This is a genomic window from Mycolicibacter nonchromogenicus, from assembly GCF_002101775.1.
In the GTDB taxonomy this organism is placed as follows: Bacteria; Actinomycetota; Actinomycetes; order Mycobacteriales; family Mycobacteriaceae; genus Mycobacterium; species Mycobacterium nonchromogenicum.
This window is the reverse complement of sequence record NZ_LQPI01000038.1, coordinates 1-49,000: the sequence shown is the minus strand read 5'-3', so window position 1 is coordinate 49,000 and position 49,000 is coordinate 1. Positions and strand designations below refer to the sequence as shown.

Genomic DNA, 49,000 nt, shown 5'->3' with positions numbered 1-49,000 from the left:
GTGGTGTGCTGGCCGTGGGGGCGGCGTTGCACTTCGGTGTCCCAGCTGGTTTCGACCAGGCGCAGGAACGCATCGACCGTGGTGGGTAGCGGTGGCGTGTGATCTGTTGTGCGGCTGGGGTCGTCGTGGTCGTGTTTCCACTGCGCCATCAGGGCGTCCAGGTGTGATTGCAGCGCGGCGTCGAACTTGGCGGCCTCGATGTGGTCGAGTGTGATTCGCCAGCAGCTGCCGTGCTGGCCGGTGACTTTGGTGATCGAGCGTTGCGGTTCTGGCCGGGGTTCGGGTTCGGGTCGTGGTTCGAGTTTGACCGCGGTGCGCAGTTGGTTGACGGTGGCGACTCCGGCCAGTTGGGCGTAGTGCTCATCGGAGCCGTCGGCTGCCCGTTCGGCGATCACGCCGACCTGATCGAGGGAGAAGCGGCCCTCCCGCATGCCTTCGGCGCAGCGGGGGAAGGATTCGAGTCGGTGCGCCACGGTGGCGATGGTGTGGGCGTTGCCCGGTGACACCCCGGTTTTCCAGGCCACCAGCGCTGGGATGGATCGGGCGCCGGTGGAGCCCCACAGTTCGTCGCGTTCGATCTCGGCGATGATGTCGACGATGCGCCCGTCGATCGCGTTGCGCTGACCGGTCAACTCCGCCAACTCCTCGAACAGCACCTCCAGGCGAGCGTCACCACGCGCTGCGACGCCGCTCACCGGTGCCATCGAGGTCATAACCACAGCATGGCAGCAGGGTCCGACAAGTTCAGGCGGCCCGATCGCCCGGGCCGGCGGCAGGTCAGCTGCCGCGCAGCATGTTGATCACCGCGCTGAAGTCCTGCGCGCTGTGTTCGGCGGCGAAGTCGCGGTAGATCTGGGCGGCATGGCTGCCGAGCGGGGCATTGGCACCGGTCGAGGCGACCGCGTCCATCGCCAGGCCCAAGTCCTTGTTCATCAGCGCAGTGGCGAATCCCGGCTCGAAGTCCCGGTTCGCCGGGGAGGTCGGCACCGGGCCCGGGACGGGGCAGTTGGTGTGCAACGCCCAGCAGTTTCCGGTGGCGCCGGTCATCACGTCGAACAGCGCCTGGTCTGCCAGGCCCAGCTTTTCGGCCAGCACGAACGCTTCGGCGACCGCCACCTGCTGCACGGCCAGGACCATGTTGTTGCAGACCTTGGCGGCCTGGCCGGCGCCCGCCGCACCGCAGTGGATGATCTTGGCGGCCATCGGTTCCAACACCGGCGTGGCCCGTGCCACCGCGGCGTCCTCGCCGCCGACCATGAACGCCAACCGCCCCGCGACCGCACCGGTCACTCCGCCGGACACCGGCGCATCGAGCTGGGCGAACCCGTGCGAGCCGGCCAGGGCGTGCACCTCGCGCGCGTCGGACACCGAGATGGTGGAGCTGTCGATGAACAGGGTGTCGGGGGAGGCCGCGGGCAGGATCTCGGCGTAGCAGCTCTTCACCGCGTCCCCGTGCGGAAGCATGGTCACCACGGTGTCGGCTCCGGCGACGGCCTCGGCGCCGCTGGCATGGATGCTCACGCCGTGTTGCTCGGCGGCCGCGGTGGCCGCCGGCGCGGGGTCGTAGCCGCGCACCGTATGCCCGGCGGCGACCAGGTTCGCCGACATCGGCCCACCCATGTGGCCCAGACCGAGAAACGCGACGATTGCCATATGTGCTCCTAAGTGGCCCCGGGGACTCTGACGGGGATTACTGACCGGACCGGACGCGGGCCGCCTCGGCCCGACCGATCACCAACCGCATGATCTCGTTGGTGCCCTCCAGAATGCGGTGAACCCGAAGATCGCGGACGATTTTCTCCAGACCGTATTCACGCAGATACCCGTAGCCGCCGTGCAGTTGCAGGGCCTTGTCGGCGACATCGAAGCACGCGTCGGTGACGTAGCGCTTGGCCATCGCGCACAGCTCGACCTTGTCGGGCGAGTTGTTGTCGAGCGCGGTCGCTGCGCGCCAGAGCAGCAGGCGTGAGGTCTCCAGCGCGGTGGCCATGTCGGCGAGGGTGAACCGGATGGTGGGTTCGTCCAGCAGGGCCTTGCCGAATGCCGTCCGGTCGGCCAGGTAGCTGCCGGTCTTGTCGAACGCCGCCTGGCCGCCGCCCATCGAGCAGGCGGCGATGTTGATCCGGCCGCCGTTGAGGCCGTTCATCGCGATGTTGAACCCGTTGCCGTCGCCGTCCGGGCCACCGAGCATCGCCTCGGCCGGCACCCGCACGCCGTCGAAGATCACCTGTGCGGTGGGTTGGGAGTTCCAGCCCATCTTCTGCTCGGCGGCACCGAAACTCAGTCCCGGCGTGCCCTTTTCGACGATGAAGGTGGATATGCCTCGCGGACCGTCCACGCCGGTCCGGGCCATCACCACGTAGACGTCGGAGACCCCGGCGCCGGAGATGAACTGCTTGACCCCGTCGAGGACGTAATCGTCACCCGAGCGCACCGCGCGGGTGCTCAACGCACTGGCATCCGAGCCCGCGCCGGGCTCGGTGAGGCAGTAGCTGGCCACCGACTCCATCGACGCCAGTCGCGGTACCCAGCTCTTGCGCTGGTCTTCGGTGCCGTAGCTGTCGATCATCCAGGCGCACATGTTGTGGATCGACAGATACGCCGCGATCACCGGGTCGGCGATCGAGAGCTGCTCGAAGATGCGCACCCCGTCCAGGCGGCGCAGCCCGGAGCCGCCGACGTCGTCGCGGCAGTAGATCGCCGCCATCCCCAGCTGGGCGGCTTCGCGCATCACGTCGACCGGAAAGTGGTGGGTGGCATCCCATTCCAGGGCATAGGGGGCCAGCCGCTTGTCGGCGAATGCGGCCGCGGTGTCGACGATCACCCGTTCTTCGTCATCCAAGATCGTGTTCATTGGCCTATTCCATTGTGGGGATGTGGAATTGCGCGCCGTCCTTGATACCCGAGGGCCAACGCTGTGTGACGGTCTTGACCTTGGTGTAGAAGGTGATGGACGCCGTCCCATGCTGGTTGAGGTCGCCGAAGCCGGAACGCTTCCAGCCGCCGAAGGTGTGATAGGCCACCGGAACCGGGATCGGCACATTCACCCCGACCATGCCGACCTGAACCCGGGAGGTGAAGTCGCGGGCGGTGTCGCCGTCCCGGGTGAAGATCGCCACCCCGTTGCCGTACTCGTGTTCGCTCGGCAGTCGCAGTGCTTCCTCGTAGTCGTGAGCGCGCACGATGCACAGCACCGGGCCGAAGATCTCGTCGGTGTAGATCGACATGTCGGTGGTGACATGGTCGAACAGCGTCGGGCCGGCGAAGAAACCGCCGGCCAGATCGGCATCCCCGAACTGCGTGTCGTCACTGGCCCGTTCGCGGCCGTCGATCACCAGCTCGGCGCCGGCGGTGACACCCTGGGCGATGTAGTCGTTGACCCGGTCCAGCGCGGCCCGGGTGACCAGCGGGCCATAGTCGGCCTTGGGGTCCAGACTGTGCCCGACCCGCAGGCCGTTGATTCGCTCCACCAGCCGGGAGCGCAATCGCTCGGCGGTCTGCTCGCCGACGGGGACCGCCACCGAGATCGCCATGCAGCGCTCACCGGCACTGCCGTAACCGGCGCCGATCAGCGCGTCGACGGCTTGGTCCAAGTCGGCGTCGGGCATCACGATCATGTGGTTCTTGGCGCCGCCGAAGCACTGGGCACGCTTGCCGTTGGCCGTGGCCGTCGAGTAGATGTACTGCGCGATGTCGGAGCTGCCCACGAATCCGATGGCGGCGATGCCGGGGTGGTGCAGCAGCGCGTCGACGGCCTCTTTGTCGCCGTGCACCACCTGCAGCACGCCCGGCGGCAGACCGGCTTCGACGAACAGTTCCGCCAGCCGCACCGGTACCGACGGGTCGCGCTCGGACGGCTTGAGAATGAAGGCGTTTCCGCATGCCAGGGCCGGTCCGGCCTGCCACAGCGGAATCATCGCCGGGAAGTTGAACGGGGTGATCCCGGCGACCACGCCCAGCGGCTGGCGCAGGGAGAACACGTCGATGCCCGGGCCGGCCCCCTCGGTGTGCTCGCCCTTGAGCAGGTGCGGGATGCCGACGCAGAATTCGATCACCTCGATGCCGCGCTGAATGTCGCCGCGGGCGTCCTCCAGGGTCTTGCCGTGCTCGCGGGAGAGCAGCTCGGCCAGCTCGTCGACATTGCGGTTCACCAGGTCGATGAAGCGCATCATCACGCGCGCCCGCCGTTGCGGGTTGTGGGCAGCCCAGTCGCGCTGGGCCGCTGCTGCGGAGGCGACCGCGGCGTCGACGTCGGCGGCGTTGGCCAGCGGCAGGGTGGCCTGGACCTCGCCGGTGTTGGGGTCGAAGACGTCCGTGCTGCGCCGCGATGTGCCGGCGACTCGGTGGCCATCGATGAAGTGCGGAATCTGAGTACTCATGCGCCATCCCGTGACAGTGGTGGAGGGCTCGATCGGCCCGCCCCGAGAATACTAGGATGTCCTAGTAATTGCTAGGGGCGTGACCTGGCCGGTCCACGCGAGCTCGCTGGGATCGGCGCCCCCGGGTGATTCCAGCGATCGCGGCAGCAGAAATTGTCGACATCGTCGCGCAGAATTAATTTGCCCCGTCGATTCCGCGCCGCCATTTCGTTTGTCGATTATTGTTGCATTCGGGGGATATCGGCATGGAGGCAACGATATGACGCGGGCGAGGATCATCTGTGCACTGATAACGGCACTCGGCTGGGGTGTGGTCACGCTGGTCCCGGCGGCCCCGGGGTGGGCCGAATCCGATCCGGCCGGCGACTACCTCGCGATCCCGGACGTGATCGCAGGGTCGAGTCCAGATAACTTGGGCCGATGGGAAGTTCGCTATGAGCGCGTCGCCGGCGGTGACCCTGCGGTGGCGGCGTCCATCAACGAGGTCATCGACGCAGAGGCGCGCGGTCAGGTCGCCACCTATGAGCCCAGCGCGACCAAGACCCACCCCTGGACATTCCGGGCCACCGGAACATTGTCATTTCTCCCGCTGACCGTTTCTGAACTGTTCGTCGGTGAATACAACACCGATATGCCGAATATGCCGTTTCACGCGGTGGCCACCCGCGTATTCGACAAGCGCAGTGGAATTCTGATCACCTGGGACAATCTGTTCCTCGACAAATCTGCCGGTCTGGTCCGCCTGGCCGAGCAGACCCAGCAGATCCTGCCCGCCACGTACGCGCCGCCGCGGCAGGGCTGGCAGTTCGGCAACGAGGTGGCGCCGCTCGACATCAACTTCAAGTACTGGATCCCCACCGCCGAGGGCATCGAGCTGCACTTTCCGGACTATCAGTTCGGCCGTGGCCTTGCGGTGATCACCGTGCCCTGGGCGCGGGTGGCCGACCTGATAGCTCCGGAGTTCGCCGGGATCACCGATTCGGACGCGCCACCCGCGGGGTGAAGCAGCCGTGGAAGGTGAGCGGCAGGTGGTGGCGTAGCCGGCCGGTGTAGACCGGTCCGGCGTCGATGTGCCGGGCATCGAATATCGCCAGGGCGGCGCGATTGTTCACCCCGTCCTGGGTGGCCACCAGCAGCCAGCCGTCGTCTTCGTCGGTGGCGCCGGGGCGGGCGGCGAAAACCGCCTCGTGGGGCTGATGGCCATAGGGGAACTGGTGGGTGACCACCGCGCCCGTGGTGTTGTCGATCTTGGCCAGCGCCGTGGGGTAGCTGGTGCCCGCGGCGGATGCCGACAGGTAGGTGTAGCGGTTCGGCCGGCTGGTCCGCAGAATGTTGAATGACGGGAACTCGCCACGGACGTCCGTTATGGGCTCATGGATCACCTTGTCGGACTTTGTGATTCGAAGTCGTAGCAGGGTCCCGCCATAGGATCCGATGTCACTGGCGCGGTCGGTGCTCAAGCTGGAGAGCTGACCGTTGAGCTCTTCCCAGGTCGAGTCGTAGTTCACCAGCTCCACGATGGTGTCGGTGCCGTCTTCGTAGGTGTTGGCCAGGTGCAGGTGCAGCAGCGGATCGGTGTGCAAAACCCGCGGCTTGCCGCCGTCGCGGGGAACCAGCGCGATCATGGTCCCGCGCGACGCGTCGTATTCGATGGCGTCGATGAAATTGCACAGGCCGAACCCGGCGCCCATCAGCTTGGAGGTCGGGAAGACCAGCGGTGGGATCGCAAAGACGATGTGCTTGCTGGTCAGGCCCATGTCGTGGTTGAACATCGCGAAGGGAAGCTTCACCTCGCCCAACCGGTGCAGTTTGCCGGCACGGTCGACCCGGTAGCAGATCAGCTTGGGGAAGGGCACCATCGCCAGGCCGAAGTTGAACATCTCGACGGTGTCCGGATCCCACTTGGGGTGAGCCGAAAATGCGCCCAACCATTTCAGCCCACCATCGAAGTTGTGGATGCCGATGGTGTCGAGCGTGTCGGGGTTGAGTTCGGTGGGCGGGCCGCCTTCCCAGAGGGCCAGCAGCTTGCCGGCCTGCATGACCACGCTGGTGTTGGCCACGTTGGCCGGAAACCGCAGCGCATTGGCGAGCAACCCACCGGGCCGCATGGTCCCCAACGCGCGGTACGGGGCGCCCTTGGAGGTCAGCGACTTGCGGTAGTGCTTGGTCCGGACGTACCTGTTGCGGTAGTGCACCGACCCGTCGGCGATGGAGAACAGCGACAGCATCCCATCGCCGTCGAACAGGTGACCCAGCGCCTGCCCGCCGGCGTCGAGCTTGCCGGCGCCGTTGCGGTACAGCGTGCCTTCCAGGCCCTCCGGCAGCGCGCCGTCGTAATCGTCGATGGTGTAGTCATGCTCTTCGTAAAGCGGTGTGTAGGCGGCGAAGTCGGCGCCGGCCGTGTCGGAGTTGGTCACATTCGGTCCTATCTCTTGGGGTGGGTCGTGGCGGGGTGAACTCGCAGCGTGCAGGACAATCCGGGCAGGTGCGGATCGAACTCGAGCGGCATGGCCGAATTCTTGTCGAACACCTTCTCGCAGGCGGCTTTACAGGCCATCAAACAGGAATGCTCCTGCGCCACACCGGTGTCGGTCGCGGTATGCATGGCGCATTCAGGGATCTCGTACACCAGGGTTCCGTCGACTTCGATGCCGGTCCGCCTGATCGGTCCGACCAGAAAAGTCGCTACCGACACTCCGGTGTCCATGACGGCCGGGTACAGCACGCGAGGGATCAGGCCGACGGTGCCGAAGGCGGGCAGCAGAAAGCGCAGCCACCGCCGCAGGCGGCCGGCCACCGCGTCGGAGACCAACTGCTCGACATCTGCTCTGGGCAGCACCGCCACCAACCCGGTGATGGCCCACTCCAATTCCCGAACGAACTGCCCGTAGCGGCGGCGCCATGATTCACGGGCCGACAGCCGGGTCCCGGGGCGGATTCGCCCGGCGGTCACCGCTTGCCATTCGGCGTCGAGAACCGCGCGATCATCGGCGACCTGGCGCAGTAGCGGTAGCAGCACCGTCTCGGGGATGTCGCCCACCCGGGCCAGCATGGATCGCATGATCGCGTCATCACGTACGGCAGTGAGTCTGTTGTTCATGGCATCTCAACCTTTGCAGCCTTCCACTGACCATCGACCCGCTGCATCGTCATAACTATGCGACTGCGATCGACGCGTGGCTGGAGTATGTCGGTGTTGGTCACGGTCTGGTCGACGAACAACAGCACCTCGACATGATCCCTGGTCGCCGATTTGACTGCCGAGTCGACGACAACACCGCGTCCGGTCGCCTTGCGCGCTACCAGGACCTGGCGCAGCCGGCTGCTGGACTCGCGGTACAGATCTTGGAACTCACCGGTGGCGCCGTCCAGGACGGCCGCGAAGTTGTCGTCCAGGTTGTTGCTGTCGACCGATGTCAGGGTGACGGCGTAGTCCTGCGCCGCCTGCAGGGCCGCCGCGCCGGCGGCCCCGATGTCACGACGGCTCTTGTCCTGCCATCCCAGATAGCCGCAGCACGCCGCCAGCGCGAGAACCAGTACCGTGACGGCGCCACGGGCCAGGAGCGCCGAGCGTGGTGCCGGTGCAGCCTTGCCCCGGGAGCCACCCCCGGCGGCTGTGCCGTCGGCGTCGGGGGGCTTCTCGCGGGCCTCGGGGGCCAGCAACTGGGTGTCCATCTGTCGGTTCCTTGTCAGTTCCATGGAATGCCTTGGCGGTGCGGTTCGGACTCCGGCGGCATCACCGGCCCGCCATAGGGCAGCGGAATCGTGTGGGGACCCACCGGGGTCGGGTCGGTGCGGCGCAGCGGATCCCATCCGGGCGGTGGACCCGCGGTGTCGTCGCCAGGCGGACGCGGCGCGTTGCGGGCGCCGCGGACAAGCAGTCCCGGGTCGTCGTTGAGGCAGTAGGTGTGCAGATAAGGTTCCGGATAGTTGGGGATGAACGGCACGTCGCGGGGGTGCGGGTAGTCGCAGATATAGCGCGGATAGATGTCGGCGATCGCCCAGATGCCACCGCCGTGCATCAGGCCGGCAACGCCGTCGAGCAGCGGCGGCCGGTCGTCGCGGAACAGTTGCCGAAGAGCCGGTACCCGGACATAGGACAGTTGCGCGACGGTGGTCAGATTCCCCAGCAACTGCACCATGGTCTCGGAGTTCTCGTCGAGCACCCGATCGACGGTGGCCAGCGCGCCCGGGGTGTCTTCCAGCAGGCGGCGCACCCCGGCGTCCTTGCCGGCGACACCGGCCAACGTGGCGCCCAGATTGTCGGCGATGGCACGCATTGCGCCGGAACCGTCGTCGAAGATCTTGAACACGGTGCGGCTGCCGCGCAGCAGCGCCATGGTCTGGGGCAGCACACCGTCCAGGGTGGAGATGAGCAGTCGGCTGCCGGCGAGCAGCGCACGCAGCTTCTCCGGGCCCTGGTCGCTGACCCCGAGCTCATCCAGAACCGCCTTGAGCTGGACCGGATCGGTCTGTGCCAGCAGGCCGTCGATGTTGCCCAGCAGGCGCCAGATCGGTATCGGGGTACTCGCCTGCGACCTGCCGATCACGGTCCCATCGGTGAGCAGAGGGCCGCCGGTTTCGGTGGGCTCGAAATTGAGGTACTGCTCACCGGCCGGCGACAGGCCCGAAACCCGCACAGCGGTGCCTTCCTTCGGGATTCGGGCTCGCGCGTCGATCCGGGCGACGGCGCGCACACCATCGTCGGTGAAGTCAACGGAGTCCACGCGCCCGACCGGCACGCCCCGCAGCGTGACGTCCTGATTGGCCAGCAGGCCGCCGGACTCGTCCAACTGCACGACCACCGTCATCTGATCGCCGAATGGGTTGTCGCGCAGCGCCCCGAACAGCAGATAGGCAACCCCGACAGCGACCAGGGCGATCTGCGCGATCCCGGAGATGAGTAACCGGCGCGCCATCGCGAAGCGGACCGACCGGAGGATCACGGCGGCGACGGGTTCGACGAGATTCATTGGGGCGGCCCCCAGATCCGACCGCGATCGGTTCCCCACACCCGGTCGCCCAACTGGGTGATGACGTACCGCAGCGATCCGACCAGATTGTCCCAATCGGCCCACTTGGGTCCGTGGAACTCCGGATCGCCCAGGTGGTTCTTGTCCGGGATGTGGCCGAGCGCCAACTGCTGCAGGTCGACATCGGAGTGAGACGCGTTGGCGCTGAACAGCTTCAGCACCGGAGGCAGGACCCGCACGAAGTTGTCCATGGTGACCCGCGGATCCACCGCGGTGTCGTTGAAGGCGCGGGACAGCTCGTTCATGTCGTGAATCAGGCTGCGGGTGTCGACGCCGGCAATCGAGGGAAAGCGTTGCAGCTGGTCGGTGATCGCGCCCATCTGGTTCATCAGGGTGACGATGGTGTCGGTGTGGTCGGCGACCACGCCCAGCGCCGGCGCCGACGAACCCAGCACCTCGTTGATCGAGTCGCGCCGGCCGTTGAGGGTCTCGGCCAGCGCGGTGGTCTGCTGCATCACCGCGCGGATGTCGTCGCTGCGCGCCGACATGGTGGTCACCAGGCTGCGCGATTCGCGGATCATTGCGGCCAGGCCCTCACCCTCGCGGCCCACCGCGGATCCCACGCCGTTGAGCACCCGGGTGAGATTGCCGATCACTCCGCCGTTGACCAGCATCGACGTCGATGCCAGCACCTCCTCGACCGTCGCGGCTGCCTGCGTCGCCGACATGGGGATGCTGTCGCCCGAACGCAGCACTTCCGTCGGGCCGGCTGCCTCGGGCGGTCGAAGCGCGACGAAGATGTCACCCAGCGGGGTGGCCGAGCGCAACTCGGCGGTGGTTCCCACGGGGAGACGGACATCGGCGCGGACTCGCATGTCCACCACGGCCGTGTAGTCCTTGGCCGTCATCGACACCACCTCGCCGACATCGGCGCCCCCGAGCCGGACCTTGGCCCGATCCGGCAGGTTGAGAGCGTTGGAGAACACCGCGTTGAGGTGGTAGCTGTCTCCACCGATACCCGGTGCGGGCAAGGGCAGTTGTTCCACGCCGACCGAACAGCCGGTCAGAGCCATGGCCGCCGCGGCAACCGGCAGAGCGATGAGTCGACGTCCGATCACTGGCCCAGCCTCGTCATCGCCTCGAGCACGGACGTGACACCGAAATCCGGACCGAGATCCCGGATCGTGCCGGTGCGGCACCCCAATTGGCGCAGTCCCAGGATGTTGCACACCTCTTTGGTCATGGAACTGTCGAAGAACACCGAGTCGAAGTGCGCCCCCACCCGCAGCATGCCGTTGTCGGTGTCCATCGCATTGACCACGTTGTCGATGGCCAGCGGCGCGACGTCGAACACCTCCGAGAGTTCACGGCGGTAGTCGACCAGGGCCTTGGTCAGCGCGTTGCTGCTGCGCAGTGTCGCCGCCAGGTTGTCGCCGTTGTCGGTAAGCAGGGAGTTGACCTGCTGGAGAACCTGGTTCAGCGAGCGTCCTGTTGAGCCTCGCCCGATGCCCTCCTGGGCGGCGATGTCACTGAGTGCCCGGACGTCTGCTCCGAAGGCGCGCACCACGTCCTGGTTCTGGGCTGCCGCGTCGGTGATTCTGCCCAGATTGGCGATGATGGCCGTGATGTTCTGCCGGGTGGCCTGCCCGTCGTCGTCCCCGGTGCGTAACGCTTCGGAGAGCTGGCCCAGGGCCGCCTTGATCTGCTTTCCGCTGGTCGTCGTGATCTCCGATGTCGCGGTGAGGATGTCGGCCATCGGTCCGCCACCGTGGCCGTCGCCGCCCAGTGCCGTGCCGAGCTTGTCGACCATCTTGAGCACGCGATCGAACTCGATCGGGGTCTTGGTCCGCTCCAGCCCCAGGGTGGTCCCGTCCGCCAGCACGGGACCGCCGGAGTACGGCGGAGTCAGCTCGACGTGGCGGTCGGTGAGGATGGACGTCCCCACCGTCACCGCCTGGACGTCGGCGGGCAGCGGAACGTTCGCATCGACGTCGAGAACCACTTCGACATAGGTGCTGTGGGGTCTGATCGACGCCACCTGGCCCACCGGCATGCCCAGCACCGCGACGGTGTTGCCGGTGTAGAGACCGATGACATTGTCGAAATGGGCGACGATGGTGAGCTGACCGGTTCCCGCGGCCGGGCGCAGGGTGTATCCCGCGCCGAGAACCATGGCCGCGGCGGCCACGATGATTGCCACGATGACGGTTCGCCTGGTCATTCGCAGTCCTTGAAGTACTGGTAGCGCTCGGGCCACTTGAACTGCTCGGCGCGCCCGCTGATGGCGCACATCCAGGAATCCACCAGCAGGCCACCGGGCAGAGCGAAGTCGAGGAACGGTCCGGATCCGGTGGCGTTGGCCACGTTTCGCATCGACAGCGGCAACGTCTGGAACAGGTTGCGGAGCAGGTCGTCGTGGTCGCCCACCATCGCGGTGACCTGGCGGATGTCGCGCAGCAGCTGATCGAGTTGCGTGTGGTTGCCGACCGTGATGTCGCGGGCGGTGGTGACCAGCGTTGTCGCGGCATCCATCAGCTGCCGCACGGCGTCGCGCCGTGCCGTGATCTCGCCGAACAGCTGCTGTCCCTGGCTGACCAGGGCGGCGAGGTCGGCCCGCTGACCGCCCAGGATCTCGGCCAGCTCAGCGGTGCTGCGCAGCAGTCCGGCGATCTGGCCACGACGGTCGGAGATGACCTGCGACAGGTTCTGCACGTTGGCCAGCGCGTCGGGAAGAATCGACGGGACATCGCGCAGCTGGGCGGCCGTCAGCTGCATGGACTGCGCGAAGCGCTCTGCGTCGACTTCTTCGAAGGTGTTGGTGGAGTCCTGCAGCAGCCGCTGCAGGTCGTAGGGGACGCTGGTGCGTGCCAGCGGAATTCGTCTGCCGTCGAGGCGTCCCTCACCGGCCGGTTTCAATTCGACGTATCGCGATCCCAACACCGTGGTCAGCTTGATAGCCGCCCGGGTCTGCGACCCCAAGACCACATCGTGGCGAATCTTCATCGAGACGACCACGTGGTCGCCGGCCAGCTCGGTGGCTTCGACCGTGCCGACCGGGACGCCGGCGATGCTGACTTCGTCGCCGGAACGAATGCTGGCAGCCTGCCGGAAATCCGCGTAGTAGGTGGTCTTGCCGATGTTCAGGGTGGTCAGCAGTGTCAGCGCCGCGATCATCGCCGTCAGCGCCAGCACCGCGACGGTGCCCAGCCAGGCCTGGCTGAGGTCTTCCAGGGTGCGCCTTCTGCTGCGCTGTGCACTCACTGCGGTCACCTGCACTGCGCCGAGTACTTGCGCCACCCACCCGGGGTCGCGGCGTTGATGATGCTGGGCACGATCGGTTTGAGGAAGTTGAACAGGGTGAAGTTGAAGTCGCACGCTTGGGCGCTCATGGCGGTGCTGTCGCCGGTGATACGAGCCAACCCCTTGAGCACGGCGGGCAGGTTGGCGCCCATGGTGGCCCACTGATCCTGGCGGGCAACCATAGTCGCGAGGAATCCCGGCTCGCGGTCGAGCATGTCCTGCAAGTCCGGGCGCACCGTGGTGAGGATCCCGGAGAGCCGGCCGACCACTGTCGATATGGAACCCGTCGCCGAGATCAACTCGTCGCGGTGGGAATTGAGTCCCGCGACAACTGCCCGAACCTGCGACAAGGTGGTCTGCAGAGCGCCGCCCTGATCGGCCAGGTTCTGGGTGACTGCGCCCAGACTGGTGATGAGCTGCCCCAGCAGGTCATCGGGGCCGGCCAGGGACTGCGCCAGCCGAGAGGTCTCGCTGATCAGCACCGCAAGTGAATTCGTATCGCCCTGCAGCGCCTTGATCAGCGCGTTGGACAGGTTTCCCCGATTCTCGGTGTCCAGCAGTGTGAACAACGGCTCGAATCCGTTGAGCAGGTGGGTCACATCGAACGACGGCTCGGTGTGTTCCACCGGAATGGTCGCGCCGTCGGCCAGCACCTCCGCCGCGCCGAAATCGGCGAGGGTCAGGCCGAGATAGCGCTGCCCAATGATGTTCTGGTACAACACGGAGACTTTGGTGTTGCCGTAGACCGGCTGGTCGCGCTGGACTCGGAACCGCACTCTTGCGTGGTCACGATCCAAGTCGACCGAGTCCACCCGCCCCACCCGCACCCCGGCCATGCGCACGTCGGATCCGGGGCGCAGCCCGGTGACATCGGTGAACATGGCGGTGAAGCTGTTGGTGGGTCCGTTCACGTCGCGGCGCAGGGTGACCAGGATGGTCCAGGTGAGCGAGAAGCACACGACGAGAAAGGCGGCCAGCCACGCCAGCTGCCTGCGGTGGGCCGTCACGGTGCACCGCCCGGCTCGAATGTCGGCTCAGGAGTGGGAGTCCCGGCAGGAGCGAGCAGCACCTGGTCTGCGGCGTTGGCGGGCTGGGGAAGGGTGATGCCCGGCGGGGGAGTGTAGCTGCGGGGGTCCGGGATGCCGTGGGTGTCGACCACCGGGGTCGTCTCGGGAGCGGTCTCGCAGCTGGGCCCGCGCAGCTCCCCGTACATCGGGCAGTCGCTGCGGGTATATAACCGCAGCGGAGCCAGTGCCACCACCAACTTGAAGCTGAAGCTGAGCTTGGTGCCGGTGCGGGTCCACAGCTCGTCGAAGAAGTTGTTGACCACGTTGTTGATACCCACGGCGATGGCCGGGAATTTCCCCGCGCTGTCTGCCAGCACACCGACGACCGGGGTCATCTGGGTGCCGATCGCCACCAGCTCGTCGGTGTGGTGATCCACCGCGGTGCGCATGGTGCCGACGGTGTGCTGTGCGCCGGTCAGCAGATCATGCAGGGCCGCCTGCTTTTCGGCGATCGTGCGCATCGGAATCACGGCATGGTGCAGTGAATCCAGCAGTTCGGGTGCGGTGTCACGCAGCGCCGCGACGGCTGATTCCCAGGTGTGCAGCGTGGCCGGCGCGTCGTCTTCGGCGCTGAGTTGGTTCATCTCGGCCACGATGCGGTTGAGTCCCTGTGCCGCCGAGTTCAGCGCGGGTCCCTGGCCTGCGGTGGCGTCGGCCAGCAGGCGGAACAGGCCCAGGGTGTGTCCGTTGTCGGGGCGGGCCGTGGCGGCGACGAGTTCGCGCAACCTGGCCAGTGTGTTCTGAAACAGTTGGGTCGGCAGGGTCTGGTCTTCGGCGATCACGTCGCCGCTGCGCAGCACCGGGGCGGGTCCATTGTCGACAAGCTGCACGGACGAGACCGCAAAGGCGTTGCTGGGCACGATTCGTGCGGTGACGGTCTTGGGGATTCCCTGCGCCCGAGCCGGTTTCAGGTCGAGGTGCACCACGTTGGGGGCGTCACCGGCGGCCGGTATCACCTCGCGCACCGCGCCGACCAGCACGCCGCGGAACTTCACATCGGATTTGGGTGGCAGGCCGTCACCGACGCTGGCCAATACCGCGGTGACCTCTACCCGCGGGTCCAGTTTTCCCTGGGACTTCTCCAGCAGCAGCCAGCCGACCAAGACGCAGACCAGCACAAAGCTCAGGCCGCTGGCCACCAGAGCGGGGGTTGAGGGGCCTCGCCCGTCGAAGTCGAACTGGTTCGGCATCTATCCACCCAGCCGTCCGCCGGCGTCGATCCCCCAGAAGGCCATGGTGAGAAGCATGTTGACGCTGACCATGATGGTGATGCTGGCGCGCATGGCCCGGCCCGCCGCAATGCCGACGCCGCGGGGTCCGCCGGTGGCGTAGAAACCGTAGTAGCACTGCAGAGTCGACATGACCGCCACGAAGATCGCGACCTTGATCACCGCAAAGACCATGTCCTGCGCGGCCAGCATCAGCCCGAAGTAATGCAGGTAGGTGCCCGAAGCCTGCCCGCTGACCATGAAGATGACCAACTGGCAGACCAGGAAGTTCAGGCACAGGCAGACCACGAACAGGGGCACCACCGCCAGCGCTGAGGCCAGTACCCGGGTGGTCACCAGGTAGGGGATGGGCCGGATGGCCAGCGACTCCAGTGCGTCGATCTCCTCGGAGATCCGCATCGCACCCAGTTGTGCGGTGAATCGGCATCCCGCCTGGATCGCGAAGCTCAGTGCCGCCATCATCGGGGCGATTTCGCGCACCGTCGCCAGCGCGGTGATCAACCCGGTTGCAGGTCCCAGGCCGAGCAGGTTGAGGGCGTTGTAGCCCTCGATCGCGACCACCGCCCCGCCCGCGGCGCCGTTGAGCAGGACCACCGCCGCGGTGCCCCCGCCCACGACGATCGACCCGTTGCCCCACGTCACGTCCGACAACAGCCGGAAGAACTCCCGCGGATAGCGGCGCAGGACCAGGGGTATGCCCGCCAGCGTCCGGAAGAAGAACGTCACCATGTGCCCGATTCGGGCGGCCTGAGTCACCGGCGCGTCGACGACGGCGAGCACGGGGCGCACACCGGTGGGGATGAATGTCGTGGTGGCCATGGCTTCAGAAGCTGGTCTTCGGGAACAGCACCAGATACATCTGGCTCATCACGACGTTGGTCAACAGCAGCAGCAGAATCGATTGCACCACCGCGGCGTTCACCGAGTTCGCCACTCCGGCCGGGCCGCCGCGGGTGTCCAGGCCCTTGTAGCTGGAGATGATCGCCACGATGACACCGAACACCACCGCTTTGAGCAGCGTCAGGATCAGATCATCGACCGTCGCGAACGACGAGAATGTCGCCGTGTAACTACCCGGTGTGCCGCCCTGCAACACCACGGTGAAGGCATAGCCGGCCAGGAACCCGATGAAGCAGGTGAATCCGGTGAGGGCGACGGCGACCAGGACGCTGGCCACCAGACGAGGAACCACCAGGCGGCGGATCACCGAGACCCCCATGACCTCCATGGCCTCGGTCTCTTCCCGAATGGCGCGCGATCCCAGGTCTGCTCCCGTCGCCGATCCCACCGCCGCCGCCATCAGCACCGCAGCCACCAGTGGTGCGCCCTGCCGGATCACCGCCAGGCCGTTGGCCGCACCGGCCAGCGATGTGGCACCGAGCTGGCCTGCCAGCAGGCTGAATTGGATGGCCAGCGTGACGCTCAGGGGCACCGCCACGAACATCGTCGGCACGATCGCGGTGCGCGCCATGAAACTGGCCTGTTCGATGAACTCGGTGAACGGGAAGCGGCCGCGGACGATGTCGACGAACAGATATTGGATGGCCCGGACCGCCAGCACGCATTGGCCGCCCACCGTGCGCAGGGCTGTCACCGGATGGCGGTCGAGGTAACCCTTCGACCACCGCCCGATGGCCCGGATCGCCGGGTTGCGTGCGTCATCGAGTTCCGGAGCCTGCACCGTGATCGGCTGCCTGTCAGGCGCGTTCGAAGATCAGGGAGAGCCGCGTGAAGCCGCGGAGCATGAAGCTGGGCTCGTAGGTGAAGTCGTTGTCCGGCGCGAATCGGATGGCGCTGAATCGGCGGGCCAGCTCCTGGAATGCGATGCCGGCCTCCAGTCGCACCAGCGGCGCCCCGAGACAGGCGTGGATGCCCTGGCCCAACGCCAGATGACTCCTCGCGTTGTCGCGCTCCGGGTTGAACTCGTCGGCCCGGTCGAACCAGGATTCGTCGCGGTTGGCCGAGGTGAACGCCAACACCACCAGGGCGCCTGCCGGGATGGTGTAGCCGCCCAGTGTGGTCTCGGCGGTCGTGATCCGGAACATGCTGGCGACCGGGCTCATGTAGCGCAGGGCCTCTTCGGTGAACGCCTCGACGCGCTCGGTGGGGTTCTCCCGCAACCAGTCCCACCACTTGGGCTCTTGGGCTGCCATGTGCAGTGTGCTGGTCACCAGCTTGGTGGTGGTCTCGTTGCCGGCGATCAGCAGCTGCTGGATGATGCTCAGGCAGGCCGCGGTGCTCAGTGGTTCGTCGCCGTCGGAGGCATTGGAGGCGTTGACCAGTCCGGTGATCAGATCGCCGCGAGGATTGGCCCGCCGGTCATCGAGCTCTGCGGCGAAGTAGCGCTGGAACTCCAACATGCCGCGGGCTTGATCGAGGCGGCCGGCATCGTCGAGTTCGGCGCCGACCGTGGCGGCGAACTGGTCCGACCATCGCTTGAAATCATCGATGCGGTCGTCGGGAACGTTGAGAATGTGGGCGATGATCCGCAGCGGCAACGGCGCGGAGAAGGCGGGAATGATGTCGACCGGCTCTCCGGCGGGGAGCTGGTCGGCGACTTCGTTGGCGATGCGGCGGATGGCCGGTTCCTGCTGGCTGATCAGGCGGGGCGTGAAGGCCCTGGCCACCATTCGCCGGTAGTAGTGATGCTCCGGCGGGTCGGCGGTGAGCAGCGTCGGTACCGGTGGCCAGCCCTCGGCCTCGATCTCGGCGACCTGGGCGGCGATCGACTCCGGTGCCGGAAGTTGCGGAAGTCCGAACTTCGACGAGAACACCTCGTGGTTGCTCAGCGCTTCGGCGACCAGTTCGCGTGAGGTGACGAACCACATGCCGCGGCTGGCCGCAAAGTGCACCGGTGCCTCGTTGCGCAGCGTCTCGTACCACGGGTGGGGACACTGCAGCGTCTGCGGCGCCAGGGGGTCGAAATCGCTGACGGGGCACCGGGCCGCCGACTCGGAAGTTGTCTCGCTCAACGCGGCCTCCAGGGGCTTTTCGCAGCAAATACTTGACTAATTGGTGCACCAATATAATAGTGAGCTGCGTCATACGCAAGAGTCGCACCGGGTCGACCGGACAGCGTGCGGGAAGTGGAGGACGGGTGGCGGGCGCAGCACCGACGGCAGTGGTGACCGGCGGCGGAAACGGTATCGGACGTGCTATTTCACGTCACTTGGCGGCGGCGGGCGCCGAGGTGATCGTGGTCGACATCGACGCCGACGCGGCGCGCCGCGCGGCCGACAGCATCGGCGCACGGGCAATCGCCTGCGATGTGTCCGACGAACGGTCGGTGGCTGAGCTGGCCGCCGCGATCGATGCGGTGGATGTGCTGGTGAACAATGCCGGCATCTGGCGATCGTCCACCTTGGACGACAGCACCACCGCCGAGGTCGACGACGTGCTAGGCACCAACGTCCGCGGCACCTGGTTGGTCACCCGCGCGCTGGTGCCCAAGTTCTCCCCCGGCGGCGGCGCGATCGTGAATCTCGCCTCGGTGCTGGCGCAGGTCGGTGCGGCCGGCCGCGGCATCTACCCGGCCTCCAAGGCCGCGGTGTTGGCATTGACCCGGCAGATGGCGGCGGAGTACGCAGACCGCAGGGTGCGGGTCAACGCGGTCGGCCCGGGGCTGGTCCTGACGGAGGGAACCGCCGGTGAGTTCGGTGATCCCGGCCTGCAGGAAGCCATCGGCGCCGCGATGCCACTCGGCAGGATCGGCACGCCTGAGGACATCGCCGCCGCGGTGGCGTTTCTGGCCTCGGATAACGCCGCCTACATCACCGGCCAGGTGCTCTACGTCGACGGTGGCTGGGCGATCAACGGCTCGGCGTTCATCGGCACGGCGGTCGAGCAGTACTTCACGCAGCTGGCTGCGGCCGGCCAATCCTCGGAGGCATCATGAGCGAGACCGGCGACCGGCGCCCCGGCGCGCCCGGTGAGGCGCGTTCGCCCGGGCTTACCGTGCAGGAAATACTGGCCACCGACACCCGCGAGGTGCCCAAGCCGCTGCTCGAGGAGTCCTACGAATTCCTGGGCTCCGACGACATCGACAAGCAGCGCTACATCAGCCAGGAGTTCCACTTCCGCGAAGTGGAGCGGTTGTGGAAACGGGTATGGCAGATGGCCTGCCGCGAAGAGGACATTCCCGAGCCGGGGGACTACGTCGTCTACGACATCGCCGACGTGTCGCTGATCGTGGTCCGCACCGCGGCCGGCGAGATCAAGGCCTATCACAACGCATGCCTGCACCGGGGCCGGCGATTGTGCGATGACTCCGGACACGCCAATCAGCTGCGTTGCCCGTTCCACGGCTTCACCTGGAACCTGGAGGGGGCGCTGACCGACGTGCCCTGCCGGTGGGACTTCCCGCACATCGATGACCAGAAGTTCGGGCTGCCCGAGGCGCTCACCGCGACGTGGGCCGGCTTCGTCTTCGTCAATCCCGATCGCGACGCGATCCCGTTGGCCGAATTCATCGGTGAGGCGGACCGGCACCTCGAGCCGTTCGGGCTGCAGGACCGGTTCAAAGCGGTGCATGTCGTCAAGGTCCTCGACTGCAACTGGAAGGTGGCGCAGGAGGCGTTCATCGAGTCCTACCACGTGATCGCGACGCATCCGCAGTTGCTGGAGTATCTGGGAGACTGCAACACCCAGTACGACATCTATCCGCGCTCCGACGGCCTGCCGGGATTCAACCGGATGATCACTCCGCAGGCCACCAGCAGCCCGCATCTGGGAGAACCGCTCGAACCCCAGGATGTGCTCGAGGCGATGTTCCGCGACTTCTACCCCGAGGGGGTCGGCAGCTTCACCGTGCCGGACGGCGAGGAGGCCCGTCCGGTGGTGGCCGAAGCGATGCGGGCCCAGTTGGCGGCCGCCACCGGAGCCGACCTGTCGAAGATCAGTGACAGCGAGATCCTGGATGCCATCGAGTATTTCGTGTTCCCCAACCTGGCCCCGTGGGCGGGGGTGGGCGCCCCGCTGACCTACCGATTCCGCCCGTTGGGCAACGACCCGGACCACTGTGTGTTCGACGTGATGATGCTGCTGCCGCTGCCGGCGGGCGTGCCGAAGCCCAAGGCGGCGCCGCCGCACGTGTTGGGGCCGGACGAAGACTTCAGCGCAGCACCGGAATTGGGCGGGCTGTGCGCGGTGCTCAATCAGGACCTGACCAACCTGGGCTGGGTGCAGCGCGGACTGAAATCCATGACCAAACCCGGTGTGACGCTGGCGAACTATCAGGAGAGCAGGATCCGCCAGTTCCATCGTGACCTCGACGCCTACCTGGACGCCGACACCTGACCGGCAGGGGCACTCTCAGCCCGGCGTCGACGCCGGCTGCCCGGTGAGCGCCCAGCGCAGGCAGCGCCGCAGGATGGTGCGGTACTCGGGGACGTTCCAGCTGCCCCGGTCCACCACGCCCAGGTCGTCGATGCCGAGATCGGCCAGGTCGTATCGGCCGCGGCAGTGCCCCAGGGTGAAGTAGCACACCGAGCCCGCGCCGTGCTGCTTGAGGTAGAGCACCGGGCGCGGTTCGTCGACGGTGGTGTGCCCCTCGGCGAAACCGGTGGATTCGCCGACGAATTCGGTGTGCGCCAGCACCTGCAACGGGGGGTGCAGCGCACTGATGTAGAGCTCGTCGGTGACCGTGAAGGGGCCGAGTCCCGCGGTGAACGGATGATCCGACGTGGACGGCCTGACGGTGTACGGGGCGATCGGCGGATGGCCCAAAAAGCGGCTCCCCAACAGCTCGGCCAGGTTGCCGCGCAGCGGCGGCGTGGAGAACAGGTGATCGGCGTCGGGCGCCGCGGGCACGATCGCGGAGTTGGTGGCGTGCAGCGCCAGCCACCGCCCGCCGCCGGCGAGGAATTCCGACAACGCCGCGCACTGCTGCTCCGACGGCATCACGTTGCAGGTGTAGGTGATGAGCGGATTGACCGACGAGAGCTGGCCGAGCTGCTCATAGTCCTGATAAACGCTGGTGTGAACGTCTTCGTAGGCCGCGAGCTCGCTGAGCAGCTCCAGGCGCGCGTAGTCGAAGTCGTGCCATTGGCCGCCGCACACCAGCGCAGCCTGGATGCGACGGGGCACGGCGTCAGAAGTCGAATCGGTTGGTGAAGGCGCCGTCGATCACCAGGTTGGTGCCGGTGATATGTCCGGCCACCGGCGACGACAGGAATGCCACCGCGTTGGCGACGTCATCAGCGGAGGCGAACTTGCCCAGCGCGGCCGCCGCCTGTGCGGCGTCGAAGAGGTCCGGAATGCCGGTCTTGATGGTGTCCCACACCCCGCCCTCGAAGTACACCGGCCCCGGTGATACCGCGTTGACTCGAATTCCCTTGGCGCCCAGCGCTCTGGCCTGAGCCGCCGCATGTTGGAGCATGGCCGCCTTCAGGGCGCCGAAGCTGTTCGCGGTCGGCAGGATGCCGGCTTCCAGGGCGGAGGTGCTGGCGATGGCGATCACCGAGGCGGAGTCGCTGGCCTCCAGGTGCGGGACCGCCGCCTCGATGAGTTCCACGAAGCTCATCAGATCGGTGTGGAAGTTGTCGGCCCACGCTGTGGGTCCCTCACCGACCGAGGCCGAGGCGCTGGCGACGACGATGTCGAGGCCGCCCAACGCGTCGGCGGTGTCCTGCACGAACGCGCGGACCGCCTCGGCGTCGCTGACATCGACCGGCTTGTGAAACACCGGGCCGTTCAGCTGTTCTGCGGCCGCGGCGAGTGCCTCTTCGCCGCGCGCGCAGATGCCCACCGACGCGCCTTCGGCCTGCAGGGTGCGCGCGATGGCGAAGCCGATTCCCCGGCTGCCGCCGGTGATCAGTGCGCGCTTGCCGGTGAGACGGAGATCCATCGCAGTGCTCCCTGCTGTCGGTGCCGCCGGGGGTGGGCCAGGCCGGACAGTATTGGTTGGTTGACCAATTAGTTTGTAACAGGCGTCACTGTCGGGGTCAATGAGTTTCGGGCCCACGCCGAACGCGGAGACCCGGGATTGTCCCGGGGGTTTGCCATGATGGTCAGGTGAGTGGCACGCGAGCGAAACCTGGTCCAGGGCGCCCAGCCGGCATCGACAGCGGCGACACTCGGCAACGGGTGATCGACGCGGCGTGTCGGTGTTTCGCCCAGTACGGGTACGGCACGGCGACCAACAGTCTGATCGCCGAACTGGCCGGTGTCACCGCGGGGGCCGTGTACTACCACTACGGGACCAAGAGCAAGCTCTTCGATGCCGTGTGCGAGGACGTGTACGGCAAGATCATCGCGCGGTCGGCGGAAGTCGCGATGGCCCAGCCGCTCTCGGTGCGCGGAGTGCTGCATGCGGTGCTGGGGGAGTCGATGCGGATCAACCATGAGTCGCCGACGCTGGCCGGGTTCGTCGCCACTGCGCCTATCGACGCGCGGCGTCATCCTGAACTCACCGAGGCCTTCGCGAAACAGGCCGTGGCCATGGCCGAGACGCTCACCGCAGCCGTGCGCCTTGGCCAGGATCACGGTCTGATCCCCGCCGACCGGGATCCGGCGGCGATCGCGCGCATGATCAGCGCCATCGTCGATGGATTCGCCCACGCGGCCGCGACCAGCAGCCCGGCCGACATGGACGAAATGACCGCCCTGTTCGACTTACTGCTGCTGGAGTCCGACGGATAGACCGCGCCTATATCGGGGCCGTTGACAGTGGTTCGTGACCGGTGTTACAAATTAATTATCGAACTAACTAATAGGGAGGCGTCGTGACCGGTTCGATCGCCGATTCCGGCGTGGACACCACCACCCTGACGCGAATCTTCACCACGGCCACCCGGATCAAACTCTGCGACGAGAAGTTCCGTTCGCTGATCCTCACCGGCCAGGTCAGCGCGCAGTACTACTCACCGCGCGGCCAGGAGATCATCCCCGCCTCGATCGGGGCGTCACTGGCCCCGAGCGACTACGTGGTCACCACCTACCGCGGCCTGCACGACCATCTGGCCAAAGGCGTTCCGATGCCGCAGTTGTGGGCCGAGTTCATGGGCAAGGCGACCGGGACGTGCAAGGGCAAGGGCGGGCCCATGCACATCACCCATCCGGCGTCGGGACTGATGGTCACCACCGGGATCGTCGGCGGCGGTCTGCCGATCGCGGCGGGCCTGGCCCTGGCCGCGCAACTGCGGGGCGAGGACCGGGTCACCGTGGTCAACTTCGGTGACGGCGCCACCAACATCGGGGCCTTCCACGAGGCGTGCAACCTCGCCGGACTGTGGAAGCTGCCGGTCGTCTTCTGCTGTCAGAACAATCGCTATGCAGAACACACCTCGTTCGAGGACGGCACCAGCGTGGAAAGGATCGCCGACCGAGCCGCCGGCTACGGCATGCCCGGAGTCCGGGTGGACGGCAACGACCCGCTGGCCATGTACGCGGCAGCCCGGGAAGCCATCGGCCGGGCTCGTGCCGGCGAGGGGCCCACCCTGATCGAGGCGATGACCTTCCGGTTCTACGGGCATCAGATGTCTGACAACAACGAATACATGAAACCGGGCGAACTCGACGCGGCGCGGGCTGCCGATCCCGTGCTGGCATTCCGGCAGTGGCTGATCGACAACGAGGTCTTGACGCCCGCCGAGATCGAGACCATCGAAACCGATGCCAAGGCCGAGATCGCTGCGGCGGTCGCATTCGCCCTGGACAGCCCCGAGCCCGACCTGTCCGAGGGTCTCACCGATGTGTACGAGGAGGAATTGTGATGACCGATTCCGCCGCGCCCACCACGCCGATGTCGGGCTTTCAGGCCGTGTGCAGTGCGCTCGACGATGCGCTCGCGCGCGACCCCTCGGTGCTGCTGCTCGGAGAAGACATCGCCGATCCCGGCGGTGGGGTGTTCAAGACCTCGGTCGGACTGTCCACCAAGTACGGCGCCCACCGGGTGCGGGCGACCCCGATCAGCGAACAGGCCATCGTCGGCGCGGCGATCGGCGCCGCCATCGCCGGGATGCGCCCGGTCGCCGAGATCATGCTGATGGACTTCCTGGCGGTCTGCATGGACCAGCTGTCCAATCATGCCGCCAAGTTGCGCTACATGTCCGGCGGTCAGACCACCGTGCCGCTGACCATCCGCTGTGCCGCCGGCGCCGGAATGCAGTTCGGCGCACAACACTCGGAGATGCTGGAAGCCTGGCTCACCCACATTCCCGGCCTCAAGGTCGTGGTCCCCAGCAACCCGGCCGACGCCAAGGGCCTGTTGACCGCCGCCATCTTCGACCCGGACCCCTGCGTGGTGGTCGAGCAGAGCCTGCTGTACTTCGGTCCGCCGCAACCGGTGCCGACCGGCCACCACGTGGTTCCGCTCGGACGTGCCGCAACAGTGCGGCCGGGCAGTGACATCACCCTGATCAGCTATGGCCGCCAGGTACATGACGCGGTGGCCGCGGCCGAGCAGTTGGCGCAGGAATCCATCGAGGCCGAAGTGATCGACCTGCGGTCCCTGGTGCCGCTGGACGAGACCGCGATCCTGGAATCGGTGTCGCGCACCCGGCATGCGGTGATCGTGCATGAAGCAGTGCGCCGCAACGGTTTCGGCGCGGAGCTTTCCAGCCTGATAACCGAGAACCTCTTCGATGAACTCGGCGCGCCGGTGCAGCGAGTGGCCGGAGCCAACACACCCATCCCGTTCGCCAAGGTGCTCGAAGACGCGTTCGTACCGAGTCGCGAGGAGATCGTCTCGGCCGTCAAGGCAACGTTGGCGCGGTCGCGGGCGGCTTCTCGGGCCAGGGGATAGCCGGTTGGTTCACGGGATTGCGCAATGCGCCCAGCAGGACAGCGCCGGTGTGGCCGTCACCGACGGGACCACGCAATGGACCTGGCCGCAGCTGAACTCGAACCTGAACCGCACCGTCAACTGGCTCACGTCACTGGGGATCGAACCGGGCCGGCGGGTCGCGGTACTGGCCGAGAACAGTGCCCACACCGCCTTGGCCCACCTGGCTGTCACCTACGCGGGACTGTCCGCGGTGCCGGTGAACTATCACCTGACCGCCGCCGAGGTCGGCTACATCCTGCGCGACGCCGCGGTGCACACCGTGCTGTGCAGCGCCCGCACGGCGGAGATCGCTCGGGCTGCCGACGCGGAAGTCCAGGTGGTGGCCTGGGGCGGGCCCGGGGTCGACGGCGTCGAGGACTTCGACAGGGTGGTCGGCGGGCACTGCGACGCCGAACCGCCGGCCGACATCCGGCCGGCCCGACCCCTTTACTACACCTCGGGGACCACCGGACTGCCCAAGGGCGTGGAACTGCCCGAGCAGATGTTCCCGACCGGTGAGTCGATGATCGATCACGTCGAGCGGGTCCGGGCAGCCAGATTCCGCACGCCGGGCAAGCATCTGATCGTCGCGCCGATGCACCACACCGGTCCGATCACCGGGGTGCGCGGACTGGTGACCGGCAGCCCGATCGTCATCGAGGCGAAGTTCGACGCCCAGTCGGCACTGGCCGCCATCGTCGCGCACCGCATCGAGACCACGATGATGGTGCCGACCCACTTCTCCCGGATGCTGGCACTGCCGCAACAGATTCGGCGGCGCTACGACGTGAGCAGTGTGCGCAGCATCATTCACACCGGGGCGGCGTGCCCGCAGCACATCAAGCGGGCGATGATCGAGTGGTTCGGCCCGGTGCTGGTGGAGGCCTACGGCTCCACCGAGGTCGGCACGGTCACCACCATCGACTCCCTCGAGTGGCTGGCCCACCCCGGTTCGGTCGGCAGGGCCCTGCCCGGCCTGGAGCTGAGCATCCGCGACGACGACGGCACGGTGCTGGCCGCGGGTCAGAGCGGCCTGGTCTGTGTGCGGTGGACCACCGGGCACCGCCCCCGCTATCACGGCGACCCCGTCAAGACCCAGCGCAGCTACGTCGCCGAGGGCGTCTTCGCGATCGGCGAGATCGGTTACCTCGACTCCGAGGGCTACCTGTACCTGACCGACCGCGCCTCCGACATGGTGGTCAGTGGCGGGGTGAACCTCTACCCGGCCGAATCCGAGGCGGCGCTGCGCAGCCACCCGAAGGTGCGCGATGTGGCCGTCATCGGCATTCCGCACGCCGACCTCGGGGAACAACTGTGCGCGCTGGTGCACGCCGAACCCGGAACCGACCCCGCGGAGCTCACCACCTGGTGCCGAGACCGGCTGGCGCACTACAAGTGCCCCAATCTGGTGGAGCTGGTGGACTTCGAGCTGCGCTCGAACATGGGCAAGGTGAACAAACGCGCGCTGCGCGAGCAGTATCTGGCCACCCGCGAGCTGGACCCGGTGCACCCCTGATGACCAAGTCCACCACCAAGGAGATCGACGCCACCATGTTCGGCTTCACGGACGAACACGCCGCGCTGCGAGAAGTGTTGCGCGAGTACTTCGCCGGCACGGCGGCCATCGGGCGCACCGTTCGCTGGCAGCGATTGCTCACCGAGGTCGGTGTGGACGATCTGCTGTTCGGCGACGCCTGCGAGACCGCTGTCGAGCTGGCCATCTTGGCCGAGGAGTCCGGGGCTGCGCTGTTCGACGGACCGCTGGTGTCGGCGGCCGCCCTGGGGTCGCTGGCCGAGGAACTCGACGGGGTGCGCGACGGTCGCCGGCTTCCCTGTGTGGCAGTGGCGCTGACCGGCCCGGGTGACCCGGCGGCGGACCATCCGTTCTGGGATTTCAGCGAGGCCGGCGTCGCGGTCGCGGGGCTCTCGGCGAACGGTGCGACAGTGCTCGGGGCCTACGACGGCGACGCGCTCGGACTGCGGGCGTGTTCGGTGCTGGACCCGTCACGGCCGTTGGGGCGCACCGACGCGGTGGCCGGGCCGACCCTGCGGGAATGGGACGCCGACGCGGTGATCGGGATGCGGCGACGCGCCGATCTGGTGCTGTCGGCCGAGCTGCTCGGAGTTGCCCAGCGCGTGCTCGACGGAACGGTCGACTACGTGGGCAGCCGGGTGCAGTTCGGCCGCACCGTCGGCTCGTTCCAAGCCGTCAAGCACCGGCTCGCCGACATCCTCGCCCAGGTGGAGCTGACCCGCTCGGCGGTCTACGGTGCGGCGTGGCAACTCGGTGCCGGTCCGGTCGGTGTCGCGGCCGAGGTGGATCTCGCGGTGGCCGCGGTGCTGGCCCGGCAGACCGGCGTCGAGGCGACCAAGGCCGCGATACAACTGCACGGTGGGATCGGAATCACCTGGGAGCACTGGGCGCACCGGTACCTGCGGCGGGCACACTCGGTGATCGCCCTGACCGGTGCCCCTGCCCAGCACAGGCGTCGACTGGCGACGCTGATCGACATGCGGGACGGTGCGCATGACTGAAAACGACGACTGGCGTTCGCAACTCGTTCGCGCCCAGTCGCACCTACCGGTGGAACATTTCGTTCCGCTCACCCTGATCGGCCCCGCCATCATCGACTGGGGCACCGATGACCAACGGCAGCGGTACCTGCCGGGCATCGCATCCGGGGAGGACATGTGGTGCCAGCTGTTCAGTGAACCGGGCGCCGGGTCGGATCTGGCCAGCCTGGCCACCCGGGCGGTCCGCACCGAGGACGGCCGCTGGATCGTCGACGGGCAGAAGGTGTGGAGCTCGTTCGCCGATATCTCGCGCTACGGAATGCTGTTGGCGCGCACCGATCCGGACCTGCCCAAGAACGCCGGGATCACCTGCTTTCTGGTCGACCTGCGCTCCCCGGGGGTTACGGTGCGTCCACTGCGCCAACTGACCGGCAGCGAGCACTTCTGTGAGGTGTTCCTCGAGGGCGTCGAGTTGACCGACGACACCATACTCGGACCGCTGAACGGCGGCTGGCGGGTGGCACTGTCCACCTTGACGGCCGAACGGTCCGGGCTCTCCGGCGATTCGGCCGCCAGCGGGGTGGAGTTGAACCCGGTGCTGGCACTGGCCCGCAGCAGCGGAGCGTGGTCACACGAGGTCACCCGCGACCGACTGACGGCCCTGATCGCCACCGAACGGGCACTGACCCTGACCAACCTGCGATTCGAGGTCTGCCCGGACGACAAGGGCTCGATCACCAAACTCCTGCAGTCGGAACTGTCCCAGCGCATCAGCGAGCTTGCGTTCGAGATCGTCGGCCCCACAGGCGCTTACTGGGACGGCGACGCCGAACCGATGCCCACGCACGCGCTGCTGGACAGCCGCCGGCTCACCGTCGCCGGCGGCACCTCGGAGATCCAGCGCAACATCATCGCCGAGCGGGTGCTCGGTCTGGACCGCGAGCCCGATCTCGAACGGGGCCGCCCCTGGCGTGAACTGCGGCGAGGCTGACGTGCCGACGATCACCGTCAAACCGTCTGGCGCGCAGTTCCCCGCGGCGGAGGGACAGACCATCATGGCCGCGGGTGAGGCCGCGGGCTATCGCTGGCCCACCCTGTGCGGCGGCAACGGAGAATGCCTGGTCTGCCATGTGGAGGTGCTGGAACGCCCGGAGCGGCTGGCGCCGCCCAGCGACACCGAAACCACAGCGGTACAAGGCCTCTTGGGGGATCGCGGTGGTCGTGGCCAGCACGTCCGACTGGCCTGCCAGGCCGCGGTGCATGGCGACGTGGTGGTGCTCAAACGCGGGGTGCGCCCCCGCAAGACGCAACCCGAGACAGGAGACGAGCCGGATGAGCGCTGAGGTCATCGACACCGACATCATCGAGTTCAGCGACGGCCGGCTGCGGCTGCTGGGCGGCCGGTGCGGGAGCTGCGGTGAGATCGCGTTCCCGCGCCAGGACAGCTGCGGCAGTTGCGGAGCCGACGGTGTCTCGGGGATCCGGCTGGCCGACCGCGGTGTGCTGTGGAGTTGGACCATCCAGCGCTTCCCGCCACCGAGCCCGCCCTATGTGCCCACCGAGGACGACTTCACTCCATTCGGGCTGGGTTATGTCGAACTGCCCGGCGAGGTGATCGTGGAGACACGACTGACCTGCTCTGATCCCGACCAGCTGCGCATCGGAATGCCGATGCGGTTGACCGGCATCGAGGTGCCGACCGAAACAGGCGGGGTCGCGACGACTTTCGCCTTCGCTCCGGCCGACGAGGGAGACACCGATGAGTAATGAGGTCGCGATAGTCGGGATCGGTTGTCGACCGTTCGGCCGTTACCTGGACACCACCGCACGCAAGGAGGCGGTGCGAGCCGTTCGGATGGCCCTCGCCGACGCCGACCTGAGCTGGTCGGACATCGACTACGCGGTGGGTGGCAGCATGGACGCTGGCTCGGCCGACACCCTGGTCGCCGACCTCGGCCTCACCGGCGTCCCGTTCGTCAATGTGTTGAACGGCTGCGCGACGGGCACCAGCTCTCTGGTCTGTGCGGTGCAGGCGATCGCGGCGGGGGCCGCCGAGACCGCTCTGGTGGTGGGATTCGACTCCCATCCGCGCGGCGCGTTCGCCATCCGGCCCGAGGCCCTCGGCCTGGGGCAGTGGTACGGCACCACCGGTCTGGCCATGACCTCCCAGTTCTTCGCTTTGAAGATCCAGCGCTATCTGCACGAGCACGCGCTTCCCGAACGACTGCTGGAAGCGGTTGCCAGCAAGGCTTTTCGCAACGGTGCGCTCAATCCCAACGCCTGGCGGCGCAAGCCATTGTCGGAGGCCGACGTGCGCAATTCGATGATGCTGTCCGACCCGCTGCGCCAGTACATGCTGTGCTCGCCCGGAGATGGCGCCACCGCGCTGGTGCTGTGCAGTGCCGAGCGCGCCAAACGCCACCGCGCCGACCCGGTGTACATCGCCGGCACCGCCGTGCGGACGCGGCGCCCCGGTTCGTTCGAGGTGCTCAGCCCGTCGCTGTCGGTGCGGCGCGGGGTGAGTCCCAGCGTGGACGCCGCAGCGGCCGCATTCGAAGCGGCCGGCATCGGTCCCGCTGACGTCGACGTGGCCCAACTGCAGGACACCGACGCCGGCGCGGAGATCATTCATCTGGTCGAGACCGGCCTCTGCGAACACGGTGCGCAACTCGACCTGTATGACACCGGGGCCACCGAGTTGACCGGGCGACTGCCGGTCAACACCGACGGCGGCTGCCTGGCCAACGGCGAGCCGATCGGTGCCTCGGGGCTGCGGCAACTCCACGAAAACGTCCTGCAACTGCGCGGCCAGGCGGGCCCCCGCCAGATCGGCGGCACACCCCGGGTCGCCTTCTCCCACGTCTACGGCGCGCCGGGGCTCAGCGCGTGCACCGTGCTGACCCGGTGATCGGAGGAACCGTGAAAGTCACCGTCAACGAGGACCGCTGCGTCGGACACGGGATATGCGAATCCATCGCACCCGACCTCTTCGCCGTCGGCGACGACGGACTCTCCCATGTGCTGGTCGACGACATTGGCGAAGACCGGCGAGAGGCTGCCGCCAAGGCGATCGCGGCCTGCCCGAGCCAAGCGCTGAACAGCACCGAATAGGAAGGCCACGATGGACATCCGAATGCCCAAACTCGACGTCACGATGACCGAAGGCATCTTCATGGGATGGCTGGTTCCCGACGGACACCCCGTGGCCGAAGGCGAAGACCTCTACACCGTGGGCACCGACAAAGTGGAGACCGACATCCCGGCGCCCTGTGCCGGCGTGCTGCGCCACGGCGCCGTCGAAGCCGACGAAAAATACCCGGTAGGCACTCAACTGGGTGTCATCGAATGAACGGAGACAGCCATGGCTAGTCCGCGGTTCCGCGAAAGTCCCTTCCTCACCGGGCATCACCAGCCCAACCGGATGGAAGTCAGCGCGCCGGACCTGTTCATCGAGGGCGAGCTGCCCGACGATCTGGCCGGGGTGTTCTACCGCAACGGCGCCGAACCGCTGTACCCGCCCACCGACGAGGACTACCACTGGTTCGACGGCGACGGCATGGTCTACGCCTTCTTCATCGAAGATGGCCGGGTATCGATGCGCAGCCGCTGGGTGCGTACCGAGAAGCTGGAGCTCGAACTCAAGCACGGACGGCGACTGTTCGGAGTGCTGGAAAACCCCGCGACCACCGACCCGATTGCGCGGGGCACCCGCTACAACACCGCCAACACCAACATCATCCTGCACGGCGGACGCCTGCTGGCCCTGATGGAAGGCGCGCCTCCGGTCCGGTTGGAGCCCCGGACGCTGGACACCATCGGCGAGGAGCACTACGGCGGGGTCATCACCACCACGTTCTCCGCGCATCCGACCGTCGACTACGCCACCGGCGAACTGATCAACATCGGTTCGGTTCCCCACCGCCCGGGCGCTGAGCCCGAGATCCACTACGAGGTGGTGGACTCCGACGGGAACCTGCTGCGCTACGAAGTGATCCCGATCCCGCACCAGACGTTGATGCACACCTTCTTCGTCACCGAGAACCACGTCGTCTTCCCGGTGACGCCACTGGACATCAGTGTGCAACGGGCGATGTCGGGCGGCCCGATGGTGGCGTGGGATCCCGACCGCCCCACCAAACTCGGCGTCATGCCGCGCTCGGGGACGGCCGCCGACGTCCGCTGGTTCGAAGCCGCTCCCCGGCACATGATGCATCAGGCCAACGTGTGGGAACAGGACGGCCGCATCATCGCCGATGTGGCGGCCGCCGAGGGGACCGCGCTGTTCCCCGACATTCACGGCAACCGCCGCTCCCACCGCGAAACCCAGCAGAGCCTGCGCCGGTGGACCATCGACCCGGCGGCCGGCACCGATGTGGTGGTCGAAGAGATACTCAGCGAGCACGACATTCAGTTCCCGCGGCCAGACGATCGACTGATGACCCGGCCGAGCCGCAACGTCTACGCCAACAGCAACCTGTACTCGGTGGACGGCCGCGCCGACGGCATGGACGCGGTGCTTCGGGTCGACACCGCGACCGGTGCGGAGGACGTGTACCACTTCGGAGAGGGTGCCGCCGCCGGCGAGCTCATCTTCGCCCCGCGCGTCGGTGCTCGTGACGAATCAGACGGGTACGCGGTGACTTTGGTTCACCAAGCGGGCGCCGCCGAGACCGAGCTGGTGGTCTTCGACGCGCAGAGCCTGTCGAGTGGACCACTGGCCCGGGTGCGCATCCCCTTCCGCGTCCCGAGCGGATTCCACTGCAACTACTACAGTGCCGACAGCCCGCTGTACCGGCAGGCACTGGGGTAGCCGCGATGGCCGCCATGCTCGAAATCCGCAACCCGGCCGACGGTCTGGTGGTCGGCAGCGTCCGCGACGAGCCGTCGACCGTGGTCGCCGAAACCGTCGCCGCGCTGCGCGAACTGCAACCGGAGTGGGAGGGCCTCGGGGTAGACGGACGCGCCGAATGGCTGTTGCGGCTGCAGGATTGGCTGATCGACAATGCCTCCCGCCTGACTGATTTGGTGCAGGCCGAGACCGGCAAGACCCGGTTCGACGCCGACATCGAAGTCCCCGCGGCGATCGACCTGGCCAAGTACTGGGCGCGCAACGCAGGCGGGTTCCTCGCCGACGAGCGACCGGCACCGCACAGTCCGATCGGGATGACGAAGCGACTGATCACCCGATACCGGCCGTATCCGGTGGTCGGCATCATCACGCCGTGGAATCTGCCGTTGCTCAACCCCTGCTTCGACGCCTTCTCAGCGCTGATGGCCGGCTCCACGGTGCTGGTGAAACCGTCGGAGGTGACACCGCTGAGTGCATGCGAACTGGCCCGCGGATGGGCGGAGATCGGCGCCCCTCCGGTGCTGCGGGTGCTGACCGGAGCCGCGGAGACCGGGCGCGCGGTGGTCGATGCGGTGGACTTGGTGCAGTTCACCGGATCGACGGCAACCGGTCGCGCGATCGCCGCCGCCTGTGGCGACGCCCTGAAACCCTGCAGCCTGGAACTGGGCGGCAAGGACCCGGCGATCGTGCTGGCCGACGCAGACCTCGACCGGACCGTTGCCGGGATCGTCTACGGGGGTCTGTTCAACTCCGGGCAGGTCTGCATCTCGGTGGAACGGGTCTACGTCGAGGCTCCCGTCTACGACCGGTTCGTGGCACTGCTGGTGGAGCAGGTCCGCGCGCTGCGTCAGGGTCACGACGACCGCGGATACCGCTTCGACATCGGCGCCATGGCCACGCCGGCCCAGCGCGACATCGTGGCGCGGCATGTCGCGGATGCGGTCTCGCGAGGGGCGCGGGTTCTGTGCGGCGGCAAGGCATCCGACACAGGCGCATTCTTCGAACCCACCGTCCTGGTCGATGTCGATCATTCGATGACCTGCATGACCGAAGAGACCTTCGGTCCGCTGCTGCCGGTGATCAAGGTCGCCGACGCCGACGAGGCGGTCCGGTTGGCCAACGATTCGGACTACGGACTCTCCGCCACCGTGTGGTGCGGCGACCGGCAAGTCGGTGAGCAGGTGGCACGGCGACTCGAGGTCGGGGCGGTCAACATCAACGATGCGTTCGCGAACCTGATGAACTTCGCCGTGCCGATGGGCGGCTGGAAGACATCCGGGCTGGGCGCCCGCTTCGGCGGTGCGGCGGGCATACGCAAATACTGTCGCCAACAAGCCATTCTGGTGCCCCGCGGTCCGGCGCTGAAACGTGAGCCGCTGTGGTACCCCGCCTCCAAGCACCGGGCGCGGCTGGTGACCACACTGATGCGTATCTTCGACGGACGGGGCAGGCGGCGATTCTTCGCCAAGAGAGGATCTTGATGGAGTCCACATTGTCACGGGTCCCCACCGGACTGTTGCTCGGCGGACACGACAGCGCGGCGGCGGGCGCCCGCCGTTTCGCGGTGGCCAACCCGGCCACCGAGGAGATCCTGCTCGAGGTCGCCGACGCCGGACCCGACGATGCGGCGCGAGCTCTCGACATCGCTGCGCAGGCGCAGCCGCACTGGGCTGCCACGCCACCGCGGCAGCGAGCTGAGATCCTGCGACGCGCATACGAACTGGTCGAACGCAGCCGGGACGACTTCGCGCGGCTCATCACGCTGGAGATGGGCAAGCCGCTGGCGGAGAGCCACGCCGAGGTCACCTACGGCGCCGAGTTCCTGCGCTGGTTCAGCGAGGAGGCGGTGCGGATCAACGGCCGTTACACCGCCGCACCGGCGGGCAACGGCCGCATCCTGGTGACCAAACAGGCGGTCGGGCCGGTTCTGGCCATCACGCCGTGGAACTTTCCCCTGGCGATGGGCACCCGAAAGATTGCCGCCGCCGTGGCCGCCGGTTGCACCACGATCATCAAACCGGCGCCCGACACCCCGCTGACCACGCTGCTGCTGGGTTCGGTGCTGGCCGAAGCCGGTCTGCCCGACGGGGTGCTGTCGGTGTTGCCGACCACCGACGCGGCGGCCCTGGTCGCGCCCCTGTTCGCCGACCGCAGACTGCGCAAGCTGACGTTCACCGGGTCTACGGCGGTCGGCAAGAGCCTGCTGGCCCAAGCTGCCGGCCGGGTGCTGCGGACCTCGATGGAACTCGGGGGCAACGCCCCGTTCGTGGTGTTCGCCGACGCCGACGTCGACGCGGCCGTCGAAGGCGCACTGGCCGCGAAGATGCGCAACGGTGGGGAAGCGTGCACCGCCGCCAACCGCATACACGTGGACAATGCGGTGCGCGAGGAGTTCACCGAGAAGTTCACCGCCCGCATGGCGAAGTTGACCCTGGGCGACGGGACACACCCCGGCGTCGATGTCGGGCCGCTGATCAACGAGCGCCAGCGGGCCAAAGTCGCGGAACTGGTCGACGACGCGGTCGGAAAGGGTGCGGCCCTGCTGTTGGGCGGGCAACCTGCGCCCGGCCGCGGCCATTTCTACCCGCCGACCGTGCTGACCGAGATTCCCTCCGATGCCCGGCTGCTCGCCGAGGAGGTGTTCGGGCCGGTCGCGGCGATCGTCGGATTCGACGGGGAAGCCGCCGGGGTTGCCGCGGCCAACGCCACCGAATTCGGTCTGGCCGCCTACATCTACACGCGGGACCTGGATCGGGCCCTGCGGGTGTCCGGGCAGATCGAATCGGGGATGGTCGGGGTCAACCGCGGCATCATCTCCGATGCCGCGGCGCCGTTCGGCGGGATCAAGGAGTCCGGTCTGGGCCGCGAGGGCGGCGGGGAGGGAATCGAGGAGTACCTCGAAACCAAGTACATCGCGCTGACCTGAGCGGCGCGCCCGCACGGATCGCCGGAACTCAGGACTCTTGCCAGGTCGGCAGCAGCCCGGCGGCGCGGACCTGCGCCAGCGTCGGCGCGCCCGCATCCCGGTCGGAGAGCAGCACCGGGTGATCGGTCGGCCAGTCGATCCCGATCGCCGGGTCGGTGGCACAGATGGTGTGCTCGCGCTGGGGATCGTATTCAGCTGAACACAGATACATCACCGTCGAATTGTCTTGCAGTGCAAGGAAACCATGCGCCAGCCCGGCGGCAAGATAGACCGAGCGACGATTCTGGGCATCCAGTAGTACGGCATCCCAGCGGCCATAGGTGGGGGAGCCGATCCGGATGTCGACCACGACGTCGAAGATCGACCCCGACACGCAGGTGACGTACTTGGCCTGTCCGGGCGGCACCTGAGCGAAGTGCAGGCCACGCAAAACCCCGGCGCTCGACACCGAACAGTTGGCCTGGCGCAGGTCGAAACGGTGGCCGGCGAACGCGGTGAACTCGCGGTCGGTGAACCACTCGAAGAACACGCCGCGGGAATCGGCATGCTGGGTCGGGGTGAGCTCCCATGCCCCCGGGATGGCCAACTCGCGCGCGTTCACCTCAGCGCCCCAACTGCGCGTAGCGGGCCTCGGCGGCCTCTTTCAACGGGGCCCACCAGGATTCGTTGGCGCGGTACCAGTCGATGGTCTCGCGCAGGCCGGCCTCGAAGTCGGTGTGTTCGGGCTTCCAGCCCAACTCGTCGCGCAGGGCCGACGGGTCGATCGCGTAGCGCAGATCGTGACCGGGTCGGTCGGTGACGTGATCGAAGTCGTCGGGGTCGTGGTCCATCAGTCGCAGGATGGTCTGCAGCACACTGCGATTGTCGCGCTCGCCGTCGGCGCCGATCAGGTAGGTGCGCCCGATATGGCCGCCGGTCATGATCTGCCAGACCGCACTGTTGTGGTCGTCGACGTGAATCCAGTCGCGGACGTTGGCGCCGCTGCCGTACAGCTTGGCCCGGCGCCCGGTGAGCAGGTTGGTGATCTGGCGCGGGATGAACTTCTCCACGTGCTGATAGGGGCCGTAGTTGTTGGAGCAGTTCGAGATCGTCGCGCGAACCCCATAGGAGCGCACCCAGGAATGCACCAGCAGATCGGCGGCGGCCTTGGTCGAGGAGTACGGGCTGGACGGGTGATACGGCGTCGTCTCGGTGAACCGGCGCGGGTCATCGAGCGCCAGATCGCCGTAGACCTCATCAGTGGAGATGTGGTGCAGCCGGACCCCGCGGGCGCGCACCGCCTCCAGCACGGTGAAGGTGCCGATCACGTTGGATCGCAGGAACGGCTCCGGGTCGGCCAGCGCGTTGTCCACATGGGTTTCGGCGGCGAAGTGCACCACCGCATCGGTCTCGGGATCCAGGTCGGCGACCAGGGCGGCGACCAGTGCGGCATCGGTGACGTCGCCCTGCACCAGACGGAACCGGCCGGCCTGGGAATCCAGGTCAGCCAGCGATTCGCGGGTGCCGGCGTAGGTCAGCGCGTCCAGCACGGTGATCGTGGTGTCGGGGCGCTGCGCGAGCGTGCTGTGCACGAAGTTGGTGCCGATGAACCCGGCGCCACCGGTTACCAGCAGGTGCATAGCACTACAGGTTATGCTCCGACGTTTCGTGGGTCGCTACGGGTGCTATGGGTGGCACCGGGGCGACCGGTGCCCCGGTGCAGGGAGCAGCCGAGAATGCGTGTTGTGTCCGGTGTAGTCATCAATGTCGGCGCAGCCGATTTTAGGATGGCCAGGTGCCTGATCTCACGGAGAAGCATGCGGCGATCTGTTTGAACATGATCGTCCGCAACGAGGCGCACGTGGTCTGCGAGGCACTCGATTCGCTGGCGTCCTACATCACTTCGTGGGTGATTGTCGATACCGGTTCGGACGACGGAACACAGGATGTGATCCGTGATCACATGGCGAGCCTCGGCATTCCTGGTGAGCTTCATGAACGTCCGTGGCGCGATTTCGGCAGCAACCGTACCGAAGCGCTGAATCTCGCCCAAGGCCACGGCGACTACATCTGGGTCATGGACGCAGACGACATTCTCGTCGGCACACCAGAACTCGGCAACCTTGAAGCGGGTTGTTATTCCGTGCGCTACCAGATGGGGGGCGATGTCACGTGGTGGCGTCGGCAGTTATTCCGCGACGGGTTGCCTTGGCGTTATGAGGGCGTTGTTCACGAGACCCCCGCGTGCGATGCGTCCTTTACCGACGCACGTCTGGAGGGTGACTATTACATCGACTACCGGCAGGTGGGCTACCGCAGCCTCGCTGGTGAGAAATATGCGCGTGATGCCGAGGTGTTGCTGGCTGAACTCGAGCGCAATCCCAACGACCTTCGATCGATGGCCTTCCTAGCCCAGTGCTACTTCAATGCAGGCGATCATTCCAACGCGCGCAAGTGGAATGAGCGGCGGATCGAATTGGGTGACAAGTCTTATCTTGTTCTGCAACAGATCGCGATGTCGATGCAGCACGTCGGGGAACCTTGGCCAGATGTTCAAGACGCCTATCTCAGGGCGTGGGAATTCCAGCCGAGTCGAGCCGAGCCGCTCTATTCCATCGCCGAGTCTTACCGCATCGCGGGGCGTTTCCAGTTGGGCTATCTGTTCGCCAAGCGTGCCGCGCAGATCCCGCTCCCCGAGGGGGACGACGTCTTTGTCTGGTCGGATGTCTATGCGTGGCGGGCGGTTGATGAGCAGGCGGTTTGCGCGTCGCAGTTGGGGCGGCATGCCGAGGCGTTTGCGTTGTGCCGTTACGTGGTGGCCTGGCCTGATGTGCCGGATGATGAGCGGCAGCGGGTTGCGGGGAATCGCGACTATTCGGTGCCTTCGATGCTGGATGTGGCGTCGGTGTATCCCGGTGAGTTGGTAGGTGGTCTGGTCGCCGGGTTGCGCGAGGCCGAGGTGACCGTCGCCATGGTGGCCGGCTCGGACCGTGATGTTGTTGAGCTGACGTTGAATTCGTTTGTGAACTGTTGTGCCGATGTGTCGCGGGTGGGTCGGTTTGTGGTGGTCGATGCTGGCTTGTCGGCTGTGGATCGGGCGGTGCTGGCGCAGCGGTATGGGTTCGTGGATTTCATCGACGCTGATGCAGGTGGCGAAGGCGATGATCAGCTGGCGCGGTTGTGCGCTGAGGCCGGTGGCCGGTATTTGCTGTATCTGGGTTCTGGTTGGCGGTTTTTCGCCCCCGAGGCATATATCACTCGGCTGACTGCGGTGTTGGCGGCCGAGCAGGATGTGTATCAGGTGGGAGTCAACTTCACGGACGCGGTGAAACCGAACGGGGCTTGTGCGTCCGAGGAGGTGGTGCGCCGGACAGCTGATGCTGGACGCTACGTGCTGGCGGGCACAGTCACGTTGGGGCCCGCGATGTATGACACCGAACGGTTCGATAATCGTGAGGGTTTGGGCACCGCCACCCTCGACGAAGTGCTCTGCCTGCTCGGCGGAGCGCCGTAGCCCGAAGTGCTGGCCGTCGTCACCGATCGATCAGCAGCGCGGCTAAGCGGCGCTCAGCCCGAGCGGCCCCGCCAACTCCGTCAGCGTCGGCAGCAGGTTCTCCTGGCCGCCCAGCACTTGGATGGTCACCTGATCCGCGCCGGCCTCCAGGTGCTCGCCCAGGCGGGCGGCGATCTGCTCGGCGGTGCCGTGCGCCACCACCGCATCGATCAACCGGTCACTGCCCGGCGCGCTCACGTCGCGGTCGCTGAAGCCCAGCCGGCGCCAGTTGTTGACGTAGTTGGACAGCCGCAGGTAGAAGCCGACCGCCTCGCGACCGGCCTCGCGGGCCGCGGCGGCATCGGTGGACAGCACCACCTTGTGCTCGGGCGCCAGGAACACCGACGGGCCGACCAGATCGCGCGCGCTCGCGGTGTGCTCGGGTGTGGTCAGGTAGGGGTGTGCGCCGGCGCTGCGTTGCGCCGCCAACTCCAACACCTTCGGGCCCAGCGCTGCCAGCACCCGGCGACTGGTGGGCACCGCGGCCTCATCGAGGACGTCCAGGTAGTCGATGAGGGCACGGTAGGGGCTGCGGTATTCGGCGGTGGCCTCGGGGTGACCGACGCCGATACCGAGCAGGAACCGGCCCGGGTAGGCGGCTTCGATGCGGTGATAGGACTCGGCGACCTGCGCGGCCGGCGCCGACCAGATGTTGACGATCCCGGTGGCCACCTGCAGCGATGACGTCGCCGCCAGCAGCGGCTCGACAAACGCCAGGTCGGCGGCCGGTGAGCCGCCAACCCATATCGCGCCGTAGCCCAGCCGTTCGATCTCCGCGGCCTGCTCCGGAGTGGGGGATCCGAAGGTCCACACCGCGTAGCGGCCCAGGTCGGGTTTGAGTGCCAACGTGTCCGCCATGCCTGACTCCTGTGTTCGTCGCAGTTACTCGGTGGGCAGGGGATGCGAGTTGGGGGCCGGTTCGGTTTCGGTGGCCCCCGGACGCAGCATGGCCGCCACATCCACGCCCGATGCCTTCAGCGTCTCCAGCACCTTGGCAATTCCCAGGGGACTGATACCCAACAGACCGCCGATCGCATCCTGCGCGTCGCCGGCGCCGCCGATGATCGAGAGTCGCTCGATGTCCGACAGCGGTGCGGCTGCGGCCTGGGTGGCCGAGACCACCGAGGCCAGCACATCCGGCAGCATCAACATTCGGGCCGCCTCGGCGCTGTAGCTGTTGAGGGCATTGGCGATCTCCTTCTTGCCCTCCGCTTCGGCGAGCAACTTGGCCTTGGTGCCCTCGGCCTCGGCGACCAGGCGCGCCCGGGCGCCGTCGGCTTCGGCCTGGCGTTCCACCCGCAGCGCGTCGGCGGCGGCCTTGCGCGCATCGGCTTGGGCTTCACCGGCTTGGCGGGCGGCCTCGGCCTGGGCCTGAGCCGCCAGGATGGCGGCCTGGCGCTGACCCTCGGCGCGGGCCACGTCGGCTTGGCGCTGCGCCTCGGCGGGGGCGATCACATCGGCCTGCAGAGCGGCTTGGGCCTGCTCGGCGCGCCGCTGCTCCACCTCGATGCGGGCCTGCACCCGGGCGGCCTCGGCCTGCTCCACGGCGATGCCGACGTCCTTCTCGGCGCGGGCGTGCGCCAGCGGACCGGCCTGGTCGGCCTGGGCGTTCTCGGCCTCGGTCTGGGCCCGTAGCCGGGCCAGCTCGACGTCGCGCTTCTGATTGGCGGTCGCGATCGCCGTATCGGCTTCGGCCTGGGCGACCGCCCCGGCCTGACGGGCCTTGGCCGACTGGATCTGGGCATCCCGCTCGGCTTCGGCGGTGCCGACGGTGGCGTCCCGTTTCACCTCGGCGATGCGGCGCTGACCCAGCGATTCGAGATAGCCGTTGCGGTCGGAGATGCCGGCGATCTTGAGGACGTCGACCTCCATGCCGATGCGGGCCAGGTCGGCACCGGCCTCCTCGACCACGCTGCGGGCCAGCGTGTCGCGGTTGGAGTTGAGATCCTCGACGGTCATCGTCGCGGTGATGCCGCGCAGGCTGCCGGCGAGGATGTCGTTGATCTGGCGCTGCAGCTCGTCGAGATTCGACGTCAGGAAGCGCTGCACCGCGGTCTGCACGGCTTCGTCGGCCGAACCGATCCGGACCAGGCCGACGGCCTCCACATTGACCGGCACACCGTTGTTGGACAGCGCGTTCTGCAGATTGATGCTGACGTTGAACGGCTCCAGGCTCATGATGTCGACCCGTTCGATTCCCGGCATCCTGAACCTGGCCCCGCCGCGCACCACCTTGGGCTGGCCGCGCCCGGTGAACACCGCGACCTCGTTCGGCGGAACCTTGATGTAGTTGTGGACGTAGATCATCGGCAACGCGACCAGCAGCAGCAGTGCTGCGACGGTGGCGACGATCACGATCAGGACAAGCGACACGGTTGACTGCCTCTCCAGCGGGTTACTGAGCGGGTACTGCGACGACGTGCAGGTATTCGGCGTCGACATCGGCGATGTAGACGCGGGTGGCTTTGGCCAGGGTCTGCGGCTCCGGGCTGATCGCCCGGGACCGGACCCGGTTGCCGTCGGGGTCGACGAAGGCGATCTCACCCCAGCCGCCGGGCGGCACGTCGATGGTCACCGTGCCCAGCAGGCCGATGTAAGCCGACCGCCCGTGCTGGGAATTGGCTTCCTGTCGGCGCAGGTAAGGCAGGGCAAAGCCCTGCAGCAGGAGGGTCAGCGTCAGTCCGGTGCCGAGACCCAGCGCAGCCGCGGGCACCGCGCCGAACCCCGCCCAGGTGCCCACCAGTCCGCCGGCACCCGTTCCGACCAGGGCGGCCGACATTCCGGTCAGGCTCAGAAACGGCAGCCCGTCATGGCCGAAATCGGTCAACAGCAGGGCGGTGAGCAGGGCGATCGCACCGACGGCGAAGGCCGCCAGGTACACAATCGTCACAACGCCTCCCGCCTGGAACGCCGCCTCTTCACCGATCGTCGAGGTCATCCTCGCATGCCGCTGTCACCAGCGAAGGCCGCTTTTTTGGCGTGAGAGGCAGATGCGGGTATCGTAGGTCGGCGGTGCGGCGTCCGCGTCGACTCTTGCGTGTCCAGTCTGAGATTCTCGGGGTTTCCACCTGGAATTTCCTGTCACCGGCCCACGTTTTGCAGTCGTAGTCGATGCTGCGCCGTGACGGGCGCATGCACACGCGACAAGTAAGTCAGACAACGGAGGATCGCCGGAGCGTAATGGCCAAAAAAGACGGTGCAATCGAGGTCGAGGGTCGAGTGGTCGAACCTCTGCCCAATGCGATGTTTCGCATTGAGCTGGAGAACGGTCACAAGGTGCTCGCCCACATCAGCGGCAAGATGCGCCAGCACTACATCCGCATCCTGCCGGAAGACCGGGTGGTCGTGGAGTTGTCTCCCTATGACCTGTCCCGGGGACGCATCGTCTACCGGTACAAGTAGCTCCCGACCGCCCGAAATACGTCAACCAGCGATTAGAACAGGACCACAGCAGCCGTGAAGGTGAACCCCAGCGTCAAGCCGATCTGCGACAAGTGCAGGGTGATCCGTCGGCACGGCCGGGTCATGGTGATCTGCTCGGACCCGCGCCACAAGCAGCGCCAGGGCTAGCAGTCGCCGGCCCGGCGTAGCCGGGCACCAGCCACAACTGAATGCAGACCTCCCAGTACCAGTGAGCGGATAGGCCGCCCACACACGCCCGGATCGGAGGCCGGGCCCCGGAGCAGTCAGCCGGGAACGGACTGGGATCACAACCTCCGCAACGAAAGATGAAAGGGGCCTGCCCCCATGGCTCGACTTGTGGGCGTCGACCTGCCGCGCGATAAGCGCATGGAGATCGCGCTGACCTATATCTACGGCATCGGCCGTACCCGCTCCAACGAAATCCTGGCCGCGACCGGTATCGACAAGGACCAGCGCAGCAAGGATCTGACCGACGACCAGCTCACCCAGTTGCGTGACTACATCGAGCGCAACCTGAAGGTTGAGGGTGACCTGCGCCGCGAGGTGCAGGCCGACATCCGTCGCAAGATTGAAATCGGCTGCTACCAGGGTCTGCGGCACCGTCGCGGTCTGCCGGTGCGCGGCCAGCGGACCAAGACCAACGCGCGCACCCGTAAGGGTCCGAAGCGCACCATCGCCGGTAAGAAGAAGGCCAGGTAATCGTCATGCCACCGAAGAAAGCGACCGGCCCCAAGAAGGGTCAGAAGACCCGCCGGCGGGAAAAGAAGAACATCCCGCACGGTGCCGCTCACATCAAGAGCACCTTCAACAACACGATCGTGACGATCACCGACCCGCAGGGCAACGTGATCGCATGGGCGTCGTCGGGCCACGTGGGCTTCAAGGGCTCGCGTAAGTCCACCCCGTTCGCCGCGCAGCTGGCCGCTGAGAACGCTGCCCGCAAGGCGCAGGAGCACGGCGTGAAGAAGGTCGACGTGTTCGTCAAGGGCCCGGGTTCGGGTCGTGAGACCGCGATCCGCTCGCTGCAGGCCGCCGGCCTCGAGGTCGGCGCGATTTCCGATGTCACCCCGCAGCCGCACAACGGCTGCCGTCCGCCCAAGCGGCGTCGGGTCTAGGAGGACTGAAACAACATGGCTCGTTACACCGGACCCGCCACCCGCAAGTCCCGTCGTCTGGGCGTCGACCTCATCGGCGGCGACCAGGCATTCGAGAAGCGGCCTTACCCGCCCGGCCAGCACGGCCGCGCCCGGGTCAAGGAAAGCGAATACCGACTGCAGCTGCAGGAGAAGCAGAAGGCTCGCTTCACCTACGGCGTCATGGAGAAGCAGTTCCGTCGCTACTACGAGGAAGCCGTCCGTCGTGGCGGCAAGACCGGCGAGGAACTGCTGCGCATCCTGGAGAGCCGGCTGGACAACGTGGTTTACCGCGCCGGCCTGGCCCGCACCCGTCGGATGGCCCGCCAGCTGGTCAGCCACGGCCACTTCACCGTCAACGGCGTGAAGGTCGATGTCCCCAGCTACCAGGTGTCGCAGTACGACATCATCGACGTCAAGGACAAGTCGCTCAACACGGTGCCGTTCCAGATCGCCCGTGAGGTCGCCGGTGACCGTCCCGTCCCGGGTTGGCTGCAGGTGGTCGGAGACCGCCAGCGCATCCTGGTTCACCAGCTGCCCGAGCGTTCGCAGATCGTCGTCCCGCTCACCGAGCAGCTGATCGTCGAGTACTACTCGAAGTAAGACAACTCGGGGTCCGACCCCGAGTCCCCCAAACGGCATCAAATAGCGGGTGCCAGAAGGAGAAAAGAAACCATGCTGATCTCGCAGCGTCCGACTCTGTCCGAAGAGGTCGTGGCCGAGAACCGGTCGCAGTTCGTCATCGAACCGCTGGAGCCGGGATTCGGTTACACCCTGGGCAACTCGCTTCGTCGCACCCTGCTGTCGTCGATCCCCGGCGCGGCGGTCACCAGCATCCGCATCGACGGTGTGCTGCACGAGTTCACCACGGTCCCCGGCGTCAAGGAGGATGTCACCGACATCATCTTGAACCTCAAGGGCCTGGTGGTCTCCTCCGAGGAGGACGAGCCGGTCACCATGTACCTGCGCAAGCAGGGTCCGGGTGTGGTCACCGCCGGTGACATCGTTCCGCCGGCGGGCGTGACGGTGCACAACCCCGACATGCACATCGCCACGTTGAACGACAAGGGCAAGCTCGAGGTCGAGCTGATCGTCGAGCGCGGCCGCGGTTACGTTCCGGCCGTGCAGAACAAGGTGTCGGGCGCCGAGATCGGCCGCATCCCGGTCGACTCGATCTACTCGCCGGTGCTCAAGGTGACCTACAAGGTCGAGGCCACCCGTGTCGAGCAGCGCACCGACTTCGACAAGCTGGTGCTGGACGTGGAGACCAAGAACTCCATCAGCCCGCGGGACGCGCTGGCCTCGGCCGGTAAGACCCTGGTGGAGCTGTTCGGTCTGGCGCGTGAGCTCAACGTGGAGGCCGAAGGCATCGAGATCGGGCCGTCGCCGGCCGAAGCGGACCACATCGCGTCGTTCGCGCTGCCGATCGACGACCTGGACCTGACCGTGCGGTCTTACAACTGCCTCAAGCGCGAGGGTGTGCACACGGTCGGGGAGCTGGTCGCTCGCACCGAGTCCGATCTGCTCGACATCCGCAACTTCGGTCAGAAGTCCATCGACGAGGTCAAGGTCAAGCTGCACCAGCTCGGCCTGTCGCTCAAGGACAGCCCGGCCAGCTTCGACCCGTCGCAGGTGGCGGGCTACGACGTTGCCACCGGCACCTGGTCGGCCGAGGCCGGTTACGACGAGCAGGACTACGCCGAAACCGAGCAGCTCTAACAGATTTCCGTCCCGGCCCTACCTGATACGGGGGCCGGCCCCATTTAGGAGAAGTCGCAATGCCCAAGCCCACCAAGGGCCCCCGCCTCGGCGGAAAGTCCTCGCACCAGAAGGCGCTCTTGGCCAACCTGGCCACGTCGCTGTTCACTCACGGCCGGATCAAGACGACCGAGCCGAAGGCGCGGGCATTGCGGCCGTACGCCGAGAAGCTGATCACGCACGCCAAGAAGGGCACCCTGCACAACCGGCGTGAGGTGCTCAAGAAGATCCGCGACAAGGACGTGGTGCACTCGCTGTTCGCCGAGATCGCCCCGCACTTCGCGGACCGCGAGGGCGGCTACACCCGCATCATCAAGGTCGAGCCGCGCCAGGGCGACAACGCCCCGATGGCCGTGATCGAGCTGGTCCGCGAGCGGACCGTGACCTCGGAGGCGGACCGCGCTCGTCGCGCCGCGGCCAAGGCGGCGAAGGCGGCCAAGGCCGAGGAGCCCGCCGAGGACAAGGTCGAGGCCGAGGACAAGTCCGAAGAGCCGACCGCCGAGGCGACCGAGGCGGCTGAGGCCACCGAGGCAGAGGCCACCGATGCGGCCGAGGGTACCGACGAGTCCTGACGGCACGGCCGAAGTCGTCCGACTTCGGCTCGACATCGCCTACGAGGGCACGGAGTTCGCCGGCTGGGCGGTTCAGGCGGGACAGCGCACGGTCGCCGGAGTTCTCGATGAGGCTCTGACGACCGTGTTCCGCACTCCGGTGCGGTTGTTCGCAGCGGGGCGCACCGATACCGGCGTGCATGCCACCGGACAGGTCGCCCACGTCGATGTTCCGGATTCGGCACTACGACATGCCTATTCGCGGACCCGGCGTGACGGCGAGCCGGAATTCCTGGCGCTGACCCGGCGGTTGGCGCGTTTCCTGCCCAGCGACGTGCGAGTGTTGCGGGTGCGGCGCACCGTCGCCGACTTCGACGCCCGGTTCTCGGCGCTGCGGCGTCACTATGCCTACCGGCTGTCGACGGCGCCCTATGGGGTGCTGCCTGCGGACGCCCGCTACATCACCGCGTGGTCGCGTCCGCTGGACGTCGACGCAATGAACGAAGCCTCCGGAAAACTGGTGGGGCTGCATGACTTCGCGGCCTTCTGCCGACACCGCGAGGGGGCGACCACTATTCGCGACCTGCAACGCCTGGACTGGGTCCGCGACGGCGATCTGGTCACCGCGCATGTCAGCGCCGACGCGTTCTGCTGGTCTATGGTGCGCTCCCTGGTGGGGGCGATCCTGGCGGTCGGTGAGCACCGCCGTGACGTCGCGTGGTGTGCCGACCTGCTGAACGCCGAACGCCGATCCAGTGATTTCACCGCCGCCCCGGCGCGCGGGCTCACGCTGGTGGGCGTCGACTACCCGCCGGATGACCAGCTGGGGGCGCGCACGCTGATCACCCGGGACTTGCGCACGCGCCAGTGATCGCTCGCGAGATCGGGCTGACGCAGGTCTCTACTCGCACTTTCCCTGCGGGAAACCGATCTCGCGGTTGGGTTCGCGCTTACAGCAGCCCGGCGACGAACGCGGCGGCCTGATTGGTCATGCCGGGTGTGTAGCCGGAGTGCGCGGAGAACATGCGCCCGGGCGAACACACCGGGTCGCCGTCGGTACACAGGTCGATGGTCTTGAACCCGTAGACCGGACTGTTGGTCAGCGGCTGCCCGATCTTGTTCGACGGGTTGCCGAACACCGCGATCGCCGCGACGTGGTCGGCGGCTTCAGGCGGCAGCGGCGCGGTGAAACCGAAGCCGGGCACCGGTGCGGCCGCCACGATGTCGATGATCGCCGCGCCCTGGGAATACCCGCCCAGGACCAGGCGGGTGGCCGGGCAGTTCTCCACCATCCACATGATGTGACCGCTGGCGTCGTTGGCGCCGTCGGCCGCCCGGCCGAAGTCGTAGCTGGCCGGGTAGTTGACCGCGTAGGCGCCCACCGATTTGGATGTTCGCCCCCGCAGGGCACTGACCAGGCCGTCGCCGACCCGGCCCAGGCCCGGCGGCTCGTGGGTCCCGCGGGCGAACACCACCTCGACGTCTGGGCAACCGTCGGCTGAGGCTGCCGGCATCGATGACGGGTCCACCAACAGTGCGGCAGCAGCGACCCCTGCTGCCAGGACGCGGAGTGCCTTCATAGTGAACGATAGTAGCGAAAATAAGCCTTGACGAGCTAACTAACTACGGCACCAACACCGGCGCCGGGCCCGCGGACCGCAGCCGGCTCGCGATGAAGTTCGCCGCCTGGCTGGTCAGCGCCGGGATGTAGCCGTCGGTGTGGTCGACCCACTCGTTGCCCGGGCCTTCGTGGCAGATCGGGTCGCCGGGGTTGCACAGGTCAAGAGCCTTGGAGCCGAACAGGGCGCTCTGCACGCTGATCGGTCCGCCGGCGCGGTCGGCGGGGTTGCCGAACGTCGTCACCGCCACCACCTGGTCGGCGTACTGGGCCGGCAGCTGGTTGCCCCAGGTGATGCCGCCGACCTGGGTACCGGTGACGATGTCGATGACCGAGGCGCCCTGCGAGTAGCCGCCCAGCACCAGCTGGGTGTCCGGGCAGACTTCGGCCGCCGCCTTGACCCGCCGGATCACGTCATTGGCTCCGTCGCCGCCACCCAACTGCAGCCGGCCGGCGGGGTAGTTCACGGCGTACTCGTCGACCTTCTTGGAGGTCTGCTGGCGCAGCGAGTCGATGAGGGCCCGCCCGACGCGGCCCACGCCCGGGGGCTCGCTGGTGCCGCGGGCGAAGATGACCTCGACATCCGGGCAGTCGTAGGCGGACGCCTCCGGGGCGACCCCCGGCGCGACGGCCGGCAGCGTCAACAGTGCGCCTGCCATCAATGTCGCGGAAAAAATGCTGCTCAGCTGAACCAAACGCATACCCGAGATGGTACCCAAGGCCGGATTCGATACCGACGGGCCTGTGGATGGGCGTCTACGGTCGCGGCGGTCTCACGATTAGCGTGTGGCCGATATGGCCGGGCGACCCACCACGCAGCTTCAGCTCAGTGCACAGCGCTTCCTGGGCCGGCGAATGGAGCGGGCGTTGCGGTGCGGGCAGGTGACGGCCACCCCCGTCCTCGGCCGACGCGCCCTGGCCCTGGGGTGGCTGGTGAGCATGGTGGTGGCCGCCGGCGCGGTTCTGCTGGCCGTCCTGCGGCCGCAGCCCGCCTTGGGCGAAGCGCCCATCGTGCTGGACCGCGCGACGGGTGCGCTCTACGTCCGGATCGCCGACACGATGCATCCGGTGTACAACCTCGCCTCGGCGCGGCTGATCGCCGGCGCGGTAGACCCCCGACCGGTGGACGGCACCGCGATCGGCCGGGCACGGCGCGGGCCACCGCTGGGTATCCCCGGCGCGCCGGGGGTACTCGGGGCGCCGCTGCCGGAGCCCGCGACGTGGTCCCTGTGCGAGGACCCCGCCGGCACCACCCTGATCGTCGGCCCCGACCCGCCACCGACCGGCACCCTCGACCAGCCGATGCTGGCCGGTTCGGACTCCGGGGCCATCTTTCTGCTCCGCGACGGGCGCCGTCATCCGGTCGGCCCCGCCGATCCGCGGCTGGACTCCGCCGTGCCGAGACGGCTCTCGGCGTTGCTGATCAACGCGATCCCCGAGGCCTCGCCGGACGCACCGGAGGCCCCTGGTCCGGCGGGCATGGTTCCGGCGACGCTGTGCGTGCACTGGCGCGCCGACCATCCAGCCGGGATCACCCTGTCGAACGGGGTGGCACTGCCGGCGGGGGAGGCGCCGACGGCGCTGGCCGGGGCCGACGGGCCGGGCCCCGCGCTGGACGCGGTCTATCTGCCAGCCGGACACAGTGCCTACGTACGCGCGGCCGACACCTCGGGTCGTCGCGGCGGGGTCGGCTATCTCATCGCCGACAGTGGGGCGCGGTTCACCGTCGACGATGACGATGCCGCGCGCAGGCTCGGGCTGCCTGCGGTGGCCGCCGGGGTGCCGTGGCCGCTGCTGGCCGGGCTGCCGGCCGGGCCCCGGCTCAGTCGCGACCAGGCGCTGTCGGGTGGCGCCGCCACCGCGCCCGGCCGGTGACGGCTGCCAGGAGCAGGGCCAGTAGGGCAGCGGTGCCGCCGATCGCGGTGCGCTCCACCGGTCGGGGGTCTACCGCGCCGGCGATCAGCCGCGCCGAGGCGAGGTTGTAC

Annotated in this window: 52 protein-coding genes; 27 read left to right on the top strand and 25 right to left on the bottom strand. The window is 67.4% G+C overall.

Going from position 1 to position 49,000, the window contains the following annotated elements; genetic code table 11:
* The 4 genes from AWC18_RS08280 to AWC18_RS08265 all read right to left on the bottom strand — a co-directional run.
* Nucleotides 1-713, bottom strand: a 713-nt coding sequence (locus AWC18_RS08280) for a DUF222 domain-containing protein (protein ID WP_133054989.1), incomplete at its 3' end; no start/stop codon positions are given.
* A 64-nt stretch (nt 714-777) separates the two neighbouring features.
* A complete protein-coding gene (gene mmsB / locus AWC18_RS08275; RefSeq protein WP_085138376.1) occupies nt 778-1,653 on the bottom strand; it encodes a 3-hydroxyisobutyrate dehydrogenase in 876 nt (291 codons plus the stop codon).
* A gap of 37 nt (nt 1,654-1,690) precedes the next feature.
* Nucleotides 1,691-2,854, bottom strand: a complete 1,164-nt coding sequence (locus tag AWC18_RS08270; RefSeq protein ID WP_064997084.1) for an isobutyryl-CoA dehydrogenase — start codon at nt 2,852-2,854, stop codon at nt 1,691-1,693.
* A gap of 4 nt (nt 2,855-2,858) precedes the next feature.
* Complete coding sequence (locus tag AWC18_RS08265) at nt 2,859-4,379, bottom strand: CoA-acylating methylmalonate-semialdehyde dehydrogenase (RefSeq protein WP_085138375.1); 1,521 nt, start codon at nt 4,377-4,379, stop codon at nt 2,859-2,861.
* A 259-nt stretch (nt 4,380-4,638) separates the two neighbouring features.
* On the opposite strand from AWC18_RS08265, the gene AWC18_RS08260 reads away from it, so the two are divergent.
* Nucleotides 4,639-5,382, top strand: coding sequence for an RsiV family protein (locus tag AWC18_RS08260; RefSeq protein WP_234784388.1), 744 nt, complete (start codon nt 4,639-4,641; stop codon nt 5,380-5,382).
* Here the strand turns inward: AWC18_RS08260 and AWC18_RS08255 are convergent.
* From AWC18_RS08255 to AWC18_RS08200, 12 genes are read right to left on the bottom strand one after another with little or no spacing between them, the layout of a single operon-like run.
* Nucleotides 5,351-6,796 (bottom strand): carotenoid oxygenase family protein, encoded by a 1,446-nt coding sequence (locus AWC18_RS08255; protein WP_234806465.1) that lies wholly within the window; start codon nt 6,794-6,796, stop codon nt 5,351-5,353. The genes AWC18_RS08260 and AWC18_RS08255 overlap by 32 nt on opposite strands.
* A gap of 8 nt (nt 6,797-6,804) precedes the next feature.
* Entirely contained in the window at nt 6,805-7,479 is a 675-nt protein-coding gene (locus AWC18_RS08250) for a hypothetical protein (RefSeq protein WP_085138373.1), read from the bottom strand.
* A complete protein-coding gene (locus AWC18_RS08245; RefSeq protein ID WP_085138372.1) occupies nt 7,476-8,054 on the bottom strand; it encodes an Rv1363c family protein in 579 nt (192 codons plus the stop codon). The genes AWC18_RS08250 and AWC18_RS08245 overlap by 4 nt, the downstream gene beginning before the upstream one ends.
* A 14-nt stretch (nt 8,055-8,068) precedes the next feature.
* The gene (locus tag AWC18_RS08240; protein ID WP_085138371.1) at nt 8,069-9,352 is read right to left on the bottom strand and encodes an MlaD family protein; all 1,284 of its coding nucleotides are present in this window, start codon (nt 9,350-9,352) and stop codon (nt 8,069-8,071) included.
* Entirely contained in the window at nt 9,349-10,470 is a 1,122-nt protein-coding gene (locus AWC18_RS08235) for an MlaD family protein (RefSeq protein ID WP_085138370.1), read from the bottom strand. The genes AWC18_RS08240 and AWC18_RS08235 overlap by 4 nt, the downstream gene beginning before the upstream one ends.
* The gene (locus tag AWC18_RS08230) at nt 10,467-11,573 is read right to left on the bottom strand and encodes an MCE family protein (RefSeq protein ID WP_085138369.1); all 1,107 of its coding nucleotides are present in this window, start codon (nt 11,571-11,573) and stop codon (nt 10,467-10,469) included. Before AWC18_RS08230 ends, AWC18_RS08235 begins: the two co-directional genes overlap by 4 nt.
* On the bottom strand, nt 11,570-12,613 hold the full coding sequence (locus AWC18_RS08225) for an MCE family protein (protein ID WP_133054988.1): 1,044 nt from the start codon (nt 12,611-12,613) through the stop codon (nt 11,570-11,572). Before AWC18_RS08225 ends, AWC18_RS08230 begins: the two co-directional genes overlap by 4 nt.
* 5 nt (nt 12,614-12,618) lie before the next feature.
* A complete protein-coding gene (locus AWC18_RS08220; protein WP_109560024.1) occupies nt 12,619-13,659 on the bottom strand; it encodes an MCE family protein in 1,041 nt (346 codons plus the stop codon).
* A complete protein-coding gene (locus AWC18_RS08215; protein ID WP_085138368.1) occupies nt 13,656-14,909 on the bottom strand; it encodes an MCE family protein in 1,254 nt (417 codons plus the stop codon). Before AWC18_RS08215 ends, AWC18_RS08220 begins: the two co-directional genes overlap by 4 nt.
* Nucleotides 14,910-15,767, bottom strand: coding sequence for an ABC transporter permease (locus tag AWC18_RS08210; protein WP_085138367.1), 858 nt, complete (start codon nt 15,765-15,767; stop codon nt 14,910-14,912).
* Between the two features lie 4 nt (nt 15,768-15,771).
* Entirely contained in the window at nt 15,772-16,635 is an 864-nt protein-coding gene (locus AWC18_RS08205) for an MlaE family ABC transporter permease (RefSeq protein ID WP_085138366.1), read from the bottom strand.
* Nucleotides 16,636-16,645: 10 nt separating this feature from the next.
* On the bottom strand, nt 16,646-17,920 hold the full coding sequence (locus tag AWC18_RS08200; protein ID WP_085138365.1) for a cytochrome P450: 1,275 nt from the start codon (nt 17,918-17,920) through the stop codon (nt 16,646-16,648).
* A 125-nt stretch (nt 17,921-18,045) separates the two neighbouring features.
* Between AWC18_RS08200 and AWC18_RS08195 the strand changes: the two genes are divergently transcribed.
* Together AWC18_RS08195 and AWC18_RS08190 are read left to right on the top strand one after the other, a co-directional pair.
* Complete coding sequence (locus AWC18_RS08195; protein ID WP_085138364.1) at nt 18,046-18,843, top strand: SDR family NAD(P)-dependent oxidoreductase; 798 nt, start codon at nt 18,046-18,048, stop codon at nt 18,841-18,843.
* Nucleotides 18,840-20,243: an aromatic ring-hydroxylating oxygenase subunit alpha gene (locus tag AWC18_RS08190; RefSeq protein ID WP_085138363.1), complete on the top strand. Its 1,404-nt coding sequence runs from the start codon at nt 18,840-18,842 to the stop codon at nt 20,241-20,243. Before AWC18_RS08195 ends, AWC18_RS08190 begins: the two co-directional genes overlap by 4 nt.
* A gap of 15 nt (nt 20,244-20,258) precedes the next feature.
* Here AWC18_RS08190 and AWC18_RS08185 read toward each other — a convergent pair whose 3' ends face one another.
* Nucleotides 20,259-21,032, bottom strand: coding sequence for a ThuA domain-containing protein (locus AWC18_RS08185; protein WP_085138362.1), 774 nt, complete (start codon nt 21,030-21,032; stop codon nt 20,259-20,261).
* Nucleotides 21,033-21,036: 4 nt separating this feature from the next.
* Nucleotides 21,037-21,792: an SDR family NAD(P)-dependent oxidoreductase gene (locus AWC18_RS08180; protein WP_085138361.1), complete on the bottom strand. Its 756-nt coding sequence runs from the start codon at nt 21,790-21,792 to the stop codon at nt 21,037-21,039.
* A gap of 167 nt (nt 21,793-21,959) precedes the next feature.
* On the opposite strand from AWC18_RS08180, the gene AWC18_RS08175 reads away from it, so the two are divergent.
* The 14 genes from AWC18_RS08175 to AWC18_RS08110 all read left to right on the top strand — a co-directional run bounded on the left by AWC18_RS08175 (nt 21,960) and on the right by AWC18_RS08110 (nt 35,000).
* Nucleotides 21,960-22,586 carry a TetR/AcrR family transcriptional regulator gene (locus AWC18_RS08175; RefSeq protein WP_109560023.1) on the top strand — a complete coding sequence of 209 codons (627 nt, stop codon included), beginning with the start codon at nt 21,960-21,962 and terminating at the stop codon, nt 22,584-22,586.
* A gap of 83 nt (nt 22,587-22,669) precedes the next feature.
* Nucleotides 22,670-23,659 carry a thiamine pyrophosphate-dependent dehydrogenase E1 component subunit alpha gene (locus tag AWC18_RS08170; RefSeq protein WP_234806464.1) on the top strand — a complete coding sequence of 330 codons (990 nt, stop codon included), beginning with the start codon at nt 22,670-22,672 and terminating at the stop codon, nt 23,657-23,659.
* Nucleotides 23,659-24,690, top strand: coding sequence for an alpha-ketoacid dehydrogenase subunit beta (locus AWC18_RS08165; RefSeq protein WP_085138359.1), 1,032 nt, complete (start codon nt 23,659-23,661; stop codon nt 24,688-24,690). Before AWC18_RS08170 ends, AWC18_RS08165 begins: the two co-directional genes overlap by 1 nt.
* Before the next feature lie 4 nt (nt 24,691-24,694).
* Nucleotides 24,695-26,227 carry an AMP-binding protein gene (locus AWC18_RS08160; RefSeq protein WP_085138358.1) on the top strand — a complete coding sequence of 511 codons (1,533 nt, stop codon included), beginning with the start codon at nt 24,695-24,697 and terminating at the stop codon, nt 26,225-26,227.
* Nucleotides 26,227-27,246, top strand: coding sequence for an acyl-CoA dehydrogenase family protein (locus AWC18_RS21970; RefSeq protein ID WP_234806463.1), 1,020 nt, complete (start codon nt 26,227-26,229; stop codon nt 27,244-27,246). Before AWC18_RS08160 ends, AWC18_RS21970 begins: the two co-directional genes overlap by 1 nt.
* A complete protein-coding gene (locus AWC18_RS08150) occupies nt 27,239-28,216 on the top strand; it encodes an acyl-CoA dehydrogenase family protein (RefSeq protein ID WP_085138357.1) in 978 nt (325 codons plus the stop codon). Before AWC18_RS21970 ends, AWC18_RS08150 begins: the two co-directional genes overlap by 8 nt.
* Before the next feature lies 1 nt (nt 28,217).
* Nucleotides 28,218-28,568: a 2Fe-2S iron-sulfur cluster-binding protein gene (locus AWC18_RS08145; protein WP_234806462.1), complete on the top strand. Its 351-nt coding sequence runs from the start codon at nt 28,218-28,220 to the stop codon at nt 28,566-28,568.
* Nucleotides 28,558-28,992, top strand: coding sequence for a Zn-ribbon domain-containing OB-fold protein (locus AWC18_RS08140; protein WP_085138356.1), 435 nt, complete (start codon nt 28,558-28,560; stop codon nt 28,990-28,992). Before AWC18_RS08145 ends, AWC18_RS08140 begins: the two co-directional genes overlap by 11 nt.
* A complete protein-coding gene (locus AWC18_RS08135; RefSeq protein WP_085138355.1) occupies nt 28,985-30,133 on the top strand; it encodes a thiolase family protein in 1,149 nt (382 codons plus the stop codon). The genes AWC18_RS08140 and AWC18_RS08135 overlap by 8 nt, the downstream gene beginning before the upstream one ends.
* The gene (locus AWC18_RS08130) at nt 30,130-30,336 is read left to right on the top strand and encodes a ferredoxin (RefSeq protein ID WP_234784384.1); all 207 of its coding nucleotides are present in this window, start codon (nt 30,130-30,132) and stop codon (nt 30,334-30,336) included. Before AWC18_RS08135 ends, AWC18_RS08130 begins: the two co-directional genes overlap by 4 nt.
* A gap of 10 nt (nt 30,337-30,346) precedes the next feature.
* Nucleotides 30,347-30,574, top strand: a complete 228-nt coding sequence (locus tag AWC18_RS08125; protein ID WP_064997061.1) for a lipoyl domain-containing protein — start codon at nt 30,347-30,349, stop codon at nt 30,572-30,574.
* 12 nt (nt 30,575-30,586) lie between these two features.
* Complete coding sequence (locus AWC18_RS08120; RefSeq protein WP_085138354.1) at nt 30,587-32,035, top strand: carotenoid oxygenase family protein; 1,449 nt, start codon at nt 30,587-30,589, stop codon at nt 32,033-32,035.
* A 5-nt stretch (nt 32,036-32,040) separates the two neighbouring features.
* A complete protein-coding gene (locus AWC18_RS08115; protein WP_085138353.1) occupies nt 32,041-33,555 on the top strand; it encodes an aldehyde dehydrogenase family protein in 1,515 nt (504 codons plus the stop codon).
* Nucleotides 33,555-35,000 carry an NAD-dependent succinate-semialdehyde dehydrogenase gene (locus AWC18_RS08110; RefSeq protein WP_085138352.1) on the top strand — a complete coding sequence of 482 codons (1,446 nt, stop codon included), beginning with the start codon at nt 33,555-33,557 and terminating at the stop codon, nt 34,998-35,000. Before AWC18_RS08115 ends, AWC18_RS08110 begins: the two co-directional genes overlap by 1 nt.
* Before the next feature lie 28 nt (nt 35,001-35,028).
* Here AWC18_RS08110 and rfbC read toward each other — a convergent pair whose 3' ends face one another.
* Entirely contained in the window at nt 35,029-35,601 is a 573-nt protein-coding gene (gene rfbC / locus AWC18_RS08105) for a dTDP-4-dehydrorhamnose 3,5-epimerase (protein WP_085138351.1), read from the bottom strand.
* A 1-nt stretch (nt 35,602) separates the two neighbouring features.
* Nucleotides 35,603-36,619: a dTDP-glucose 4,6-dehydratase gene (gene rfbB, locus AWC18_RS08100; protein WP_085138350.1), complete on the bottom strand. Its 1,017-nt coding sequence runs from the start codon at nt 36,617-36,619 to the stop codon at nt 35,603-35,605.
* Nucleotides 36,620-36,774: 155 nt separating this feature from the next.
* On the opposite strand from rfbB, the gene AWC18_RS08095 reads away from it, so the two are divergent.
* A complete protein-coding gene (locus tag AWC18_RS08095) occupies nt 36,775-38,493 on the top strand; it encodes a tetratricopeptide repeat-containing glycosyltransferase (protein WP_234806461.1) in 1,719 nt (572 codons plus the stop codon).
* 42 nt (nt 38,494-38,535) lie between these two features.
* On the opposite strand, the gene AWC18_RS08090 is transcribed toward AWC18_RS08095, so the two are convergent.
* Genes AWC18_RS08090 through AWC18_RS08080 form a run of 3 tightly spaced genes read right to left on the bottom strand, consistent with a single transcriptional unit; the run spans nt 38,536 to nt 41,470 of the window.
* On the bottom strand, nt 38,536-39,390 hold the full coding sequence (locus AWC18_RS08090; protein WP_085138349.1) for an LLM class F420-dependent oxidoreductase: 855 nt from the start codon (nt 39,388-39,390) through the stop codon (nt 38,536-38,538).
* A 24-nt stretch (nt 39,391-39,414) separates the two neighbouring features.
* Complete coding sequence (locus AWC18_RS08085) at nt 39,415-40,905, bottom strand: flotillin family protein (RefSeq protein ID WP_064997054.1); 1,491 nt, start codon at nt 40,903-40,905, stop codon at nt 39,415-39,417.
* Between the two features lie 22 nt (nt 40,906-40,927).
* Nucleotides 40,928-41,470, bottom strand: a complete 543-nt coding sequence (locus AWC18_RS08080) for a hypothetical protein (RefSeq protein WP_208858339.1) — start codon at nt 41,468-41,470, stop codon at nt 40,928-40,930.
* A 242-nt stretch (nt 41,471-41,712) separates the two neighbouring features.
* On the opposite strand from AWC18_RS08080, the gene infA reads away from it, so the two are divergent.
* From infA to truA, 8 genes are all read left to right on the top strand, one after another.
* Nucleotides 41,713-41,934, top strand: a complete 222-nt coding sequence (infA, locus tag AWC18_RS08075; protein ID WP_003418601.1) for a translation initiation factor IF-1 — start codon at nt 41,713-41,715, stop codon at nt 41,932-41,934.
* 54 nt (nt 41,935-41,988) lie between these two features.
* Nucleotides 41,989-42,102, top strand: coding sequence for a 50S ribosomal protein L36 (gene rpmJ, locus AWC18_RS08070; RefSeq protein WP_003879483.1), 114 nt, complete (start codon nt 41,989-41,991; stop codon nt 42,100-42,102).
* A gap of 177 nt (nt 42,103-42,279) precedes the next feature.
* On the top strand, nt 42,280-42,654 hold the full coding sequence (gene rpsM, locus AWC18_RS08065) for a 30S ribosomal protein S13 (protein ID WP_024443769.1): 375 nt from the start codon (nt 42,280-42,282) through the stop codon (nt 42,652-42,654).
* A gap of 5 nt (nt 42,655-42,659) precedes the next feature.
* Nucleotides 42,660-43,070: a 30S ribosomal protein S11 gene (rpsK, locus tag AWC18_RS08060; RefSeq protein WP_046189661.1), complete on the top strand. Its 411-nt coding sequence runs from the start codon at nt 42,660-42,662 to the stop codon at nt 43,068-43,070.
* A 15-nt stretch (nt 43,071-43,085) separates the two neighbouring features.
* On the top strand, nt 43,086-43,691 hold the full coding sequence (rpsD, locus tag AWC18_RS08055; RefSeq protein WP_064997053.1) for a 30S ribosomal protein S4: 606 nt from the start codon (nt 43,086-43,088) through the stop codon (nt 43,689-43,691).
* A 72-nt stretch (nt 43,692-43,763) separates the two neighbouring features.
* A complete protein-coding gene (locus AWC18_RS08050; RefSeq protein ID WP_064997052.1) occupies nt 43,764-44,807 on the top strand; it encodes a DNA-directed RNA polymerase subunit alpha in 1,044 nt (347 codons plus the stop codon).
* Nucleotides 44,808-44,866: 59 nt separating this feature from the next.
* A complete protein-coding gene (rplQ, locus tag AWC18_RS08045; RefSeq protein WP_085138348.1) occupies nt 44,867-45,418 on the top strand; it encodes a 50S ribosomal protein L17 in 552 nt (183 codons plus the stop codon).
* Nucleotides 45,390-46,268 (top strand): tRNA pseudouridine(38-40) synthase TruA, encoded by an 879-nt coding sequence (truA, locus tag AWC18_RS08040; protein WP_085138347.1) that lies wholly within the window; start codon nt 45,390-45,392, stop codon nt 46,266-46,268. Before rplQ ends, truA begins: the two co-directional genes overlap by 29 nt.
* 79 nt (nt 46,269-46,347) lie before the next feature.
* On the opposite strand, the gene AWC18_RS08035 is transcribed toward truA, so the two are convergent.
* Both AWC18_RS08035 and AWC18_RS08030 read right to left on the bottom strand, forming a co-directional pair.
* Entirely contained in the window at nt 46,348-46,977 is a 630-nt protein-coding gene (locus AWC18_RS08035) for a cutinase family protein (protein ID WP_064997049.1), read from the bottom strand.
* A 43-nt stretch (nt 46,978-47,020) separates the two neighbouring features.
* Nucleotides 47,021-47,716: a cutinase family protein gene (locus AWC18_RS08030; protein ID WP_085138346.1), complete on the bottom strand. Its 696-nt coding sequence runs from the start codon at nt 47,714-47,716 to the stop codon at nt 47,021-47,023.
* 94 nt (nt 47,717-47,810) lie between these two features.
* Here AWC18_RS08030 and eccB point away from each other — a divergent pair, with 94 nt between their 5' ends.
* Nucleotides 47,811-48,890, top strand: a complete 1,080-nt coding sequence (gene eccB / locus AWC18_RS08025; RefSeq protein ID WP_085138345.1) for a type VII secretion protein EccB — start codon at nt 47,811-47,813, stop codon at nt 48,888-48,890.
* The last annotated feature ends 110 nt before the right edge of the window (nt 48,891-49,000 follow it).

What these genes read in the sequence shown, in the direction of transcription:
- AWC18_RS08120 (WP_085138354.1), top strand. Translation starts at nt 30,587, where the DNA reads ATGGCTAGTCCGCGGTTCCGCGAAAGTCCCTTCCTCACCGGGCATCAC.
- AWC18_RS08080 (WP_208858339.1), bottom strand. Translation starts at nt 41,470, where the DNA reads ATGACCTCGACGATCGGTGAAGAGGCGGCGTTCCAGGCGGGAGGCGTT.
- AWC18_RS08260 (WP_234784388.1), top strand. Translation starts at nt 4,639, where the DNA reads ATGACGCGGGCGAGGATCATCTGTGCACTGATAACGGCACTCGGCTGG.
- AWC18_RS08115 (WP_085138353.1), top strand. Translation starts at nt 32,041, where the DNA reads ATGGCCGCCATGCTCGAAATCCGCAACCCGGCCGACGGTCTGGTGGTC.
- AWC18_RS08230 (WP_085138369.1), bottom strand. Translation starts at nt 11,573, where the DNA reads ATGACCAGGCGAACCGTCATCGTGGCAATCATCGTGGCCGCCGCGGCC.
- AWC18_RS08240 (WP_085138371.1), bottom strand. Translation starts at nt 9,352, where the DNA reads ATGAATCTCGTCGAACCCGTCGCCGCCGTGATCCTCCGGTCGGTCCGC.
- AWC18_RS08265 (WP_085138375.1), bottom strand. Translation starts at nt 4,379, where the DNA reads ATGAGTACTCAGATTCCGCACTTCATCGATGGCCACCGAGTCGCCGGC.
- rplQ (WP_085138348.1), top strand. Translation starts at nt 44,867, where the DNA reads ATGCCCAAGCCCACCAAGGGCCCCCGCCTCGGCGGAAAGTCCTCGCAC.
- AWC18_RS08090 (WP_085138349.1), bottom strand. Translation starts at nt 39,390, where the DNA reads ATGGCGGACACGTTGGCACTCAAACCCGACCTGGGCCGCTACGCGGTG.
- AWC18_RS08190 (WP_085138363.1), top strand. Translation starts at nt 18,840, where the DNA reads ATGAGCGAGACCGGCGACCGGCGCCCCGGCGCGCCCGGTGAGGCGCGT.
- AWC18_RS08270 (WP_064997084.1), bottom strand. Translation starts at nt 2,854, where the DNA reads ATGAACACGATCTTGGATGACGAAGAACGGGTGATCGTCGACACCGCG.
- AWC18_RS08050 (WP_064997052.1), top strand. Translation starts at nt 43,764, where the DNA reads ATGCTGATCTCGCAGCGTCCGACTCTGTCCGAAGAGGTCGTGGCCGAG.
- AWC18_RS08030 (WP_085138346.1), bottom strand. Translation starts at nt 47,716, where the DNA reads ATGCGTTTGGTTCAGCTGAGCAGCATTTTTTCCGCGACATTGATGGCA.
- AWC18_RS08165 (WP_085138359.1), top strand. Translation starts at nt 23,659, where the DNA reads ATGACCGATTCCGCCGCGCCCACCACGCCGATGTCGGGCTTTCAGGCC.
- rfbB (WP_085138350.1), bottom strand. Translation starts at nt 36,619, where the DNA reads ATGCACCTGCTGGTAACCGGTGGCGCCGGGTTCATCGGCACCAACTTC.
- truA (WP_085138347.1), top strand. Translation starts at nt 45,390, where the DNA reads ATGCGGCCGAGGGTACCGACGAGTCCTGACGGCACGGCCGAAGTCGTC.
- infA (WP_003418601.1), top strand. Translation starts at nt 41,713, where the DNA reads ATGGCCAAAAAAGACGGTGCAATCGAGGTCGAGGGTCGAGTGGTCGAA.
- AWC18_RS08180 (WP_085138361.1), bottom strand. Translation starts at nt 21,792, where the DNA reads ATGGATCTCCGTCTCACCGGCAAGCGCGCACTGATCACCGGCGGCAGC.
- eccB (WP_085138345.1), top strand. Translation starts at nt 47,811, where the DNA reads ATGGCCGGGCGACCCACCACGCAGCTTCAGCTCAGTGCACAGCGCTTC.
- rpsD (WP_064997053.1), top strand. Translation starts at nt 43,086, where the DNA reads ATGGCTCGTTACACCGGACCCGCCACCCGCAAGTCCCGTCGTCTGGGC.
- AWC18_RS08215 (WP_085138368.1), bottom strand. Translation starts at nt 14,909, where the DNA reads ATGCCGAACCAGTTCGACTTCGACGGGCGAGGCCCCTCAACCCCCGCT.
- rpsK (WP_046189661.1), top strand. Translation starts at nt 42,660, where the DNA reads ATGCCACCGAAGAAAGCGACCGGCCCCAAGAAGGGTCAGAAGACCCGC.
- AWC18_RS08125 (WP_064997061.1), top strand. Translation starts at nt 30,347, where the DNA reads ATGGACATCCGAATGCCCAAACTCGACGTCACGATGACCGAAGGCATC.
- AWC18_RS08140 (WP_085138356.1), top strand. Translation starts at nt 28,558, where the DNA reads ATGAGCGCTGAGGTCATCGACACCGACATCATCGAGTTCAGCGACGGC.
- AWC18_RS08110 (WP_085138352.1), top strand. Translation starts at nt 33,555, where the DNA reads ATGGAGTCCACATTGTCACGGGTCCCCACCGGACTGTTGCTCGGCGGA.
- AWC18_RS08035 (WP_064997049.1), bottom strand. Translation starts at nt 46,977, where the DNA reads ATGAAGGCACTCCGCGTCCTGGCAGCAGGGGTCGCTGCTGCCGCACTG.
- AWC18_RS08150 (WP_085138357.1), top strand. Translation starts at nt 27,239, where the DNA reads ATGACTGAAAACGACGACTGGCGTTCGCAACTCGTTCGCGCCCAGTCG.
- AWC18_RS08135 (WP_085138355.1), top strand. Translation starts at nt 28,985, where the DNA reads ATGAGTAATGAGGTCGCGATAGTCGGGATCGGTTGTCGACCGTTCGGC.
- AWC18_RS08250 (WP_085138373.1), bottom strand. Translation starts at nt 7,479, where the DNA reads ATGAACAACAGACTCACTGCCGTACGTGATGACGCGATCATGCGATCC.
- AWC18_RS08210 (WP_085138367.1), bottom strand. Translation starts at nt 15,767, where the DNA reads ATGGCCACCACGACATTCATCCCCACCGGTGTGCGCCCCGTGCTCGCC.
- rpsM (WP_024443769.1), top strand. Translation starts at nt 42,280, where the DNA reads ATGGCTCGACTTGTGGGCGTCGACCTGCCGCGCGATAAGCGCATGGAG.
- AWC18_RS08245 (WP_085138372.1), bottom strand. Translation starts at nt 8,054, where the DNA reads ATGGACACCCAGTTGCTGGCCCCCGAGGCCCGCGAGAAGCCCCCCGAC.
- mmsB (WP_085138376.1), bottom strand. Translation starts at nt 1,653, where the DNA reads ATGGCAATCGTCGCGTTTCTCGGTCTGGGCCACATGGGTGGGCCGATG.
- AWC18_RS21970 (WP_234806463.1), top strand. Translation starts at nt 26,227, where the DNA reads ATGACCAAGTCCACCACCAAGGAGATCGACGCCACCATGTTCGGCTTC.